Raw genomic sequence first — 42,119 nt, forward strand, 5'->3', positions numbered from 1 at the left:
CGCCGACCCGGATATCACCGCCGCCGTCATCGCCGAGATTCCGCGCGGCCTCGCCTTCGCCATGCCGACCGAGCACGAGGTGCGCCTCGCCGAGTTGCTGACGAGCCGGGTGCCGTCGGTCGAGCAGATCCGCTTCACCAACTCCGGCTCGGAAGCGGTCATGATCGCGATCAAGGCGGCTCGCGCCTACACCGGGCGCGGCAAGATCATGAAGTTCGAGGGCAGCTACCACGGCTCATACGACTTCGCCGAAGTCTCAATGACACCACCGGTCGATACCTGGGAGATGGACGAACCGCCCTCGCTGGCCTACTCGGCTGGCACGCCGGACGGTGTCCTGGAGAACGTCATCGTCTCGCGGCTGAACGACCTGGCGCTGACCGAGCGGCTGATCGAGCGCAACTGGCAAGACCTCGCCGCCGTGCTGATCGACCCGATGCCGATGCGCGCCGGCCTGATTCCGGCCGACCTGCCCTTCCTGAACGCCCTGCGTGAGATGACTCGCGAACGCGGTATCGTCCTGATCTTCGATGAGGTCATCGCCCTGCGCAACGCCATCGGCGGCACGCAATCGCTGCTGGGCATCACGCCCGACCTGACGACGATGGGCAAGATCATCGGCGGCGGCTTCCCGGTCGGCGCGGTCGGTGGCTCAGCCGAGGTGATGAGCGTCTTCGACCCCCGGCAGGGCTATCCAAAGGCCCCGCACGGCGGCACCTTCAACGCCAACCCGATGACGATGGTGGCCGGGCTGGCTGCGATGCAGAAGATGACGGCGACCGAATATGAGCGGCTGGCGACACTCGGCGCGCAGCTGCGCGAGTCACTGGCCGAGGCGATGGACGGCGCGCGCATCCACGGCCAGGTCACCGGTGGCGGGTCGCTGTTCCAGATCCATCTGCACGACCGACCGATCCGCGACTACCGCGGCAGCGTCCCGAGCTCCGACGAGCGCGAGCGCGGCGCGCGCCTGCACCGTGGCCTGATGGCACATGGCATCATCACAGCGCCATCGCTGATGGGTTGCCTTTCGACGCCGATGGGTGAGGCAGAGGTCAACGCCTTTGTCGATGCCTTCGTCGCGGCTGCAACCGAAGACTGACGACACCGGAGATGTCGGGAGGGCGCTACCTCCCCACCGTCCCGAAAGGATGATGCATGTCTGACGAACGGTCGCACCGCTCGATTCTGCGCAGCGATGCAGCGCTGGACCTGACCAGCGACTTCTGGATGCATAGCCACTTCCGCGCGATGGCCGAGGTCTATCGCTCGCTGCTGACGCAGGCCGAACTGCTACCCGGCGACCACGTCCTCGATGTCGGCTGTGGCAGCGGCACGCACTTCGCCTGGCTGGCTGCCATCATTGGCCCCGAGGGCAGGATCGTCGGGATCGACTCCGACCCGGAGAATCTCGATCTCGCGCGCAGCCGGATCGCCGGTGAGCCGTGGGCGAATCAGGTCGAGCTCCACGCAGGCCCGATGTCGCCACTCCCCTTTGCCGATGGATCATTCGATGCTGTCTGGTGCGCCGGATCGCTGCAATACGTCGCCGACCCGGTCGGTGCGATCCGCGATATGGTCCGCGTCGTCCGACAGGGCGGCAAGGTCGCGATTCAGGATGTCGAGATGCACCCGATGCTCCTCGGCCCGATGCCGGACAACCTGCTCATCGCGCTAAAGGACTGCCTGCCGCGTGGCGAGACCGGCACCGATGAAGGGTATGTCGACTGGTTCACCGGCCACAAGCTACGCGGCTATCTGCTGGAGGCCGGCGTGCGTGAGGTGCGTGGCTACCTCCGCATGCGCGAGTATGTCCATCCGCTGACGACCGATGAGCGTCGCTTCCTGGATGTCGCGATCCCCTATCTCTGCACCGAGTCGCCGGGCATCCCGACACTGCGCGCCGAGCAGCAGGCAGCACTCAGCCAGCTTGTCGAGCCGGCCAATGACGCGCCGATCCTGGCGCAGCCGGACTTCCAGTTTGTTGAAGGACGGGCGCTGGCGGTCGGCGTTCGATAGTCGGACAATATCGCCGCTCAGAGGGTGACGGAGCGAAGACATTAAGGGGAAGAGGACGAGGGATGCAACCACGGGTCGTGGCAGTTAGCCGGAGCGCGACACACTCAATGACGAAACCAACACAGCCGGAGATTCGATTGCTCGCCGGTCTTGGTGTCGATGGCGATACTCACGCCGGTGTCTCTGTTCAGCATCGTGCACGCGTCGCACGCAACCCGGATCAGCCAAACCTGCGTCAGGTGCATCTGATCCACGAGGAACTATTCGCAGAACTCCTGCCGAAAGGCTTCGCGATGGATGCTGGCGTGATGGGCGAGAACGTGACAACCCGTGATCTCGATCTACTCGGCCTGCCAACCGGCACACGGCTGCGTCTTGGTGACGAAGCGTTGATCGAGATTACCGGGCTGCGCAATCCATGCGCACTGCTCGACGACATTCAGCCAGGTCTGATGAAGGCAACGCTGGATCGCGACGAAGAAGGCAATCTCATTCGGAAGGCCGGGATCATGGCCGTCGTCCTCACCAGCGGTGTTGTCCACCCAAATGATCCAATCGAAGTCATTCTGCCGGAGGAGCCGCACACACCCCTTGTTCCGGTCTGATCACGCCGGTGGCTCACAACCTGCGGCGGGGAAGATGACGTAGCACGCAATCTGGAAGTGAGCAGGGGCATGGTTCAATCGGCCGACCGCATCCTCGTCCGGCTCCACGAACGGCAAGTTCCCTACCGACTCTTGTCGATTGTGCCCGGGCCGACGCCGACATCCCATCCGAAGCTGACGACGATCGCATTTCGCAGTGGCCGCGGCATCTGGACGCTCGTCGTCATCCGGCTCGGAGACACGATCGACCTCGCTCGCCTTGCGCGCGTCATCGGCGTCCGGCCCGCTGACCTCACGCCGATCTCCGCCGCAGATGCGCACGACGCGCTGGGCTACGATCTGGATAGCCTCGCCCCGATCCCGCCAACAAACCAGGCGCGCGTAATCTTCGACGAGGCCGTCGCGCGGCTCGACATCGCCTGGTGCGGATCGGGCCGCGCCGGTCAGACGCTCGAAATCCGCGTCCACGACCTGCTCGCGATCGCAGGGGGCCGCGTCGTGCGGCTGGTTCGTGATTAGCGGGGCGACCACCATGGGCACGTAGCTGCATTGGACAGCATCCGACGGGTGGGAGATCTCTCACTGCGGTTCGAGATGACAGAGGAAAGGGTCGGCTGTCGGATCGGGCCACTTGCCATTGCTGGCACTGGTCGATCCGCTGGACTGGCAATCAGCATCGTATCCTGTCATCTCGAACCGCAGTGAGAGATCTCCCACCCGTCGGATGCAATCCAATGCAGCTACGTGCCCTCGCTGCTGAAGTCACCAGTCGACACGGGCGTTTGCGATTACCCCTCAACCACAATCGTCCCGACCATGCCCTGCGCGGCGTGCTCGGTGCAGGCGTAGGTGTAGGTGCCGGGGACGGTCAGGCGCACGTTGAAGCGTTGGCCGGGTTGGAGCAGGCCGGAGTCCCAGACGGGCGCGCGCTCCGGGAGTGCGGCCACGCCGGGGAGTTTGGTCGGATCGCAGGTCGCTGTGTGGGGGGCGCTGCCGGTCGCGAAGAAAGTGACGGTGTCGCCGACGCTGACCGTCAGATCGGCGGGATCGAACGACGGCGCATCGGTCATGTTGATAGTGAACGCTTGCGGGCCGACTGCCGTTGGTGACGCAGATGGCGTCGCATCGTCGCCTCCTCCGCATGCCCAGACGAGCGGGGTGAGCGCCATGCCGACTGCAATTCGAACGAATGCGCGCCGATTGACCACCTGCGCCAAGCAACCCTCCACATCATCGACGACGTGCAAATCCTGGCAAGGATTGTGCTGTGTATCCATCGGTCGACGTCAGCAAATGCGAAGTTTCTCGCATTGCAGTTGCCGCCAAGCCCGGTTATTCTAGACAATAGCCGTGTGGTGTCTGCAACATGACGCCGCTGCCGATTGGCAGCACGGCCAAGAGGCATGTCGCAATCGTCCACCAGGGAGGGCGGAATCTATGGCGTTTGAGCTTCCGAAACTACCGTATGCAGAAGATGCACTCGAGCCCAACATCGATAAAGAGACGATGAGCATTCACCATGACAAGCACCATGCTGCTTATGTCAATAACCTGAATGCTGCCGTCGAGGGCACCGAGTTCGCCGATATGGCAATCGACGATCTGCTGCGCAACATCAGCAAGGTCCCGGCGGACAAGCAGACCGCAGTTCGCAACAATGGTGGCGGCCATGCCAACCACACCATGTTCTGGGAAATCATGGGCCCGGATGGTGGCGGCGCGCCGACCGGCGATCTGGCAGACGCGATCAACAGCACCTTCGGCAGCCTTGATGAGCTGAAGTCCAAGGTGAACGCGGCCGGCGCTGGCCGGTTCGGCTCCGGCTGGGCCTGGCTGATCGTCAATGGCAGTGGCGAACTTGAGGTCATCAGCACCGCCAATCAGGATAGCCCGCTGATGGATGGCAACTATCCGCTGCTCGGCGTCGATGTCTGGGAGCACGCATACTACCTCAAGTACCAGAACCGCCGCCCGGACTACCTCGCCGCCTGGTGGAACACCATCAACTGGGACGCGGTCGCCGCACGCTACGCCAAGGCGAAGGCGTAACACCTGGCTGATTGATTCGGTGAGGGCGGGCGGCCCTCACCACCGCCCAAAGGGCATCCACCCCCTCTCCCAACGTTGGGAGAGGGGGTGTCATTTTGCTGGAGGAGTGGCTGCCGTGGTACGGCACCCCTCTCCCCGCGGGAGAGGGGCGGGGGGTGAGGTCCCTCAGTCATCCAGACCGGCGATGGTCGCGGCGATCTCGGCGGCGAGTTCGGTGGGACGGTGGAGGGGGATGGCGGGCGACGTTTCAGAGAGCCAGACAAGCCGACGGTCCGGCGAGCGACGCAGGCCCATGAGCGCGGCGTCGGCGCTGTGCTGCAGGCGGGTAAGGTCGGCGCGGACACGCTCGTCGTCCGACGATCTATCAGCCAGCACAAGCGCGACCGGTGCAACGATCGCTTCGAAATAGTTCGCCAGCTGATACGCGCGGAATGCCTGCACGATCCGGTGCCGATTCTCCGGAGACAGTCGCGGGCTGACGCTTTCATCGTCATGTACCCGAACCGTGCTCAGCATGATGTCATCAAGCTCGGCGCGCCAGGGTACGTCAAGATGTGCCCTCATCCGGCTCAGGAATCCGCTACGGGTCAGCTCGCCAGGCTCCTCGGTCGTGTCCGAATCATCCGGCTGCGCCATCACGCCGCCATTCACCAGCACGACGGCGCTGACGCCATACGGGTACAGGCCGGCGTAGGCGAGCGCGACCTCGGCACCCCACCCGTGCCCGACGATGACCGGCAGCCGGAGGTTGAGCGCTTCGGCCAGCTCGCGATTGTCACGCACGATCCGTTCGATGTCATAGTCGGCGTCCGGCGAATCGCTCTCGCCATGACCGCGCTGATCGACCGCGATCACGCGCCTGTCGCCGCCAATGATCGGTCCAACGAGATCCCAGATGTGTCGCGATGATCCCAGCCCGTGAATCAGCAACACTGGCGGGCGAGCGTCCCCGCCTGCCCACTCATGCCAGGCCAGGCGCACACCGTCAACATCAGTTGCGCCATCCCGCTGCTCAACTCCGCTCATCACCCCACCCTCTCCACAGGACATGTGCTGCCGCTTGACACCGCTGCAATGGTGGCACCGAACGGGCGCAACAACCAACGCTTGTCGCTGCATCGCCGCTCAAATCGCAGAAACACCACCGCCCGTTGCCTGTGCAGCGGGCGGTAGGTAGCTCATTCTGTTTCAGCGAGGTTACGGGATCGGTGTTGGCGATGCGGACAGTGGCCGGGCGGTGGCCGGAGCCGGGCGAAGCTGCTCGACGAACGTGACGATGGCCGTGATGTCGTCCTGAGTCAGCGTCGCGACATGCTCGGTGATCTTCGTCGCGATCTGCTCATTAGTCAGACCGGCGAACGTCGTATCCACCAGCGTCTTGTAATCGCCATCCGTCAGTGCCGCGATCTCTTCGGCCGGCAGGTTGGCGATGGCGATGTGCCGCTTGAGCGCCTCACTGACCAGCGCGTTCATCTCGTCAGCCGGGACCTCCGCGTAAGCTGGGTCCTTGGCAATCACTGCGGCCACAACATCGTCGACCGTCTGATAGGTCGGTGTCGTCGGCTCAGTCGGTTCCGGCGTTGCCGTCGGTTCGGCCGGCTCGGTTGGCTCCGGCGACGGAATCGGCGTTGGCTCAACGGTCGGCTCGGTCGTCGGTTCTACGGTCGGCTCCGTTGTCGGGCTTGGCTCGACGGTCGGCTCAGTCGTCGGCAGCGGCGTTGGCGTTGCCTCAACAGGCGCGGTTGGCTCCGGTGTCGGCGTGACCGCAGGTTCGGTCGGTTCCGGCGTTGGCGTCGGCTCGACAACCTCGTCCGTCACGTCCGGCGTCGGCTCGACAGGTGGGACCGGCGGTACGGCGGGCACCGGGTCGCTGCCAAGGTGATAGACCTCGACCGAGTTGTTGCGATCCAGGCCGAGCGCGGTGAACGCTTCCCAGTTCATTTCAATGACCCAGTGGGCCAGCCAGCTGCCCAGGTGCGGGTCGGCGACCATGTCACCGACGGTGCAATCGATCGTCACACCGTTGGCGGAGAGGCGCAGCTTGTAGCCGGGGATGTAGCCCGGTCGCACGCAGTAGTAACCGTTGGGATCGTCCTGCCACCCCGGAGCGATCAGGTTCCAGCTCTCGTACAGCCGGAGCGTGCGCTCCCACCAGGCGCGGTCGTAGCTCGGCGAATAGTAGGCTGAGTGCCCTGCGCCGAGGAGCTGCCCGACTTCGGAGCCAGGTGCTGGCGTGACCGGTGCCGATGGGTACTGCGCCAGCAGTGTGTCGCGCATCTGCACGACCTTCTCGACGAAGACCTGCTGGGCCGGATCGTTGTCATCCGGCTGGCCGCCCGAGTAGTAATCGGCAACGATGTCAGCGAAGTTCAGCGACTGCGGGTTCCAGCGGGCGACGTCGCGCGCGGCGTAGGCAGCGTTCAGACCCGGATCGGACATGACCGTCTTGATCGTGATCTCCTCATCGGAGACCTGCAAGCGGGTCATCGAGCCGTCGGAGCCAGCGACAACCGCGTTGATCGCCGTGTTGGTGTTGGTCTGCGTCTGCGTGTCGGTCGGCTCGGCGGTCGCGGTCGGCTCCGGTGTGATCACCACCTCAACGGGTGGCGTGGTCTTTGAGGTCGTCTTCGTCGTCACCGTGCCGGACTTGGCGGTTGCCGCAGCCTTGGCCTTTTCCTCAGCCAGCTTCTCGGCGGTCGACTTCTCCGGGACACCCAGCTCCATCGCAGCCTCAGGCCGCAGGCCGAGGATGCCCTTGCCGCCGTTCTTCAGCGTTGCGGACGGGTTGCCGTTTGATGCAACCAGCTCGATCGCTGCCAGCAGGTGCGGATCGATCAGATTCGCTGTCGCGGCAGCAACGATCTCTTCACCGAACGGGATGCTGCTGGCCAACGGCACCAGCGACGGGTTCGTCGGCTGCGACAGGTTGCGCCACAGGCGATAGTGCAAGCCGACATCGGTCGATTCGACGCGCGGCCCCTCTGGCGCGTTCGGTCGATAGACCAGCACGCGGCGCTCGAAGGCCTGAATCATGACACGTTCCGGCTGGCCGCCAATCGTCGTATCGAGCCAGTACGGCTCAGTCAGCGGATGACCCAGCAGATACAGGTCGGGATAGGGCTGATTCGACGCCCAGGTGTTGAATGGCTCAGCGATGTTGTGGGCGGTGACGGCATCAAACGCGCCGATCGAGACGATCGAATCAGCGACTGCGCCGAGCGTGACAACGCCGGATGCATCCACCAGCGCCGTCACCATCGCGTCCGGTGTGGCGGAACGCGGAACGACCGAGTCGTGCTCAACCAGTCCGAGGCCGGAGCGCGTTGTCGTCGGAGTATCAACTGAAGCGAGCGGCGCGAGTGTCGCGTAGGTCAGTGCCTGTGCCTGCGCCGCATCACCGACGACGGGGATCGTCGCCCGGCCACGCTTGACCTCGACATCATCACCGAACGGGATTTCGCCGGTCAGCATCTCGCGGACGAGCGAAGCGGGAACGACGTACCACGGGTTTGATTGGTCTTCAGAAGGATCGGGAATATCGAGGCGACCCTTTTCGTAATAGACCATCGAGCGCAGACCAGTCGGGCTGTCCTGCTGATACTCAACTGCAAGAGCAAGCGGCTGCTCGCCCCATAGCCACGGCTGGCCGGTGAGCGCGGCGTCACCGTCGCCTTGTTGCCAGGCCGCCTGAATCGCCGGGTTCACCTCTGGTGCGGGCGCAACCGAAGTCGTTACCGGCAGGTCTTCCTCAGCGCGGGCAATGAGTGCGGATTGCAATGGTGCGATCAAAGCGAGGAGCAATGCGAACGTCACGACAATCGTTCGCAGCCACGCCGGTGGGTGAAACGTCACAATGATCCTTCCCGCCACAGGATTGCACAGCATCGTGCAGCATCCGTGGTTGAGCGTTCTTGCTTGACAGCATACCGGTATCAGCGCCATTCGTCATCCCTGCAATCATGACGACAAGGCAATCTGCCAATACCGGATGGCCCGTGGATTGTACCGAGGAGGCTTCCCATCAGCCAAACCAACGCTGCCACGCAACAGATCACGCAGGCATACTTGCCCGCAGAACGGTTGCTCTACCGTTTACAACGAACGAAGTCGGGACAAGGATGCATACATGCCGCAGTTCATCACGGTTGCCCGGGCCGAGGAGATCCCGGTCGGGACGCCGAAGCAGGTCTTTGTCGAGGATCAGCCGATCGCAATCTGCAACGTCGACGGCGAGTTTTTCGCCATCAGCGACATCTGCACCCACGATGCCTACTACCTTTCATATGGCAGGCTCGATGGAGATGAGATCGAATGCCCGATGCACCGGGCTGTCTTCAACGTCCGTACTGGTGAAGTGGAAATTCCGCCGGCGGAGAAATCACTACGCACATTCGCTTGCCGCGTCGTCGATGGCGAGGTGCAGATCGAGGTCTAACTCATCACAATGCCAGAGGCTTGTCCTCAGTGATCCAGCGCGCCACCCGGCCGGTCCAGACCGGGCCCAGCACGCCAATCGCCATCCATATAAACGCTTCAACCGTGATGCTCATACGCGTTTCGTCGGGTCCGGGATCACTGTAATCGCCAAGCACGAACATGGCGATCCACTGGATCAGGACGGCAGCGAGCCAGATCAGCCAGACGTGTCGCGGTCGGAACACGAAGCCGACCGCGAGCGCCACAACTGGGAGCAGCAGCAGCGGCAGAATGTTGTCCGCGTCCGAATTCCAGACAACCCAGAAGATCGGCGCAATCAGCACCAGCATCGACAGCCAGTGCTCGCGCGCGGCGGTAGACAGCCATGCAGATAGATGCAACGACCGTGTCATGGTGCCCTCCTTGTCCATTCCACGAGGAGCCTACGCCCGGACGAATGTCACCAGCGCAATACGCGGCTCGGCACTATGTCAGTCTCGTATCAGACCGGCGGTCGCGCGTCCGCCCATGGTGCCGCTGCCTCGAACGCTGCCGAGGCGCGCAGGCACAGGTCGTCGCGATGCCACGGAGCGACAATCTGCAGACCGACCGGCATGCCTTCGGACGTGAACCCGCAGGGAACCGACGAAGCCGGCCAGCCGGTGACATTGAATGGGAACATGAACGGCCAGCGCCCGCCGGAGAGCTGCTGAACCGACTGTCCGTCGATATCACCTGGCTGACTGTCATACGGCCAGGCAACGCAGGGCATCGCCGGGGTCAGCAACAGGTCGTACTGATCCATGAACGCACGCGCCTGATCGTAGAACGCGGCTCGCGATGTCAATGCGCTGAGCAGCTCGCCGGTCGTGATGTTCTTTCCGATTTCAATAATGGCTGCCATGCTCGGATCAACCCACTCCGGGCGATCCGCCACCTGCGGCCCGTACTTGGCAGCGATGCCGGAACGATAGAGGATCGCGTGCCAGTCGGCGGGAATGTCCCAGCCCGGGTTGGCCTCCACAACCTCGCAGCCGAGATCGGCGAAGCGCTGCGCTGCCGCCTCGGTCAGTGCACGAATCTCCGGATCGACCGGCGCGTAGCCGAGGTCGGCGCTCCAGGCGACACGCAACCCCTTCAGGTCGCCGTCGCAGGCGGCCAGGTAGTCGTCCGGCTGCGCGTCGATCGAGAGCGGGTCGCGATGGTCCGGGCCGGCCATCACCGACAGCAGCAGCGCCGAGTCACGGACCGTCCGCGACATCGGGCCGACGTGCGAGCGCGTCGTCCAGTAGTCGGCGCTGGGCCAGAACGGCACCCGACCGAACGACGGCTTCAGTCCATAGATGCCACACAGCGCTGCCGGGATGCGGATTGACCCTGCGCCGTCCGAGCCGAGCGCCAGGGGCCCAGCACCAACGGCGACTGCCGCACCGGCTCCACCACTGGACGCACCCGAGGTGCGCTCGAGGTTCCACGGGTTGCGCGTCGCCTCCATCAGCAGGTTGTCGCACATGTCCTTGTGGCCGAACGCAGGGGTGTTGGTCTTGCCGAAGATGATGGCTCCGGCATCGCGGATACGCTCGACCGAAGGGGCATCGAAGTCCGGCACGTTGTTCTCGAAGAACTTCGAGCCGTTCGTCATGCGCATGCCCTTGGAGGCGAACAGGTCCTTGATCGAGACGGGGATGCCGTGCAGCGGCCCGAGGTCGTCGCCGCGAGCCACTGCCGCTTCGGCCTCACGCGCGGCCGCCAGTGCCCCATCAGCGTCGAGCGTCATGAAGGCGTGGACCGAAGGTTCGGCTTCAATGCAGCGAGCCAGCACCGCCTCCATCAGCTCGACCGGCGAGAGCCGCTTGGCGCGAATCTCTTCACGGAGCTCCGTTGCCGGTGTGAAGCACAGGTCAGTTGTTGACGACATGATTTCTCCCCTCCCGTTCCCAACGTCTCGATGCTCAGGCGAGCGACGCGTACCACTCGCGGACAACAGCAGTGATGCCCGGGCCGTCGAGCTGGTAGTGCGCATACAGCGCTGCTGGTGGGCCGATCACTGCAAACTCGTCGTAGATGCCGTGGCGCCGCGATCCCCTCCTCGGCCAGCACCTCGGCAACTGCAGAGCCCAGCCCGCCGGTGATGTTGTGTTCCTCGACGGTGATGATCCGCCCGGTTTCGCGAGCGGCGCGGATGATGGCCTCGCGATCCAGCGGACGAACCGTGTGCAGGTCGAGCAGGCGGCAGTCGATCCCCTCGCTCGCCAACGCCTCGACCGCCTCGACTGCTGCCGCCATCGTCAGGCCGTTCGTGATAATAGTCAGGTCGCTGCCGTCGCGATAGGTGATCGCCTTACCAAACTCAAAGTCCGGCACGCCCTCGTGGTAGACGACCGGCTCCCGGCCGCGACCGAGCCGGAAGTAGATCGGCCCCGGCCAATTGAGCGACGCTTCGATGCCGGCCTGAATCGACGGCGCATCGGCTGGGCAGAAGACGGTCAGGTTCGCCATCGTCCGGGTGATCGACAGATCCTCCAGCGCGTGGTGGTTCGTGCCGTAATAGCCCATCGTGATGCCGGCGTGGTGGGCCAGCACGCGCACCGGCAGGTCGTTGTAGGCCAGGTCGGTGCGGATGTGCTCGGCAGCGAGCAGCGCGACGAACGCGGCGAAGGTGCCAATGAAGGGCATTTTGCCGCACGCCGCCATGCCGGCCGCGACCGAGACCATGTTCTGTTCGGCGATGCCGACGTTGACGAAGCGCTCCGGCCACTCCTCGGCGAAGTCGCTGAGACGATTCGAGTGCTTCAGGTCGGCGGTCAACCCAACGATCTCAGGATGCTGTCCAGCCAGCCCGGCCAGTACCCGCCCGGAGACAGCCTCCGTCGTCTGTTTCGCCGAGGTTGTCAGGCTCCAGGAGCGCTTGTCGTGCAGCTCGGTTGGCGGCGCAGCGCTGGGTGGCGTAACAATCGAGACGGGCGCGGTGGCGCTGGTGCGCTCACTCGCCGGCTTCGCGCGCGCGATCGTCGCCCGCTCGGCGCGATGCTGTCGCGCCCAGTCGACGTGATCGCCGTAGGCGGGGGCCGGATCGTCGCCGACCAGCTCGGCCATCGCCCGGTCGTAGTCCTCGCCGAGTAGCAGGCCCAGGTGCCACTCCCGCGAGAGGTCCATGAACGACAGGCCGTAGCCTTTGCGCGTGTGGGCAATGATGCAGAGTGGTCGCGGGTCGGTCCGCTGATCGAGCGCGTCGAACGCATCGACCAATGCGCCGAGGTCGTGGCCGTCGATCTCCCAGACTTCCCACTTAAAGGCGCGGAACTTGTCGGCCAGCGGCTCGATCGGCATGACTTCTTCGGTGAAGCCGTCCAGCGACATCTGGTTGCGGTCGACGATGGCGACGAGATTCGAGAGCTCGAAGTTACCGGCGGCCATCATGGCCTCGTAGTTCTGACCCTCATTCATCTCGCCATCGCCGAGCAGGCAGTAGACGCGATAGTCCAGCCCGTCCATCCGCCCGGCCAGCGCCATACCGGCCGACACTGAGAGGTTGTGGCCCAGCGAGCCGGACGAGAAGTCCGCGCCGGGGATCAGCTTCATATCGGGATGGTCGCCGAACGGGCTGCCGACACGGGTGTAGGTATCGAGGAGCGACGGCTCGTAGTAGCCCAGATCGGCGAGCAGCGGATACTGTCCGACAGCGACGTGCCCCTTGCCGAGCACCAGGCGGTCGCGATTCTCCCAGCGTGGCTCCTCCGGTCGAATGCGCAGCGTGTGATAGTAGAGCGCCGAAAAGATCTCGGCACAGGAGAAGACGCTCGTGTAGTGCCCGCTCTTGGCAATCGCGATCAGCCGCAGCGTCTCTGTCCGCACGAACTTCGCACGGTCGGCCAACACCGCCAGCAATTGTTCGCGTCCCGCAGTGTCGGTCGTTGTAACCTGCTCGTCCCGCATTGAACTCTTCCTCCCTCAGGCGTCTGCACGCCGACTATCCCTCGCCGTGAACCTCTCGCACCCTGGCGAACGCGGCATCGGTGCGCTGCAGCGCCTCGGCCACGTCATCTTCAGTGAGTGCTGTCGAGAGGAACCAGTTGTGCCAGGGGTGCATGTAGACACCGCAGCGCGCAGCCTCGGCACTAAACGTGAACGCGCGCTCGAACTCGGTGTCCTGAACAAAGCTCATGAATGGGACGGTGACCGGGCCGGTCTGGCGGATGCTGAGCCCATGAGAAGCGGCCTGCGCCGCCAGACCTTCACGGAGCACCGCGCCGACGCGCTCCATCTGGTGGATGCCGTCGGTCTCTCGCAGCGTCTGAATCGTCGCGATCGAGGCAGCCATCGGCACGCCGGAGAACCAGTAGGAACCGGTCGAATAGATGCTCGCGGCGGCGTCACGCGCTGCTTCGTTTCCCAGCACTGCCGCGAGCGGCTGGCCGTTCGCGATCGCCTTACAGTAGGTCAGCAGATCGGGCTCGACGCCGAGCGGCGCCCAACTGCCGCCCATGTCGATACGGAATCCGGCGCGGATATCATCGAGGATAAGCAGTGCGCCGGTGTCGTCGCACACGTCGCGCAGCCCGCGTGCGAACTCCGGATCGACAAGCTCCTGGTCATACCAGGCATCGTGGCGGAACGGCGTTACGAGCACAGCAGCCAGGTCGGTACCAGCCTGACCCGCCGCCGCGTGGACACTCTCCAGATCGTTATAGGTATAGAAGAGCTGATTGGCGCGATCTTCCGGCGTCACCCCAGCGCCGCGCGGCGTGCACCAGGGTGCAGCACCGTGATACGCGCCGGTCGCGCGCAGAATCGTCTTGCGGCCGGTGTGCGCGCGTGCCACCGATACCGCGTAGGTCGTGGCATCGGTGCCGTTCTTGGCGAACCACGCCCAGTCGGCGTGCGGGGTGATATCGACCAGCAGCTCGGCAAGCTCGACCCAGCGCTCGGTCGGGCCATTGAAACAGTCCCCCTGCGCCTGTTGCCTGGCAATCGCGTCGACGACAGCAGGATGCTGATAGCCAAGCACGATCGGCCCGAAGCCACACATCAGATCGATGTACTCGTGCCCGTCGACATCCCACAACCGGCTGCCCTGCCCGCGCGCGAAGAACTGCGGAAAACCCTCCGGCAATCGCGCCGTGGACTGATGCCCGTAGACACCTCCCGGCACAACCGCCCGGGCACGCTCCTTCAATGCCGCATTGTGCTGCAGGTGCGCCTCCCCAACGCTGAGATTCTCCCGACCCGCCACATTCATCCCGCCTGACCTGTCCTCACTTACCGCTGCTGCGGCATCAACGCTTATTCGCCGGCTAGCCACCGGCGCGGATTCTCGACCAGCATCGTGGTGATCTCTTCGTCGGAGAAGCTAACCTCACGCAACATCACCGGTACCCCCTCAAGCACGTAGGTGTAGCCGGGGCCGCCATAGGCGGCGCGCTCGGAGATATGGCAGATGTCCTGAGACAGCAGGATCTGGTTGAGGTAGCCACGGTTGGCCAGCTCGCGCACGCCGTTGATCCGGCGTTGCTGATCCCAGCCCAGGCGTGGATCGTTACGATCGAACTCGACGTATGCGCCGCGCCTGGCAACTGCTTCGTGGAAGTCCGAGTGCGGATAGTGGTCGCAGTGGGAGACGACGACCCGGCGCAGGTCGGTGCCTTCCTCCTCCAGGATGTCCAGCAGATCCAGCCCGACCGGCGCGAAGTTGGCGTGCAGCGACATCGGCATGCCAGTGATGCGCTGGGCGCGCGCAGCACCGCGCAACGCCCGCTCTTCCAGCGGCGTCACCCACTCGCGCTCGCAGCCGTTCTCGCCGATGACACCCGGATAGATGCCGGTGTCGCCGACGCCATGTTCGATTTCGGAGATGATCCAGTCGGTGATCGCGCGCACCGACGATTTCTCGACCGCCGGATCGATGTAGGGATTGCGGTAGTAACCACAGCCCATGATGATGTTGAGGCCGGTCTCTTCGGCGACCCGTCGCAGCATCTGCGGATCGCGACCGAAGCAGTCCGTCGTCAGATCGACCAGCGTCGATCCGCCGGCATCCTTGAATTGCTGCGCCTCGATGATCGCCAGCTCGAGGTCATCGAGATAGCCATCGCGGCTGCGACTCATCCGGTAGAGGTCGAGCTGCAAATGTTCGTGCGGCAGGGTGATCCCCAGGTCGTCGCCGGATACCGGCCCGGTTACCGTCATGACTGATGTCGCCACTGCTCCCCCTGTCTCCGCACGATTGCCGACCGGCAATCTGCGCGTCTATCTCTCCAGGCCCACGAAGGGCCAGATCTCCCCAATTTCGTTGGCGGCAGCGATGGTCTGCTCAATGATCTCCGGGTTGTGATGGATGTTCCGGTAAGCCGGAGACACCACACTCACCGCACCGATGACTTGCCGCTTCGGTCCGCTGATCCAGACCGGCGCGGCGACGGCGACGACCTCGTCGGCAGACTCCTGGTCGTTGATCGCGTAGCCGCGTTCGCGAATCAATCGGAACTCATCCTGCAGTTGCGCCAGATCGGTGATGGTGTGGTCGCCGAGCTTCGGTGTGCCGCGCTCGACCAGCACGCGCAGGGCTTCATCCTCGGGCAGGTTCGCTAGCCACACCTTGCCGCCGGCGGTTGCGTGCAGGACAAGGTCTTCGCCGAAGTAGTCGACCACCTTGACGCGCCGCGGGCTCTCGGCCTTGGCGACGAGCACGAGCCGCCCATTCTGGAGCCAGTTCAGCTCGGCGAGCTCCTGCGATGAGTCCGACAGGCGGCGCAGGATAGGCAAGACCAGGTCGTACATCTCCATTGAGCGCACATGCCGGAAAGCGAGGCCCAGCAGGCGGGTCGACAGGCGGTAGTGCTGGGTCAGCTCGTCTTTATAGATGTAGCCGTGCGCGGACAGGCTGGTGAGGATGCGGTGGATCAGCCCCTTGTTGATGCCCATTTCGGTGCTGATGTCAGTCACGGTGCAGCCTTGCGGCGAGCCAGAGAGCATCTCAATAATCGCCATCGCACGTTCCACCGCTGAGACGCTGGAATGCGATGCCACCTCAATCCGGGGCCTGCTACGTGATGATTTGCGGTCGGCCATCGTCACCCTTCGATCTTCGCTTCATGCCATCCGGCACACAGAAGAGATCGCTCACCATGCCGGTAATCGCACAGTAGATCATGGGTCGCTGGCGGTCTACATAGGCGCTGTACGTGCTTGAACGGTTGACCCGGCGGAAGCCGGAATTGCAGCTGCATTGACAACAACGCACAACGTTTTTATACTGCCGTTGCCAATAGTAACGCTGTTACCTAACGAAACGCAATCTCAACTCGCGCAGCACACGCCGCTATGCAGTCGAGATCAGCAGTACCACCGGGGTGCGTCAACGCATGGGTCGCACCGTCCAGCGCAATGCCAGGAAGGACAGCTGATGTCAGCCGGCACACCATCCGTCGAGATTCCACGACACGGCCGCCGAAGCGAAGAGCTGTGGGGCGAGATGGATGCGGCTCGCGAATCTGATGTCGCCTGGCATTCGGGTCGCGTCGCCGCGCTCGTCTATCTGCCGGGCGACGATGTCGCGCAGGTGGCTCGCGAAGCCTATCTGCGTTTCTTCTCGGAGAACGGTCTGTCGGCGCGGGCATTCCCCAGCCTCGCACGCTTCGAGGACGAGGTTGTCCGGATGACCGCCACACTGCTACACGGCGACGAGCACGTCGTCGGCAACATCACATCCGGCGGCACGGAAAGTATCGTGCTGGGCCTGAAGATCGCGCGCGACAAGGCGCGAGTCGATCAGCCGCAGATCGCGCAGCCGCAGATGGTCGTGCCGGAAACGGCGCACCCGGCCTTCAACAAAGGCGCGCATCTGCTGGGTATCGAGGTTGTCCGCGTGCCGGTCGGTACCGACTTCCGAGTACGAGCTGCCGACATCGAGGCCGCCATGACCGAGAACACCATCCTTGTCGCCGGATCAGCCCCGAACTATCCATACGGCATGGTCGATCCGATCCCCGAAATGGCAGCGCTGGCTGCCGAGCGCGGGATCAGCTTCCACGTCGACGCCTGTATTGGTGGCTTCTTCCTGCCGTTCCTGGAGCGATTGGGCAACCAGGTCATCCCATTCGATTTCCGCGTGCCGGGTGTCACCACGATCTCCGCCGATCTGCATAAGTACGGCTTCGCGGCGCGCGGTGCCTCGACGATCCTCTGTCGCAACGACGAGATCGGCCAGTATCGGATTACCACGTTCACCGACTGGCCGGCCGGGACCTACTCGACGCCAACGATGGCCGGGTCGCGTCCGGGTGGCGCAATCGCGTCGGCCTGGGCGGTGATGCAGTACCTCGGCGAGGACGGCTATACCCGCCTGACCGAACAGGCGATGGACGCCACGCGCCGTCTCATTGATGGAGTCACCGAGATTCCCGGCTTTGAAATCTATGGCGAGCCAGACACCTCCGTCCTTGCCTTCGGCTCACCGGATTACGACATGGCAGCGGTCGCGACCGAAATGGAGCGCCGCGGCTGGTTCGTCCACATTCAACGCTATCCAGCGGGCATTCATCTCATGCTCTCGCCCGGACATGCACCGTTCATTGACGACTATCTCGCAGATCTTCGCGAGGCAGTTGCGCTGGTTGCACGCGGCGAGGGCACCAGCGACGGAAGGGAGGCGGTCTACGGCTAAAGTCCGCGCCGAACAGGCGCGACTGCGCGGGACTCTTGGGGATGGGATAGCGTCGGGGAGCTACGGAATCTGTAGCTGGCGTGGGCGCACGAAACCGGAATTACACGTCCACACGACGTGCATGACGACGCCGGATCGGCGTCACGCTCAGGAGGAGACAGAATGAGTCTGAAAGCTTCGATCTTCCGTGCCGAACGTCTGAGTCGGCGGCGACTCCTCGCCGGTATGGGCGTGATCAGTGGCGGCGTGCTCGCCAGCTCATTGCTGGCCGCCTGCGGTGGCAGCGATGACGAGGAGACACCAGCAGCGTCTGGTGGTACCACGCCCGAGGCAACGGCAGCCGATTCCGGTAGCGAGACCGCAACCGAAGCCCCCGCAGAAGCCACGACCGATGCAGGTGCCGAGAGCAGCCCGACCGAGAGTGGAGAGGCGGCCGCGACCGAACCGAGCAACGAGGCGGCTGGAGAAGGCACGTATGGCGGCGTCTTCAACGCAGCAGTGGAGTCACCGCCGCCGACGCTCGATATCGCCATCACATTGGCAGCCGCCGCTCGTGAGGCGACACTCTACTGGCACGAATCCATCGTCGCCTACGGCGAAGGCTATGAGATCGTGCCGCTGGTCGCCGACAGCTGGGAAGCCAGCGACGACGGCATGACCTACACCTTCACGCTGCGCGATGCCAAGTTCAGCAACGGCAAGCAAATGACCAGCGACGACGTCGTGGCGTCCTTCGATCGCTACATGGATGTCACCGCCCGCGCGAGCGCGTTCGAGATGGTCGATTCGTGGGAAGCGCCGGACGACAAGACGTTCGTCATGAACCTGTCCTTCCCCACGATGACGCTCCTCGACGCGCTGGCCTATCCGGTCGGCACGCCGGTCGTGTTCCCGCGGGAGGTCATCGAGGGCAAGGAAGCCGGCAAGCTGGCGAACGAGGACATGATCGGCACCGGACCCTACAAGCTGGCCGAGTGGAAGCCAGACCAGTACCTCAAGCTTGTCCGCAACGACGAGTACGTCGTCACCGGCACCGAGCGAGACGGGCTGGGAGGCGCGCGCGTCCCGTACTTCGACGAGATCAACCTGATCCCGGTGCCGGAAGTGGCCGGTCGTGTCGCAGGTCTGGAAACCGGCGAATATGACTACGCCGCCTCACCGGCCACGACCGAGTACGACCGGCTCAACGAGAACTCCGACATCACGCCGTACATCATCGAGGACCAGCGCTGGATCGTCATCCTGTTCAACTTCCGGAACGACATCTCGAACAATCTCAAGTTCCGCCAGGCGGTCCAGGCGGCGCTCGACATGGACTCGCTCGGACAGTCGGTGACGAACGGACGCAAGGAGTTCTATACCGTTCAGCCGTCGATGTGGTTCAAGAGCTCACCGTGGCACACCGAAGTGGGTGCCGAGCTCTACAACCAGAACGACATCGAGAAGGCCACTCAGCTCCTGCAGGAATCCGGCTACGCGGACGAAGAGATCGTCATGGTCACCAACCGCAACTACGATTACATGTACAAGACCATCGTGACCGCTGCCGAGCAGCTCAAGGCGATCGGCATGAACACCAAGGTCGAGGTTATCGACTGGCCGGCCCAGCAGGCGCGCTGGAAGGAGCCGGACTGGCAGATGAGTGTGACCGGCTATCTCTCCCAGGGCATCTTCGCCCCGGATGCGTTCGGCGCGTTCTACGGCGGCGGCGGAGCAGACGCTGGTGCCGGATATGACAACCCGGACATGACCAAGGCGTTCGAAGACGCCCAGAAGGCGACGACGCTTGAGGACCGCAAGGCCGCTTTCGAGCAGGTTCAGCGCATCTGGTATGACGATGTCCCCGGTATCAAGACCGTTGACACCAACGGCCTGACAGCTCTCCGCGCTGATGTCCAGGGTTACGTGCCGTGGTACAACACCACCCGCTTCTGGACCTGCTGGCGCGACGAATAGCACTTCCTGTCTCCGGCGCGAGCCAATGCGCTCGCGCCGGTTTCCAGCTCTCGCTCGGATCACCGCTCTTCGGGATGGATGGAGATCATGGCAGTCTATATTCTTCGGCGGCTCATCGCGTTCATCCCGACTCTGCTGATCGTGTCGCTACTGATCTTCTTCATGATCTATCTCATCCCCGGTGACCCGGTCGCGACGATGCTCGGGCCCGAGGCCACCGCCGAGGCGACCGAGAAGCTGCGCGAAGAGCTCAACCTCAATCAACCGCTCCCCGAACGACTGGTCACCTGGTACTCCGACGCCATTCGCGGCGATCTCGGCGATTCGTTCTTCCTTCATCAGCCGGTTGCCAGCGCGCTCGTTGAGCGGCTGCCGGTGACGCTGAGTCTGTCGATCTTCGCCCTGATGATTGCCACCATCACCGGCATCCTGGCCGGTGTGATCGCCAGCATCCGCCACGGTCGCTTCGCCGACTGGGGCATCATGCTGCTGGCCATGCTCGGCATCTCGATCCCGATCTTCTGGCTGGCACTCAACATGATCTTCCTGTTCTCGGTGCGCCTCGGCTGGTTCCCGACCGGCGGCTACGTCGCCTTCTCCGAGAGCCCGGTCGAGTACTTCAAGCATCTGCTGCTGCCGGCGCTGGCGCTCGGGCTGGCCTACACGGCACTGATCGCCCGCATGACCCGCTCGAGCATGCTCGAAGTGTTGCGCCAGGATTATGTCCGGACAGCGGAAGCCAAGGGGCTACGCGAGCGCGTCGTCGTCCTGCGCCACGCCTTCCGCAACGCGCTGATCCCGATTGCGACGGTCGTCGGCCTGACGGCCGGGGAGCTGCTCTCGGGCAGTGTGATCACCGAGACAGTCTTCAACCTGCCCGGTGTCGGGCGGCTGGTGATTGAAGCGGTCAAGCGGCGCGATTACCCGGTCGTGCAGGGCAGCATCCTGCTGATCACGATGCTCTATCTCTTCGTCAATCTGGCGGTCGATCTCCTGTATGGATGGATCGACCCACGTATCCGCTATCGCTAGCGACGACGGAACCAATCGTATGAGGATGATGCTATGTCAACTGACGTAACGCAGCGTACGACCAAGTCCGTTGCCGCCAAAACCAACGATCTGGCGGTGCAGAGTCCGCGCCGTCAGCTCCTGCGCCGGTTTGGTCGCAGCCGTTCAGCACAGATCGGCCTCGGGCTGACGGCCATCATCGTGGTGGTGTCACTCTTCGCACCGTTGCTCTCCGACCAGGAGCCCAACGCGATGTCGCCAATGGCGATCCTGCAGGGGCCAACCCGCGACCATCTCTTCGGCACCGATGACTTCGGCCGCGATGTCTTCACCCGCGTCCTCTATGGTGGCCGCATCTCAATCTTCGTCGGCTTTACCGTCGCGCTGATCACCGGCGTCCTCGGTGTCCTGATTGGCGCAGTGACAGGCTACTATCAGCGCGTCGATGGCCCAATCATGCGCATCATGGATGCCTTGATGGCTTTCCCGGCCATTCTGCTGGCGATCGGCATCATGGCGATCCTCGGTCCACGGCTGATCAACATCATTGCGGCATTGGTGATCGTCTATACGCCGCGCTGTGCCCGCGTCGCCCGCGGGTCGGTCATCGCCATCCGCGATCAGGACTTCGTGCTGGCTGCCCGCGCGATCGGCATTAGTGGCAGGCGCATCATGCTGCGCCACCTGATTCCCAACAGCATGGCACCGGTGCTGGTGCAGCAGACATTCATCCTGGCCGTGGCGGTGCTGGCAGAGTCCAGCCTGAACTTCCTCGGCGTCGGTGTCCCGCCCGATGTCCCGACGCTGGGCAGCATCCTGAGCGACTCGCGCACCTTCCTGCGTGATGCACCCTGGATGTCGATCTATCCGGGTATCTTCATTTCGGTCCTCGTCCTCGGCTTCAACCTCCTGGGCGATGGTCTCCGCGATGTCCTCGATCCACGCATGCGGCTCTGAGGCATAGACATACGGCAGACAATTCCGGGGAGGGGTGATCTCGATGGCACAGGTAGGTCTCGGTCAGATTGGCTGTGGCACGTGGGGCCAGGTCATGCTGACTGCGTACAGCGGTCACGAGCAGGTGCAGATCCAGGCTGTCTGCGATGTGAACGGCGACCTCGCGCGCCAGGTCGCCGACACGTTCGGCGCGGAGGCCTGGTACGACAACATCGAGGATCTGCTGAAGCATCCGGGGATCGACGCAGTCGGTATCGCCACACCGGACTACGCGCACCGCGAGGCGGTCGTCGCAGCGCTGGATGCCGGCAAGCACGTCCTCGTCCAGAAGCCGTTCGCAACGACCGTCGATGACTGCAAGGCGATGGTCGAGGCGGAGGAGCGATCGGGCCGCTACCTGATGATCGACTTCCAGCATCGCTGGGGCATCGGCTTCGCTGAGGCACGCGCCGCCGTCGAGAGCGACACGTTCGGCAAAGTCGTCCACGGCCACATCCGCATGAGCAACAGCCAGCGCGTGCCGACGCAGATGCTGTCGTGGTCGGGGCAATCGAGCGTCCTCTGGTTCCTCGGCACCCACACGCTCGACCTGCTGCGCTACATCACCGGCAGCGAGGTCGAGCGCGTCTACGCCGTCTCACGGCGCGGCGTCCTCGAATCGCTCGGCATTACGACGCCGGATTTCTTCCAGTCGACGCTGGAGTTCGCAAACGGTGCCTGCATCCAGATGGAGAACTCCTGGGTGTTGCCCGAGGGCGAGATCGCGTTGATCGAGCTGAATATGGAACTGTATGGCGCGAACGAGTGTGTGCGCGTCAACCAGGCACCGTTCAATGTGATCCAGACGACGACGAAGGACGGGCTGGTTGTGCCGGTCAACGCCCGCTCGGCGGTCATGGCCCGGGGCCGCTCGATCGCCTACTTCCTGGATTGCGTGGCAGCCGGCACCAAGCCCTCGATCAGCGGTCACGATGGACTGATGAACACGGCGACGCTCGTTGCCATCGAGAAATCCATCGCCGAGGGCCGACCGGTCGAGCTTGCCGAAGTCCTCTGACACCCAGCTGATCTGTCGGAGCAGACGCTGCCTGTCTGCTCCGGCGGATGACCTGATTGACATCGACCGCCATACTCTGTTAATCACAGTGAAGGTGTGCGAGTGGTGAAGCGGAGTGGTGGCTGCATGGCCGACGGTATCGACCAGACCAGATGCGACATCCTGATTTGCGGTGGCGGAACAGCCGGTGCGGCGCTGGCCGGGATCATCGCGCGCGACACCGACCTGCAGGTCGTTCTGCTGGAGGCCGGGCCGGACTATGGCGCGCTGGCGGATGGCCACTGGCCGGCGGACGTGCTCAACGCTGCCGAGATCTGCCGCAGCCACCAGTGGGGATACTACGGCTCCGCCCACGTGAGCCACACCGAGCCAACTGGCTACGACCGCGCCCGCGTCATCGGTGGATGCTCATCTCACAACGGCTGCGTTGCCCTCTCCGGCCACCGCGCCGATTACGACGCCTGGCCCGCGCTCGGCGCACCGGGCTGGGACTGGGAGTCCGTCGCGCCCGCCTTCGCGCGCGTCAAGCAGATGCTCCGCGTGCGCTCGGTCGCCGACGAGGAGATCACGCCCTGGCAACGAACCTTTGTCGAGGCCGGCATCGCCAGCGGCATCCCCTGGACCGATGATCTTGACGATATCGACGATCCGGTCGGCATCGGTGCATCACCGGTCAACATTTCCGAAGGGCGCCGCTGGAACTCGGCGCTCGCCTATCTCGATCCGGTCCGCAATCGACCCAATCTGCGCGTCATCGGCGACTGCCTGGTCGACCGCGTGATCGTGAACAATGGTCGGGCGACTGGTGTCGAGGCGATCATTGATGAGCAGCGCCACCAGATCCTCGCCGATCGCATCGTGCTCTCCAGCGGTGCCTATGGTTCGCCGGCCATCCTGCTACGCTCGGGCATCGGGCCAGCAGATGAGCTGGAGGCGCAGGGCATCACGGTGACGCAAGCGCTGGACGGCGTCGGACGGGCGCTCGTCGATCATCCAGCGGTCACGCTGCGCATCGACGCGTCCGACGCGATGCAGCAGCAGATGGCCGCAGCTGTCGACGGTGGCTGGCTGCCGGATGAGCAGACACTGGCCAAGGCGCAGAGCCAACGGTGCAGCGAAGCGTTCGATCTGCACCTGTATGCCGTCTCGGGCCGTTCACCATCGACCGGCATCTGGCGCTATTCGATCTGCGTCGCCGATGTCGCGCCGATGTCGCACGGCACGGTGACGCTTGCGTCGACCAATCCTGCATTACCGCCGGTGATTGACCACGGCTTCCTGACCGACCCGGACGACCACGATCTGAACGTCCTCGCCGATGGTGTCGAGCTTGCTGCCCGGATGATGGCGACCGAGCCGTTCGCGCGATCCTTCGGCCCAACGCTGGACGAGTTGACGCGCGACGACATTCTGGCATTCGTCCGCAGCGATGTTGGCATCTATTACCACCCGGCCGGCAGCTGCCGGATGGGTGCAGCGGGCGACCCTCTGTCCGTTGTTGGCCCGAACGGTGCCGTCCACGGCATCGAGGGGCTGTACGTCTGCGACGCATCGATCTTCCCGAAGATCATGCGCGCGAACACGAACCTGCCGGCAGCGATGGTCGCCGAGCATCTCGCCCCAACCATCGCCGAATAGTCCCCGATTCGGGGCATTCGGTGGACTGTCAGGCAAGAAGGGGACACTGATCCTTGCGTAGGGACAGCGCTGGCGCCAACGTTGTCGCATTAAAGAAGAGATGGCTCCGGATAGACTGATGGTGTCGAGCCGTCACCCCCAAATGTAGGGGCGTATTGCATACGCCCGTTCGGCCCTGACCCGTTCCGACCGGCAGCCACAGTGTCAGGTGCCCATCCTGGATAGTCGTGTTTCTGGCCGGGCGTATGCGATACGCCCCTACATTTGGGGGGTGGCGCGCCAACGTGGAACCTCGCGCCCAGCACGCTAATCTCCCAGCGGGAGTGATCGCCATGGCCCGGGTGCCCCCTGGGCGTTGGCTCCCCGCGATGGACGAGCCGGGGCATGTCCGAACGTTTCGGCAGCATCGACGGCCCGCTCCAAGACTGTCACGAAATCTACACACACCGCCGTTCGCTGTTACGACAATGTCGATACCGGCCAACTATGGTTATGACGGATTGATCGACGGGGAACCCAAGCACAATGCAGCAAACCCCGCGAGCACCTGAACAACTGAGACGCAGATACAAACGGGGACAGTGGGGTCCTCACCGCCAACGCTGACAGGAGGTGCAGCTATCGCACGGAGCAACACAGCCAGCTGACACACGCTCGATACGATCCGACGTACAGACACGGACCAAGGGGGTACGACCATGATGACACGACAGCGCATGTACATGCTGACCGCTTTCTCGGCCCTGCTGTTCATCGTCATGAACTGGGCCTTCGCCGACAACATGTTCAACCTCGGCAACCTGTTCTCAATGAACATCGACGGCAGCAGCTTCGTAACGAACATGACGATCTTCACCTACCTGTTCCTGGCCCTGATCATCGTCGCCGGTGTCTGGCAAGCCCGGCGGCTCCCGGAAGCCGGCGTCAACATTGAGCCGGCACCGTTCGCCCAGACTGAGGGACAGGCGGACGATCCGAAGACCTGGAAGCTGATGCTCGGCAACGTCTACTTCGGCGTCGTCTGGCTGGCACTGCGCTTCTTCATCGGTTTCGAGTGGCTCGCGGCCGGTGAGCACAAGATCCGCGATAGCGCCTGGATGGACGGCGGCGCGGCGCTGAAGGGCTTCTGGACTCGCGCAACGACCGTCCCAGAGGGCGCTGCGAACTCGCCCGCCGGTAACTACGGCTGGTTCAACGACCTGCTGACCTACATGCTGAACAACGAATGGTACACATGGTTCGCCAAGCTCATCGCCATCGGCGAGTTCCTGATCGGCATCGGCCTGATCGTTGGCGCACTGGTCGGTATCGCCGCCTTCTTCGGCACACTGCTCAACTTCAACTTCATGCTGGCTGGCACGGTGAGCAGCAACCCGGTGATGTTCGCGATCACGGTCTTCCTGGTCCTCGGCTGGAAGGTCGCTGGCTACTTCGGAGTCGACCGCTACCTGCTCCCGACGCTGGGCGCTCCGTGGCAGGCAGGCTCACTGGTTCAGGGCGAAGGGGTCACGGCGATGCGCGCCAACGGTGACCGAGGCCCTGTAGCACACGCGTAATAACCCACCCAACCCAACCCAACCCCGCGACGCAGCCCGGTCCAGCTGGACCGGGCTGTTTCGTGCGTCACGTTCTGTCAGTCGAGCCAGGCGAAGGTGAACGGCTCGGCATACTGCAGTCCGGCAGCTTCGCCATACCGCCGCGCCTGGGCGGTCATCCGATTCCGCACACCGCCGGGGAACGCCGACACCTGGCTGGTGTGCAGGTTGATGGCCTCGATCTTTTGCTCCAGCGTCTCGGTGATGTCGATCGACAGGTTGACTTCGTCTGCACCGATGACCAGCAGCATGTGGACATCGATCGGTTGCAGGCCCTCAAGCATCTGCTCGGGGAAGAAGCTCTCCAGACGGCAGGCGGGGAAGACCGCCGCCAGCGTCGCGAAGCCGACGGCCCGGTGATCGGGGTGCTGCCGGAACATGCGGGTGAGCGGATCATGCGCAATGACGAGATCGGCGCGCATCCGGCGGATCTCGCGGACGATCTTGCCGCGCAGCTCCAGCGTGTCGAACACCTCGCCGTCACGCTGTCGCAGGAAGACGACCTCATCGACGCCAAGCCACGCCGCCGATGCACGCTGCTCCATCTCGCGGCGCTCGATGAAGGCGCTCGGATCGGTGATTTCCTCTTTCGGCACGCCCTTATCGCCGGACGTGACGATCAGATAGCGGACGCGCGCACCGGCGGCGACCAGGCGGGCGACCGTCCCGCCGGCATTCGCGTCGGGATCATCCGGGTGTGCGCCGACGACCAGCACGTTGCGCGCGCTGAGCACGCGCGCCAGCGCGTCGGCACCCTCGACAGGTTGCGACATTCCAGGCTACTCCTTCGTCAGATGAACGAGCGTGGCACGATCATCCGACGATCGCGCGGTAGAACTCCTCGGCAGCGCCAACGCCGTACTTCGATCCGTTGAGCACCAGTCCGCCGCGAACCGACTTGGCGACTTCCTCGAAGTGCGCGCCAAGTTGGCTATCGTGCTGGCGGAGCGCCTCGATCTTGGCCTCGACGGTGTCGGTGACATCGACGTAGTGGTTGACGCTCGGTGCGCCGACGACCCACAGCTCCTTGACGCGATGCGGCAACAACCCTTCTTCGAGCAGCTCCGGGAAATCCCACGCGTTGCGCGCTGCCGGGTAGATCGCGGCGATCACGGCCCGACCGACAGCCAGATGGTCGGGGTGGTGGCGGCCAATGTAGAACGGGTCCCAACGGAACTCCGGGCTGGGGCAGACGACGATCGTCGGTTGGAAGCGTCGCAGGCAGCGCACGATCTCGCGGCGCAGCTCCAGCGTCGACTCGATCGTGCCATCGCGCTGATCGAGGAACTCGACGCCGGCGACTCCGGCCACCCGTGCCGCCTCGCGCTGCTCCGCCTTGCGCCGATCAGAGATGGCCTTGCGGGCTTCCGGCCCGACATCGGTTGCGTTGTCATCACCGCCGCCGGATGCGTCGGTCACGATGACGTAGCGGACTTCCCAACCATCGTTGGCCCACTTGGCCGCCGTCGCCCCGCAGGAAAACTCGGCATCGTCCGGGTGCGCGACGATCACCATCGCCCGCTTCGGCAGCTCAGCCGGTCGGCCCGGTACCATCGTCTCGTCGCTGACATCGAGCTCCGATTGCGCGTCGACCTGCTCGTTCTCTTCAAGAGTTACGTCTGTGCGGTTGTCATCAGTCATGATGCGTTCCCCTCCCCTTCGTGTTGCAAACACCTGATCTTACCCGTCTATCCCGAATAGCCAAACGCCACAGGGCGCAAATCTATTCGCGGATCGTCGGAGATGGCAGTGCAGCCAGCAATCGGGAGTAGAAGCGCAGATTGTGCAGCGTCGCCAGGCGCTCCCCGGCGCTGTCGCCGATCTTGAACAGATGGTGCAGCCAGGCGCGGGAGTAGCGTGAGCAGAGCGGGCAATCGCAAGTGACATCGACCGGCTCACGATCGGCGCGATAGTCGGCATCGACGATGTAGAGCGTGCGGTGGAAGCGTTCGCCGGGACGCGGCGCTCGCTCCGGGTAGCCGGGCAGGAAGGTGTAGAGCCGGTTACGGCGCGCATCGCGGGTCGGGAAGCTGGAGTCGAACGTCGTGTAGCCCAGCGCGCGAGTGGCGACGACATGCTCGGGGCTGCCGATCCCCAGCGCGTGCTTCGGCGCGGACGACGGCAGCGCGTCAGCGACCCAGCCGAGTACGTCGGTCAGCAACGCTCCGTCGGCTGCCAGCGGCCAGCCACCGAAGCCGAAGCCGTCGAAGCCGATCTCGACCAGCGCCTGCGCGCAGGTCCGGCGCAGCTCCTCATTGCCGCCGCCCTGGACGACGGCGAAGATCAGCGGCGGCTGCTCGCGCTTCATCTGCCCGGCCAGCCGCTCGTACTCCTCGCGACAGCGCCGCGCCCAGCGGATTGTGCGCTCGACGGCGCGCGCCTGGTCGTCGTAGCTGTCATCGACGTCGGTGCAGTCATCGAGGCAGACGATCATGTCCGACCCGAGCTGGAACTGAATCTGGATGATGCGCTCCGGAGTCAGCGTCCACTTTTCACCCGTATCCGGCTCGCGGAAGATGACCTCGTTGGCACGAATGACGCCGTAGTCGGGGTTCTGGCGGATCAGTGAGTAGACCTGAAATCCGCCCGAATCGCTGAGGATCGGGCGATCCCAACCCATGAAGGCGTGGATGCCGCCGTGCGCCTGAATGACGCGCACGCCGGGGCGTCGCAGCAAATGGAAGGCATTGACAACCAGCGCCGGTGTGCCGACTTCCAGCAGGTCCGCTGAGGTGACGCCGCGAACGACCGCACGGGTGGCGTCCGGCAGGAACGATGGTATCGTCAGCTCGCCCCGGCGCGTCTGCAACGTTGGTCGTGTCATGCCGAGCCTCCCTCGCCATCAATAATGAAGACGAGCTCGCTCGCCATATCCAGCTCGTGGGTCGTCCGCGACTGCCAGCCCAGCTCGTCCAGCAGCGCCGCAAAGCGCGCCCGATAGGTGCGCTCCATGCCCTTCGCCCGCCCGCCAATCGACTGGCTGGGGAACGAAACGACGTACCAGCAGGCACGGACAGCGGACAGCACCCGTGCGGCGGTTGCGCGATCCTGCTGATCCAGGCAGGGCACCGACTTGAGCAGCAGCGCGACATCGCAGGTCTCCGTCGGCGCGGCGGTAACGATGTCCCGCACACTGATGCGTGCGCCGATGCCGAACAGATCGAGCGCACCGGCGACGAAGCCGACGAGCTGGTCGTCAATGTCGCAGCCGATATAGCGCGCGCCAGTTGGCAGATTCATCCAGGGCGCGGCCAGCGGGTTCAGTCCGCAAGCGATGTCGCAGATGACCGACGGCACACCGGTGAGCGCGAAGACTGCGCCATAGAACTGGTCGAGAATCGGCAGACGCTCCCGCGTCGACACATGCCCGGCCATCGCCGCGCGGCAGACGTCGCGCACCGCCGCATCGTCGCCGCTCGCCAGCGCGTCGGCCAGCGACCGCAGCTTCGCCGCATAATCGGGCTGGCCGGTGTAAGCGCCGAAGATCTGGTGCAAGCGACGCTTGGTGCGCTTCTCGGCATCGGCGAGGTTGCGCGACTTTGGAATCTCCTCCACCGCCAGCCGTTCGACGACATCGGAGGCGACGTGCCGGTAGCGGCGTGATATGGCGACGCGGGCCAGCACCTGATCGAGCTGAATCTCACTCATCGGTCGATCCCTCGCTGCGAACCCGCAGGATCAGGTCGTAGGCCGCGCGGCGCTTCATGCCATGTTCGCTCGTCAACTGCTCCAGGATGCTCCGCGAATCGAACCCCTCGGCGAGCATCTCGGCGACGATCGGCGCTGCGTCCTCTGGCTCTTCGGTCGCTTCCTCTGAGCTGCCGGCCACGAGCACCGTCACCTCGCCGCGCACCTCCCCTTCAGCGCGCAACTGGGCGATCAGATCGGAGATCATGCCGCGCTGGTAGCGCTCATGCGGCTTCGTCAGGTTGCGCGCCAGGCAGGCGGGGCGGTCGCCGCCGGCCGTCAGCACGTCCTCCAGGCAGGCGATCAGCCGGTGCGGCGCTTCGAAGAAGACGAGCGTCGCAGGAGTTCGCAGCCAGGGAGCGAAGAACGATCGGCGCTTGCCGCCGGTGCGTGGTGGGAAGCCGAGGTAGACGAACGGGGCGACCGGCAGGCCGGCGGCGGCCAGCGCCGTCGTGACAGCACTCGCGCCGGGGATACTCGTCACCTCAATACCGGCATCGATTGCCGCGCCGACGATCCGGAAGCCCGGGTCGTTGACCAGCGGCGTGCCGGCATCGGACACGAGCGCGACGCTCGCCCCGCCCAGCAGACGCTCGATCAACTCCGGCGCGCGTGAATGCTCGTTGTGATCGTGATAGGAGATGACCGGCGTCGCGATCTCCCACTCGCGGGCGGTCGCGCGAAAGTCGCGTGTGTCTTCGGCAGCGATCAGATCGACTGCGCGCAGGATGTCGACGGCGCGATAGGTGATGTCGCGGCGGTGCCCGATCGGCAGCGCCACGAGATACAGCGTGCCACCCGTCACTCCCTCCTGCGTCACATCGCCCCCAGTCCGCACTGCTTGCCTCCGAATGCCAGTACTATTGTGACCCACAACGCGCGTGAAAGGACGGCCAGGTGGAACCTGCTGACGAGCGCGACCTGTCAACACCGATCTATTGCACCAATTGCGGAGCGCCGAACGCACGCGACGCAGTGCGTTGTCACGCCTGCGGCTCATGGCTGCCCAGCCAGGAGCAGATCATCGACGTGACCACCGGCGAGCCAGAAGTGGTTTCGGCCACGGATGAGCGTCAGGGAGGTCAGGGGCGGTTCCAGACGATGACGGTCGGGTCGAGTCGGATCGTCGTCGCGCGCGGCGGCAGCCGCACCTGCCTGCTGATCGCTATCGTGGCGCTGCTGGTCGGCTGCTGCGTCTGCTGGGTGATCTGGTCCGGCTTTGGCGCGATCTTCTAATGGGTTCGAGGTATCTCTGCCCCATAGCGCCTGTAAGTGCATCCAATTGAAAAGTACCGGGATGTTAGCGGCTGCACTGCATCGTTCCGGGTTCCTTGACGCAATTGGACACGCCCGTATCCTGATCCCTTGGTTGCGTGCATTCACGGAATCGCATCTAGTTAGGTATTGTGCGGTGCGCGACATCGTGTGATGATAACCAGCGCCCTCGCCGCACCGAACAGCACGAGCGCCAGCGGCACGTAAAACAGGACAAACATCGCCGCGATGATCCAGAAGCTATCCATGCAGTATCACGCTCCTCACCCGCCGCAGATGCTAGCGCATCGTGCAAGCTAGCGTTGGTACGGCTCTCCAACCAGCGCCGCGCCGAACGCGCCCGGATAACTGCCCGCCTCGTAGCCCATCAGCTCACGCTTGGCGACGATCTCGCCGAGATGGAAGACGTGGTGAATCGCGCACTGCACGATCGCCACGCGCAGATTGATGCCGCCGGCGCGGAACGGCGCGTAGCTGCCGTCGTACGGCAGGGTCAGATCGAGATCCGCCTCGCTGATACCCAGCAGGAACGGACGCAGGCGCTCGCGCACGCCGACGACCGCATCGCGAACCGTCGGCCAGTCATCGACCACGCCATCGCCGCCGATGCCGAAGCGCGGCGTGCTCAGCAGCGGGTCAAGTTCCATGTGCTGAGCGCTTGTTGATCCACGAGTCGATCTGAAACGTGACATGGCCAATCGTCCAGGCAAAGCAGCTACCGCCATCGAGCTGCCGCAGCATGTCCTCCGGCGCAACGTCGGCAATCGCCGCATCCAGATCGTCCCAGGCGGTCAGCAGCAGAATGGCCGGCATCGTCGGTAGCTGCAACGGTGTCTCCTTTGTGGTGCGTTGGCGGCTCGGCGGGTCGGGTGCCGGTTTGGCGGGTCAAACGGGCGTATGCAATACGCCCCTACATTGCAACATGCCCGTAACAACATTCGTGCTGTGCAGAATAACGCATCTGATGCACGCGGAACCATAGGGGCGTATTGCATACGCCCGTTTGGCCTCCGACCGAGTTAGCCGCCTGACCTGATCGCGCACACCCGCACAACACACCGCACGGCATCGTGGTATCCAACCCGTTCGCGCACGCCTACTCCACTCACACGCACTCCACCAGCATCACCCAACAACTGCGAGGAAGTCGCCGGTCGGGCTGCGCTGGATCTGGCGGATGGTAGTGATTGGTGAGGCGGTCGAGCGGGCCGTAGACGCGGGAAGCGGCGGTCGGGGGTCGTCGTAGCGCACGTCGGCGGTGATGCGGGCGAGGTCGATGGTGAGCAGGATGTACGGGCGCGGGTCGGCGGTGTAGGAACGCGTTGCTGACGATGAGTACTTCTGTCCTCACCGTGGGTGAGATGCATCAGCCGTCGGCGTCAAAACGACTCGGGCAGATAGGGCTGATCGGTGGTAACGGGAGAGGAACCACGGTCAGTACTGCCAGGTGATAGGCCAGCTCGGTCACGATCGCCTCCTGAACGCAGACACAAAAGAGACGATCCCAACGAGCCTCTGGCTTCGACGCTATCGCAGTTGTTCGATCTAACCTTCAATCGTCCGGTTTCCTGTTCGATCGTTGATGATCTCAACTGGCACAGTGGATAAACCGTCTGTGCAACTCGTCCCCGTCTGCGTCGTCGTCACTATCGAGACAAGACCGAAGCCTGAAGTCATCGATGCGATTCGTCTCGCGGTGGTTCTGAGCGATACGGGCGCGACCGACGAATCAGTCGTCTCCGTTGCGTCGATTCCGATTAACTCATCGGGATCGTGTACGAACAATAACATCGATGTGCCCACGTGTCAACACCTTGTGCAATCCAATCTCGGAATCACGGCTTTATCAGCGCTCGTCAGTGCTATCCGGGCAACGGTGGTGCTAGAATGAGTCCGACGTACGGGGGACGAGTATCCCCCTGTCTCCACGGGTAGACGATACACGGGCGTAATCGACCAGGGAGTTGGACAGAATGCTGACCGAGATGCGGGATCGCCTCAAGGCGCGGGTGGGAATTTACGGCACCGGCTGGAATCCCGAGTCGGTCGTCGGCCTGCTGTTGCCATTCATGTTCGTCATCATGATCGCAGTCTTCGGCTGGATGGCGATTCATATTCTCCACGGCTAGCCTGCTCCACAGACGTCATCAACCAATAGTTCTTTGACGGGCCGTTCCCTCGGGGCGGCCCATCATGTTGGCACGACGCAACTACCATGTGCCACGCAGTCAGAATGCAGGAGGTGAGATGCACGATCTGCAACGCGACGACATCGCACGCAGGATTGCAGCACGCGCCAGCGTCGCGATCGAGCCGGACGCATCGCCAGAGCTGGCCGGGTCAATCGACCTGACCGCCGCGACCCACGAGGATGGCCCGCCTGCGCACGTTCGCGCGGCCGCCATCGACGCGCTCGAACGCGGTGAGACGCACTACACCGACCGCCAGGGCATCCTGCCGCTCCGTGAGGCGCTGGCCGCCCGGACCGCCGCCGAGGGCTTCCCGGCCGATCCGGGCGGCATCGTCGTCACCAACGGCGGATCGGAAGCGCTCTACATCATCCTGCAGTCACTCGTGACACCCGGGGATTCAGTATTCGTTGTCGGCGGAACCTCGCCGAACGTCGCCCACATGATCGCGTTCATGGGTGGCGAGATCGTCTGGATCGAAAGCGGCGCTGATCTCCCGGAGAGCCCGAACGCCAGGCTGCTCCTCGTCAGCGACCCATCGCCGGCGGACGGCACGCTGGCCGCAGATGGCGCGGTCGAACGGCTGGCAACGCAGGCGCTGGAGCGCGGCATCGAGGTCGTTCTCGATCGCTCGCTGTCCTGGAGCCAGTTCACCCATCTCACGCCGCTCTTCAGCGATCCCGCCATCACCGAGCAGGTCCTGACCGTCGGTTCGTTCTCGCACGCCTGGGACATGGCCGGATGGCGGGCCGGGTTCTTCACGACGCCAGTCACGCACCGCGCCAGGATGCAGGGGCTGAAGCTGGCGATGTCGATCTGCACCAGCACCGCATCGCAGTACGCCGCGCTGGCCGCGCTGGAGGGTCCGGATGACTGGCTAATCGCGCGACGCACGCAGATGGCGGAGCGACGCGATGAGGTTATCGGCCTGCTCAACGACGCCGGTATCCCGACCACGACTCCGTCTGCCTGGCCACCGCTGCTGCTCGATACGCGACTGATCCAGCCGAACGACGAGCAGGCCGCCGCCATGATCCGGGACGCGTCCGGCGTCATCGTTGAGCCTGCGTCCCACTGGGGCCCCGCCTATCGTGGGCGGTGTCGTCTACGTCTCGACGTCGGTGTCGAGACGCTTCGCGAGGGGATCGCGCGGTTGGCGGCGTTCCACAATAGCTGCGGCTGACAGGAGAAGGTTGTGTCCGTCAATATCTTCGACCTGATGGAGCTGGCCCGGAGCAGGCCGGCGGCAATCACCCTCGGACTGGGCGACCCGGATCTGCCGACGCCGCCGCACATCGTCGCTGCAGCGGCTGAGGCGATCAATTCCGGCAACACCGGTCCGACGCCGCCGACTGGACTGCTGGAGCTGCGCGAAGCCATCGCCCGCAAGCTGGCGCGCGACAACGGCGTCGAGGTCGATCCGGAGACCGAGGTATTGGTGACGACCGGCGGGCAGGAGGCGCTGTTCCTGCTGGTACAGGCGCTGATCGAGCCGGGCGACGAGATCATCGTCCCCGACCCGCGCTACACGTCCTACGATGAGGCGATCGGCCTGGCGGGCGGGAAGATGGTGCTCGTTCCGACCCATGCCGAGAGCAACTTTGCCCTCGATCCCGACGAAGTTGAGAGGCGCATCACGCCGCGTACCAAGGTGCTGCTCGTCATTTCGCCGAACAACCCGACAGCCGGCGTCAACCCGCCGGACGTGATGCAGCGGCTGGCCGAGATCGCCACGAAGCACGACCTGATCGTCGTCGCCGACGAGATCTACGAGAAGTTCGTCTATGACGACGCCGTCCACGGCAGCATCGCATCGCTGCCGGGCATGCGCAGCCGCACGATCACGCTCAACGGCATGTCTAAGACCTACGCAATGACCGGCTGGCGGATCGGCTACCTCGCCGCACCGAGCAGCTTCATCCGGGCCGCCGCAGGCCTCAAGGAGATGGTGAACATCCAGGCACCGAGCGTCTCGCAGTGGGCCTCGGTCGCGGCGTTCAACGGACCGCAGGAGTGCGTCGAGGAGATGCGCCGGACCTACGACGAGCGCCGCAAGATGATGATGGGCGAGCTGGACCGCATGGGCATCAGCTACGGCCACCCGTACGGCGGCCTCTACATCTGGGCCAACGTCGCCAGCACCGGCCTCAGCGCGACCGAGTTCTCCTACAAGCTGCTCGACGAAGAGAACGTCCTCGTCTTGCCCGGCGATGGATTCGGCGACGGCTGGAGCGAGTGGATCCGCATGACGATCCTGCAGCCCGAAGCGACCCTCCGCGAGGTGGCGACACGGATGAGCAAGGTTGTTGAGCGGAATGCGAGCCAGGTGAGCTAACGTCCCACCAGCGCCGGATCATCCAGCCCCGCTTCGGCGAAGCCGCGGGCGCGCAGGAGGCAGGCGTCGCAGGCACCGCAGGGCGTGCCGTCCGGGGCGGGTCGCAGCAGGAGACGGTCAGGCCGTAGTCCACGCCCAGCTCGACGCCGCGCTGGATGATGCCGGCTTTGGTCAGCTCCATGAGCGGGGTGTGAATCGTCAGGTGCTGTGTGCCCTCGACACCTGCCTTCGTCGCCAGATTGGCCATCGTCTCGTAGGCGCGGATGTATTCCGGGCGGCAGTCCGGGTAGCCGGAGTAGTCGAGCGCATTGACGCCGATGAAGATGTCGGACGCACCCAGCACCTCCGCCCAGGCCAGGGCGAAGGAGAGGAAGATCGTGTTGCGGGCCGGGACGTAGGTAATCGGGATGTCGCCGCCGACGCTCTTGGCGTCGCGCCCCTTCGGCACGTCGATGTCCGCCGTCAGCGCCGAGCCGCCGAACGTGCGCAGGTCGATGTCGGCGATGATGTGCTCGGCGACGCCCTGCGCGTCTGCGACTCGCCGTGCTGCCGCCAGCTCCGCCTCGTGGCGCTGGCCGTAGCGGAAGGACAGCGCATACGGCACAAAGCCCTCAGCCTTCGCGATCGCCAGGCAGGTCGTCGAATCTAGCCCGCCGGAGAGCAGCACTACCGCGCGTCGTTCGTCTGTCATCCGTTCTCCCATGTCCCTTGTCGTCCGTAGAGCACCGTCAGGTCGCGCAGCCACTCGGCGCGATCGGGATCGAGCGCGTCGGCATCCATCTGCCAGCCCCAGTTGCCGGCGGCTTCGCCCGGCACGTTCATGCGCGCCTCGCTGCCGAGGGCCAGCACGTCCTGGAATGGCACGATCGCGAGCTGGGCGGTCGAGCGATAGGCGGCGCGAATCAGATCCCGGGCGATGTCGTCGCCACTGACTGAAAGATAGCGCCGAACGTGGTCGCCGGTGCGGTCATCAAGCGTTGCGTACCAGCCGAGCGTCGTGTCGTTGTCGTGCGTGCCGGTGTAGACGACGGTGTCGCGCACGAGATTGTGCGGCAGATAGAGATTGTCCGCGCCGGAGCCGAAGGCGAACTGCAGCACGCTCATGCCGGGGAAACCGGCGGCGAGGCGCAATGCGTCGACATCCGGCGTGATGACGCCGAGGTCTTCGGCGACGATCGGCAGCGTACCCTCTGGTGCCAGTGCGGCGCGTACCGCGTCGAACAGCGCGATGCCCGGCCCCGGCTGCCAGGTGCCACTGATGGCGGTCGGTGCGTCGGCCGGCACCGACCAGTAGGCGGCGAACCCGCGGAAGTGATCGATCCGCGCGATGTCGACGAGCCGGAAGGTGGCCCGAAAGCGCTCGACCCACCAGCTGAAGCCATCGCTTTGCATCCGCTCCCAGTCGTAGAGCGGATTGCCCCACAGCTGGCCGGTGGCGCTGAAGTAGTCTGGCGGGACACCGGCAACCTGCGTGCGGTTCCCGCGCGCATCGAGCTGAAACAGGTCGCGGTTGGCCCAGACATCGGCGCTGTCATAGGCGACGAAGATGGGGATGTCACCGAAGATTTCGACGCCGCGCTCGTTGGCGTACTGCTTCAGGTCGCGCCACTGGCGATCGAAGATGAACTGCGCGAAGTCGTGGGCGGCGATGCTGTCGGCCAGACGCGCGCGCGCCTCGGCCAGCGCCAGCGGGTCGCGTAGTCGCAGCGGCTCCGGCCAGTCGATCCACCACGTCTGCTGCTCGTCGTGCAGCGCCATGAACAGGCTGTAGTCAGCCAGCCAGTGCTCCTGCTCGTGGCGGAATGCTGCCAGCTCGGCGTGGAGTGGCGAGGATGGCGTGGCCGACAAGCGTTCGGCTGCCAGCCGCAGCGCCGCAGCGCGCGCGTGGCGGGTCGTATCGGCGTCGGGAGATTGCGTCACTTCGGTGAGGTCGCTGGGCTGTAGCAGCCCGTCGTTGACCAGGCGGTTGAGCGCGACGAGATCGGGATTGCCGGCGAAGGCGGAAAAAGCCGAGTAGGGTGAGTTCCCCACGCCGGTCGGGCCGAGCGGCAGGATCTGCCAGCGCGTCTGCCCAGCAGCCACGAGCCAGTCGACGAAGCGGTAGGCACTGTCGCCGAGGTCGCCGATCCCGCCCGCGCCCGGCAGGCTGGTCGGGTGCAGCAGAATACCGGCGTGCCGCAACGGCGGTCGTCGTGCGAAATCGTCAGCCATATCCGAGCGCTCCCCTCCCCGTGGGCGGATCAACGCGGCAATTGTGCCGGGTTCGCGGCGTTATCAACAGGCTGCGGCGAACACCGGCGTGGCACGCACCCTGCGCGCCAGCAACAGACGGAGCCGACCATGTGTGAGGTTCACATTCCGTCAAGTGGGAGGCGAGCGAAAGGATATTCACGACATGCCAGATCGCAGGAACCGTCTGGATGGCAAGCGGATCGCAGCGCTGTTCACCGATGGCGTCGAGGAAGTTGAATTCACCGAGCCACGCGACGCGCTGACGAATGCCGGCGCAACCGTGACGATCGTCTCGCTCAAGAGCGGTGACATCAAGGGCTGGGATCATACCGACTGGGGCACGACGTTCAAGGCCAACAAGACGGTTGATTCCGTCTCGACCGATCAGTTCGATGCGCTGCTCATACCGGGCGGCGTGATGAACCCGGACAAGCTCCGGATGAATGACGACGCTGTCACGTTCGCGCGTGACTTCTTTGAGCAGCGCAAGCCGGTCGCATCCATCTGTCACGGGCCGTGGCTGCTCGTGGAAGCCGATGTCGTGCGCGACCGCACGATGACGAGCTATCCGTCGCTGCATACCGACATTGAAAACGCAGGCGGCAAATGGGTCGATCGCGAGGTGGTTGTCGATCAGGGTCTGGTCACCAGCCGCAACCCGAAGGATCTCCCGGCCTTTATCGGCAAGATGCTTGAGGAATTTGCCGAGGGCCCGCACGAGGGTCAGGATCGATCGATTCGTGAAGAGGCGAGCCGCCACGCCGACGATTAGCCCGCCGCATTTAGTACGTCCATAACCCCACCAAGGACATCGCCCTTCCCGCCCATCGGGGAGGGCGATTTGCTGTCGTGCTACCTTCCGTCTTGTTGTGCCGCGCCGGAGCCGGTATCGTCTCGACGCATGCGGTTCGTGGGATGGCGAAGGGAACAGATGTGGCAGAGGACGACTACACGGCGCAGCGGCAGCAGGTCGAGCAGCGGCTGATTGTTCGCGGCGGCGCGCCGGCCATACCGGACCGCGAGATACCGCTCGCGCAACGCATGGACGAGCTGGGCACGCCGGGGCTGTCGATCGCCGTCGTTGAGCATGGCGAGATCGCCTGGGCGCAGGGCTACGGTGTGCGCCGCGCCGGTGATGGCGAGCCCGTGACGACCGAGACGCTGTTCCAGTCCGGCTCGATCAGCAAGCCGGTTGCGGCGCTGGGCGTGCTGCGGCTGGTCGAGCAGGGCGTCATCGAGCTCAACGCCGACGTCAACACCTACCTGCGCTCCTGGATGGTGCCGCCAGTCGACGAGTGGCAACCGGAGCTGACCATCCGCCAGCTCATCAGCCACAGCGCCGGATTGACCGTCCACGGCTTCCCCGGCTATCCCGAGGGCTCGCCGCTACCGACCGTCCCGCAGATCCTCGACGGCGTGGCACCGGCCAACACCGGGCCGGTGCGGGTGACGATCATTCCGGGGACGCAGTTCCGCTACTCCGGCGGCGGCACGACGATCGTGCAGCAGGCGCTGGAGGACGTCACCAGACGGGCATTCCCCGATCTGCTGCATGACCTGGTCCTCGCGCCGCTCGGCATGACCAACAGCACCTACGCGCAGCCGCTGCCCGAAGCACTCCATCACCAAGCGGCGGCTGGTCATCGTGCCGGCAGCCAGCCGGTCACTGGCGATCGCCACGTCTACCCGGAGATGGCCGCAGCCGGTCTGTGGTCAACGGCGTCCGATCTCGCCCGCTTTGCCATCGGGATCATGCGCGCCTGGAACGGCGAGCCGAACGCGCTGCTCACGCAGGAGATGGCGCAGCAGATGCTGTCGCCGATCCTGCCGACACACCGCGAACGCGGCGCAGTCGACGCCTACATCGCGCTCGGCCTGTTTGTGAACGACGATCGCGACGCGCCCTGCTTCGGCCACAGCGGCTCGGACGAGGGCTTCTCGGCCCGCCTGCTCGGCTGGCCGGACGCAGGTCGCGCCGTCGTCGCGATGGTGAACGGCGACTGGAGCGACGGTGCGACCGAACTGATCGACGACGTCTTCCACACGATCGCGACCGTCCACGGCTGGGAAGCACCGGCCAGCGAGTTCCCACCTGTCGAAGTCGTCGATCCGCCGCGCCGCGACCTCGACGCGACCTGGGTGCTGCCGTCCGGCTTCAAGCTGATCGCGTTGGTGCGCTACGGCGATCTGTATCTGGCCCCGCAAGGCCAGCCGCCGATGCGCCTCACGCGCCTGAACGCCACCACCTGGTCATCCGAAGTCCTCAACACCCGCGTCGAGCAGGTCATCGAAGACGGCCAGACAACAGCGCTGATCCTGCATCAGGACGGTGTGGCGCAACGCGCGGTGCGGAAGGGGTGAGGGCCGCCGCGCCCTACCCCGCCATCTCCCGCAGCCGCGGGATGACATCCTCGGCGTACTGGCGGAGGAAGCGTTCCTGGTCTGCGCCGGGGGCGTGGAAGACGAGGTGGGTGAAACCGAGGTCGAGGTACGGCTTGATGTGCTTGATCTGGTCTTCGGGGTTGTCGGAGACGATCCAGCGGCTGACGGTGCGCTCGATCGGCAGAGCGTCGGCGAGGCGCTCCATCTCGATCGGGTCCTCGACGCCGGTCTTTTCGTCTGACGAAAGCGCCAGCGCACCCCAGAAGTGGGTGTCTTCGCGGGCGCGATCGAGGTCGTGGTCGTAGGAGACCTTCATCTCGATCATCATGTCAACGCTGCCCGGTGCCTTGCCGGCCTTCTCCTCGCCCTCCTTGACGGCTGGGACGAGCTTGTCGCGGTAGAGCTCCTCGCCCTTGCCGCTGGTGCAGATGAAGCCGTCGCCGACACGCCCGGCATAACGGGCCACGAGTGGGCCACCGGCGGCGATGTAGAGCGGGATCTGCTGCTCCGGCTTGTCGTAGATCGTCGCCTTCTCGGTCTGATAGTACTCGCCCTCGAATGTGACGCGATCTTCGGTCCAGAGCTGCTTCATCAACGAGACGGCCTCACGCAGCCGCGCGTAGCGCTCCTTGAACTCCGGCCAGTCAGTGCCGGTCGCCGGGATCTCATTCAGCGATTCGCCGGTGCCGACGCCGAGGAAGACGCGGCCGGGCGCGAGGCAGCCGAGCGTCCCCATCGCCTGAGCCACGATCGACGGGTGGTAGCGGAAGGTCGGTGTCACAACGCTCGTGCCAAGCTGCACGGTGCTGGTGCGCTCGGCGACGGCCGCCAACCAGGCGAACGAGAATGGCGAGTGCCCGTTCGTGTGTCGCCAGGGCTGGAAGTGATCACTGACGATCACCGAGTCGAACCCGACCTCTTCAGCGATGACGGCAAAGTCCAGCAGCTCGCGCGGGCTGAATTGCTCCGCCGAGGCCTTCCATCCGATCTTCAGCATTATGTCTCCAAACTGCATGTAACCAGTGCAACGAACAGAACCCCACGACAGGGTACGACGATTCGTGCGCAGTGCCTATGCCACCTGCCTCCTGACCGGCATAACGACTGCCTCAATACCTGCATTCCCGCTGGACAGCCGCGCGACGTGTGCTATCGTGCCGCCGAATGTGGTCGCGATTGATGGGGAGGGACTGTATGGCATTGAAGCGCGAACTTGGAGATTGGATCGACGAGCGGCAGGAGCAGTTCACAACGATCTCCGACCAGATCTGGGAACGCCCGGAGGTCGCGATGGCCGAGCACTTCGCCTGTGATTTGCAGGCGCAGACGCTTGAGGCGGACGGCTTCCGCATTACCCGCAACGTCGGCGACCAGCCGACGGCGTTCAGCGCCGAATGGGGCAGCGGGTCGCCGATCATCGGATTCCTGGGCGAATACGATGCCCTGCCGGGGCTGTCGCAGAAGAACCAGGCGACGAAGGATCCGGTCGTGCCGGAAGCGCCGGGCCACGGCTGCGGCCACAACCTCTTGGGCACCAGCGCGCTGGCGGCGGCGATGGCGGTGAAGGCGTGGCTGGCCGAGACCGGCCAGACCGGCACCGTGCGCTACTACGGCTGCCCGGCCGAGGAGACGATCACCGGCAAGGTCTACATGGCCCGCGCCGGTGCGTACGACGACCTCGACGCGGCGATCACCTGGCATCCGTCGGGCACGACAACCGTCTCGCTGGGCAGCTCGCTGGCGGTCGACAACCTGCGCTTCCGCTTCTTCGGCAAGACGGCCCACGCGGCCGCCCAGCCGGAGCAGGGACGATCGGCGCTGGACGCGGTTGAGCTGATGAACAACGGCGTGAACTACCTGCGCGAGCACGTCATCGAGAAGGCGCGCATCCACTATGTCATCACCAACGGCGGCGGCGCGCCGAATGTCGTGCCGGACGAGGCCGAGGTCTGGTACTTCGTCCGCGCACCAGAGCGCGAGCAGGTCGAGGCGATCACCGCGCGCGTGCGCAAGATCGCCGAGGGCGCGACGCTGATGACCGAAACGACCTGGGA

38 protein-coding genes and 1 pseudogene are annotated in these 42,119 nt (G+C 64.6%); 20 read left to right on the forward strand and 19 right to left on the reverse strand.

Annotation, left to right across the window (positions count from 1 at the left end; genetic code table 11):
* The 4 genes from M9890_07040 to M9890_07055 form a co-directional block, all read left to right on the forward strand.
* Positions 1-1,102 (forward strand): aminotransferase class III-fold pyridoxal phosphate-dependent enzyme (locus M9890_07040; GenBank protein ID MCO5176710.1); only part of this gene is annotated, 1,102 nt, incomplete at its 5' end.
* 56 nt (positions 1,103-1,158) lie between these two features.
* Positions 1,159-2,019, forward strand: coding sequence for a methyltransferase domain-containing protein (locus M9890_07045; protein ID MCO5176711.1), 861 nt, complete (start codon positions 1,159-1,161; stop codon positions 2,017-2,019).
* Between the two features lie 107 nt (positions 2,020-2,126).
* Positions 2,127-2,624 carry an MOSC domain-containing protein gene (locus M9890_07050; protein ID MCO5176712.1) on the forward strand — a complete coding sequence of 166 codons (498 nt, stop codon included), beginning with the start codon at positions 2,127-2,129 and terminating at the stop codon, positions 2,622-2,624.
* A 69-nt stretch (positions 2,625-2,693) separates the two neighbouring features.
* On the forward strand, positions 2,694-3,143 hold the full coding sequence (locus tag M9890_07055) for a YbaK/EbsC family protein (GenBank protein MCO5176713.1): 450 nt from the start codon (positions 2,694-2,696) through the stop codon (positions 3,141-3,143).
* A 269-nt stretch (positions 3,144-3,412) separates the two neighbouring features.
* Here the strand turns inward: M9890_07055 and M9890_07060 are convergent, their stop codons facing one another.
* The gene (locus tag M9890_07060) at positions 3,413-3,832 is read right to left on the reverse strand and encodes a plastocyanin/azurin family copper-binding protein (GenBank protein ID MCO5176714.1); all 420 of its coding nucleotides are present in this window, start codon (positions 3,830-3,832) and stop codon (positions 3,413-3,415) included.
* A 229-nt stretch (positions 3,833-4,061) separates the two neighbouring features.
* Between M9890_07060 and M9890_07065 the strand changes: the two genes are divergently transcribed.
* Positions 4,062-4,673, forward strand: a complete 612-nt coding sequence (locus tag M9890_07065; GenBank protein ID MCO5176715.1) for a superoxide dismutase — start codon at positions 4,062-4,064, stop codon at positions 4,671-4,673.
* A 165-nt stretch (positions 4,674-4,838) separates the two neighbouring features.
* On the opposite strand, the gene M9890_07070 is transcribed toward M9890_07065, so the two are convergent.
* Together M9890_07070 and M9890_07075 are read right to left on the reverse strand one after the other, a co-directional pair.
* Positions 4,839-5,699: an alpha/beta hydrolase gene (locus M9890_07070; protein ID MCO5176716.1), complete on the reverse strand. Its 861-nt coding sequence runs from the start codon at positions 5,697-5,699 to the stop codon at positions 4,839-4,841.
* Between the two features lie 171 nt (positions 5,700-5,870).
* Positions 5,871-8,525, reverse strand: coding sequence for a hypothetical protein (locus tag M9890_07075; GenBank protein MCO5176717.1), 2,655 nt, complete (start codon positions 8,523-8,525; stop codon positions 5,871-5,873).
* A gap of 274 nt (positions 8,526-8,799) precedes the next feature.
* Between M9890_07075 and M9890_07080 the strand changes: the two genes are divergently transcribed.
* Positions 8,800-9,108 carry a non-heme iron oxygenase ferredoxin subunit gene (locus M9890_07080; protein ID MCO5176718.1) on the forward strand — a complete coding sequence of 103 codons (309 nt, stop codon included), beginning with the start codon at positions 8,800-8,802 and terminating at the stop codon, positions 9,106-9,108.
* A 4-nt stretch (positions 9,109-9,112) separates the two neighbouring features.
* Here the strand turns inward: M9890_07080 and M9890_07085 are convergent, their stop codons facing one another.
* The 6 genes from M9890_07085 to M9890_07110 form a co-directional block, all read right to left on the reverse strand.
* Positions 9,113-9,502 carry a hypothetical protein gene (locus M9890_07085; GenBank protein ID MCO5176719.1) on the reverse strand — a complete coding sequence of 130 codons (390 nt, stop codon included), beginning with the start codon at positions 9,500-9,502 and terminating at the stop codon, positions 9,113-9,115.
* 89 nt (positions 9,503-9,591) lie between these two features.
* Complete coding sequence (locus M9890_07090) at positions 9,592-11,007, reverse strand: amidase family protein (GenBank protein MCO5176720.1); 1,416 nt, start codon at positions 11,005-11,007, stop codon at positions 9,592-9,594.
* Entirely contained in the window at positions 10,920-13,025 is a 2,106-nt protein-coding gene (locus M9890_07095; GenBank protein MCO5176721.1) for a transketolase, read from the reverse strand. The genes M9890_07090 and M9890_07095 overlap by 88 nt, the downstream gene beginning before the upstream one ends.
* A gap of 34 nt (positions 13,026-13,059) precedes the next feature.
* Positions 13,060-14,328: an aminotransferase class III-fold pyridoxal phosphate-dependent enzyme gene (locus tag M9890_07100; GenBank protein MCO5176722.1), complete on the reverse strand. Its 1,269-nt coding sequence runs from the start codon at positions 14,326-14,328 to the stop codon at positions 13,060-13,062.
* Between the two features lie 44 nt (positions 14,329-14,372).
* Positions 14,373-15,290 carry a hypothetical protein gene (locus M9890_07105; protein ID MCO5176723.1) on the reverse strand — a complete coding sequence of 306 codons (918 nt, stop codon included), beginning with the start codon at positions 15,288-15,290 and terminating at the stop codon, positions 14,373-14,375.
* A 45-nt stretch (positions 15,291-15,335) separates the two neighbouring features.
* On the reverse strand, positions 15,336-16,076 hold the full coding sequence (locus tag M9890_07110) for an IclR family transcriptional regulator (GenBank protein ID MCO5176724.1): 741 nt from the start codon (positions 16,074-16,076) through the stop codon (positions 15,336-15,338).
* 415 nt (positions 16,077-16,491) lie between these two features.
* Between M9890_07110 and M9890_07115 the strand changes: the two genes are divergently transcribed.
* From M9890_07115 to M9890_07145, 7 genes are all read left to right on the forward strand, one after another.
* The gene (locus tag M9890_07115; protein MCO5176725.1) at positions 16,492-17,751 is read left to right on the forward strand and encodes an aspartate aminotransferase family protein; all 1,260 of its coding nucleotides are present in this window, start codon (positions 16,492-16,494) and stop codon (positions 17,749-17,751) included.
* Between the two features lie 162 nt (positions 17,752-17,913).
* On the forward strand, positions 17,914-19,707 hold the full coding sequence (locus M9890_07120) for an ABC transporter substrate-binding protein (protein ID MCO5176726.1): 1,794 nt from the start codon (positions 17,914-17,916) through the stop codon (positions 19,705-19,707).
* Positions 19,708-19,794: 87 nt separating this feature from the next.
* A complete protein-coding gene (locus M9890_07125; protein ID MCO5176727.1) occupies positions 19,795-20,739 on the forward strand; it encodes an ABC transporter permease in 945 nt (314 codons plus the stop codon).
* Between the two features lie 33 nt (positions 20,740-20,772).
* A complete protein-coding gene (locus M9890_07130) occupies positions 20,773-21,675 on the forward strand; it encodes an ABC transporter permease (GenBank protein ID MCO5176728.1) in 903 nt (300 codons plus the stop codon).
* Positions 21,676-21,718: 43 nt separating this feature from the next.
* Positions 21,719-22,732: a Gfo/Idh/MocA family oxidoreductase gene (locus M9890_07135; GenBank protein ID MCO5176729.1), complete on the forward strand. Its 1,014-nt coding sequence runs from the start codon at positions 21,719-21,721 to the stop codon at positions 22,730-22,732.
* A 105-nt stretch (positions 22,733-22,837) separates the two neighbouring features.
* Positions 22,838-24,370, forward strand: coding sequence for a GMC family oxidoreductase (locus M9890_07140; GenBank protein ID MCO5176730.1), 1,533 nt, complete (start codon positions 22,838-22,840; stop codon positions 24,368-24,370).
* A 698-nt stretch (positions 24,371-25,068) separates the two neighbouring features.
* Positions 25,069-25,926 (forward strand): hypothetical protein, encoded by an 858-nt coding sequence (locus M9890_07145; GenBank protein MCO5176731.1) that lies wholly within the window; start codon positions 25,069-25,071, stop codon positions 25,924-25,926.
* Between the two features lie 77 nt (positions 25,927-26,003).
* Here the strand turns inward: M9890_07145 and M9890_07150 are convergent, their stop codons facing one another.
* The 5 genes from M9890_07150 to rsmI form a co-directional block, all read right to left on the reverse strand.
* Positions 26,004-26,738 carry a PIG-L family deacetylase gene (locus M9890_07150; GenBank protein MCO5176732.1) on the reverse strand — a complete coding sequence of 245 codons (735 nt, stop codon included), beginning with the start codon at positions 26,736-26,738 and terminating at the stop codon, positions 26,004-26,006.
* 40 nt (positions 26,739-26,778) lie between these two features.
* On the reverse strand, positions 26,779-27,606 hold the full coding sequence (locus M9890_07155; protein MCO5176733.1) for a PIG-L family deacetylase: 828 nt from the start codon (positions 27,604-27,606) through the stop codon (positions 26,779-26,781).
* Positions 27,607-27,688: 82 nt separating this feature from the next.
* Positions 27,689-28,789: a tRNA guanosine(34) transglycosylase Tgt gene (tgt, locus tag M9890_07160; GenBank protein ID MCO5176734.1), complete on the reverse strand. Its 1,101-nt coding sequence runs from the start codon at positions 28,787-28,789 to the stop codon at positions 27,689-27,691.
* Positions 28,786-29,613: a hypothetical protein gene (locus M9890_07165; GenBank protein ID MCO5176735.1), complete on the reverse strand. Its 828-nt coding sequence runs from the start codon at positions 29,611-29,613 to the stop codon at positions 28,786-28,788. Before M9890_07165 ends, tgt begins: the two co-directional genes overlap by 4 nt.
* Positions 29,606-30,472: a 16S rRNA (cytidine(1402)-2'-O)-methyltransferase gene (gene rsmI, locus M9890_07170; GenBank protein MCO5176736.1), complete on the reverse strand. Its 867-nt coding sequence runs from the start codon at positions 30,470-30,472 to the stop codon at positions 29,606-29,608. Before rsmI ends, M9890_07165 begins: the two co-directional genes overlap by 8 nt.
* A gap of 77 nt (positions 30,473-30,549) precedes the next feature.
* On the opposite strand from rsmI, the gene M9890_07175 reads away from it, so the two are divergent.
* On the forward strand, positions 30,550-30,888 hold the full coding sequence (locus M9890_07175) for a hypothetical protein (GenBank protein ID MCO5176737.1): 339 nt from the start codon (positions 30,550-30,552) through the stop codon (positions 30,886-30,888).
* Between the two features lie 335 nt (positions 30,889-31,223).
* Here the strand turns inward: M9890_07175 and M9890_07180 are convergent, their stop codons facing one another.
* A complete protein-coding gene (locus M9890_07180; GenBank protein ID MCO5176738.1) occupies positions 31,224-31,574 on the reverse strand; it encodes a DinB family protein in 351 nt (116 codons plus the stop codon).
* Positions 31,564-31,755 (reverse strand): hypothetical protein, encoded by a 192-nt coding sequence (locus M9890_07185; protein MCO5176739.1) that lies wholly within the window; start codon positions 31,753-31,755, stop codon positions 31,564-31,566. Before M9890_07185 ends, M9890_07180 begins: the two co-directional genes overlap by 11 nt.
* A gap of 1,145 nt (positions 31,756-32,900) precedes the next feature.
* Here M9890_07185 and M9890_07190 point away from each other — a divergent pair.
* From M9890_07190 to M9890_07200, 3 genes are all read left to right on the forward strand, one after another.
* Positions 32,901-33,056, forward strand: coding sequence for a hypothetical protein (locus M9890_07190; GenBank protein MCO5176740.1), 156 nt, complete (start codon positions 32,901-32,903; stop codon positions 33,054-33,056).
* Between the two features lie 118 nt (positions 33,057-33,174).
* A complete protein-coding gene (locus tag M9890_07195; GenBank protein MCO5176741.1) occupies positions 33,175-34,299 on the forward strand; it encodes an aminotransferase class I/II-fold pyridoxal phosphate-dependent enzyme in 1,125 nt (374 codons plus the stop codon).
* Between the two features lie 12 nt (positions 34,300-34,311).
* Positions 34,312-35,451, forward strand: coding sequence for a pyridoxal phosphate-dependent aminotransferase (locus tag M9890_07200; protein ID MCO5176742.1), 1,140 nt, complete (start codon positions 34,312-34,314; stop codon positions 35,449-35,451).
* Positions 35,452-35,608: 157 nt separating this feature from the next.
* On the opposite strand, the pseudogene queC reads toward M9890_07200, so the two are convergent.
* Positions 35,609-36,142: pseudogene (gene queC / locus M9890_07205) on the reverse strand (7-cyano-7-deazaguanine synthase QueC).
* On the reverse strand, positions 36,139-37,662 hold the full coding sequence (malQ, locus tag M9890_07210) for a 4-alpha-glucanotransferase (protein MCO5176743.1): 1,524 nt from the start codon (positions 37,660-37,662) through the stop codon (positions 36,139-36,141). The pseudogene queC and the gene malQ overlap by 4 nt, the downstream one beginning before the upstream one ends.
* A 184-nt stretch (positions 37,663-37,846) precedes the next feature.
* Here malQ and M9890_07215 point away from each other — a divergent pair, with 184 nt between their 5' ends.
* Together M9890_07215 and M9890_07220 are read left to right on the forward strand one after the other, a co-directional pair.
* A complete protein-coding gene (locus M9890_07215) occupies positions 37,847-38,455 on the forward strand; it encodes a type 1 glutamine amidotransferase (protein ID MCO5176744.1) in 609 nt (202 codons plus the stop codon).
* A 161-nt stretch (positions 38,456-38,616) separates the two neighbouring features.
* Positions 38,617-40,044 carry a beta-lactamase family protein gene (locus M9890_07220; protein ID MCO5176745.1) on the forward strand — a complete coding sequence of 476 codons (1,428 nt, stop codon included), beginning with the start codon at positions 38,617-38,619 and terminating at the stop codon, positions 40,042-40,044.
* 13 nt (positions 40,045-40,057) lie between these two features.
* Here the strand turns inward: M9890_07220 and fgd are convergent, their stop codons facing one another.
* Entirely contained in the window at positions 40,058-41,062 is a 1,005-nt protein-coding gene (gene fgd / locus M9890_07225; GenBank protein MCO5176746.1) for a glucose-6-phosphate dehydrogenase (coenzyme-F420), read from the reverse strand.
* A 197-nt stretch (positions 41,063-41,259) separates the two neighbouring features.
* Between fgd and M9890_07230 the strand changes: the two genes are divergently transcribed.
* On the forward strand, positions 41,260-42,119 hold an 860-nt coding region (locus M9890_07230), incomplete at its 3' end, for an amidohydrolase (protein MCO5176747.1).

The organism is Thermomicrobiales bacterium, from assembly GCA_023954495.1.
Taxonomy (GTDB): Bacteria; Chloroflexota; Chloroflexia; order Thermomicrobiales; family CFX8; genus JAMLIA01.

Excerpts from the sequence above, each read along its gene's own strand:
- M9890_07045 (MCO5176711.1), top strand. The coding sequence starts at position 1,159 with ATGTCTGACGAACGGTCGCACCGCTCGATTCTGCGCAGCGATGCAGCG.
- M9890_07050 (MCO5176712.1), top strand. The coding sequence starts at position 2,127 with ATGACGAAACCAACACAGCCGGAGATTCGATTGCTCGCCGGTCTTGGT.
- M9890_07055 (MCO5176713.1), top strand. The coding sequence starts at position 2,694 with ATGGTTCAATCGGCCGACCGCATCCTCGTCCGGCTCCACGAACGGCAA.
- M9890_07065 (MCO5176715.1), top strand. The coding sequence starts at position 4,062 with ATGGCGTTTGAGCTTCCGAAACTACCGTATGCAGAAGATGCACTCGAG.
- M9890_07070 (MCO5176716.1), bottom strand. The coding sequence starts at position 5,699 with ATGAGCGGAGTTGAGCAGCGGGATGGCGCAACTGATGTTGACGGTGTG.
- M9890_07080 (MCO5176718.1), top strand. The coding sequence starts at position 8,800 with ATGCCGCAGTTCATCACGGTTGCCCGGGCCGAGGAGATCCCGGTCGGG.
- M9890_07085 (MCO5176719.1), bottom strand. The coding sequence starts at position 9,502 with ATGACACGGTCGTTGCATCTATCTGCATGGCTGTCTACCGCCGCGCGC.
- M9890_07090 (MCO5176720.1), bottom strand. The coding sequence starts at position 11,007 with ATGTCGTCAACAACTGACCTGTGCTTCACACCGGCAACGGAGCTCCGT.
- M9890_07095 (MCO5176721.1), bottom strand. The coding sequence starts at position 13,025 with ATGCGGGACGAGCAGGTTACAACGACCGACACTGCGGGACGCGAACAA.
- M9890_07100 (MCO5176722.1), bottom strand. The coding sequence starts at position 14,328 with ATGAATGTGGCGGGTCGGGAGAATCTCAGCGTTGGGGAGGCGCACCTG.
- M9890_07110 (MCO5176724.1), bottom strand. The coding sequence starts at position 16,076 with ATGGCGATTATTGAGATGCTCTCTGGCTCGCCGCAAGGCTGCACCGTG.
- M9890_07115 (MCO5176725.1), top strand. The coding sequence starts at position 16,492 with ATGTCAGCCGGCACACCATCCGTCGAGATTCCACGACACGGCCGCCGA.
- M9890_07120 (MCO5176726.1), top strand. The coding sequence starts at position 17,914 with ATGAGTCTGAAAGCTTCGATCTTCCGTGCCGAACGTCTGAGTCGGCGG.
- M9890_07125 (MCO5176727.1), top strand. The coding sequence starts at position 19,795 with ATGGCAGTCTATATTCTTCGGCGGCTCATCGCGTTCATCCCGACTCTG.
- M9890_07130 (MCO5176728.1), top strand. The coding sequence starts at position 20,773 with ATGTCAACTGACGTAACGCAGCGTACGACCAAGTCCGTTGCCGCCAAA.
- M9890_07135 (MCO5176729.1), top strand. The coding sequence starts at position 21,719 with ATGGCACAGGTAGGTCTCGGTCAGATTGGCTGTGGCACGTGGGGCCAG.
- M9890_07145 (MCO5176731.1), top strand. The coding sequence starts at position 25,069 with ATGATGACACGACAGCGCATGTACATGCTGACCGCTTTCTCGGCCCTG.
- M9890_07150 (MCO5176732.1), bottom strand. The coding sequence starts at position 26,738 with ATGTCGCAACCTGTCGAGGGTGCCGACGCGCTGGCGCGCGTGCTCAGC.
- M9890_07155 (MCO5176733.1), bottom strand. The coding sequence starts at position 27,606 with ATGACTGATGACAACCGCACAGACGTAACTCTTGAAGAGAACGAGCAG.
- tgt (MCO5176734.1), bottom strand. The coding sequence starts at position 28,789 with ATGACACGACCAACGTTGCAGACGCGCCGGGGCGAGCTGACGATACCA.
- M9890_07165 (MCO5176735.1), bottom strand. The coding sequence starts at position 29,613 with ATGAGTGAGATTCAGCTCGATCAGGTGCTGGCCCGCGTCGCCATATCA.
- M9890_07180 (MCO5176738.1), bottom strand. The coding sequence starts at position 31,574 with ATGGAACTTGACCCGCTGCTGAGCACGCCGCGCTTCGGCATCGGCGGC.
- M9890_07190 (MCO5176740.1), top strand. The coding sequence starts at position 32,901 with ATGCTGACCGAGATGCGGGATCGCCTCAAGGCGCGGGTGGGAATTTAC.
- M9890_07195 (MCO5176741.1), top strand. The coding sequence starts at position 33,175 with ATGCACGATCTGCAACGCGACGACATCGCACGCAGGATTGCAGCACGC.
- malQ (MCO5176743.1), bottom strand. The coding sequence starts at position 37,662 with ATGGCTGACGATTTCGCACGACGACCGCCGTTGCGGCACGCCGGTATT.
- M9890_07215 (MCO5176744.1), top strand. The coding sequence starts at position 37,847 with ATGCCAGATCGCAGGAACCGTCTGGATGGCAAGCGGATCGCAGCGCTG.
- fgd (MCO5176746.1), bottom strand. The coding sequence starts at position 41,062 with ATGCTGAAGATCGGATGGAAGGCCTCGGCGGAGCAATTCAGCCCGCGC.